Source organism: Rhizobium leguminosarum bv. viciae (genome assembly GCF_012276115.1).
Classification (GTDB): Bacteria; Pseudomonadota; Alphaproteobacteria; order Rhizobiales; family Rhizobiaceae; genus Rhizobium; species Rhizobium leguminosarum_T.
Window position 1 is genome coordinate 1 of sequence record NZ_WIEU01000013.1, and the last position, 56262, is coordinate 56262.

General features: G+C 60.4%; 57 protein-coding genes (1 of these 57 only partly in view). 37 read left to right on the top strand and 20 right to left on the bottom strand.

The window, feature by feature from the left end:
• A partial coding sequence (locus tag GFM02_RS21530) for a BID domain-containing protein (protein ID WP_168322722.1) occupies positions 1 to 1967 on the top strand: 1967 nt, incomplete at its 5' end.
• A 26-nt stretch (positions 1968 to 1993) separates the two neighbouring features.
• On the opposite strand, the gene GFM02_RS21535 is transcribed toward GFM02_RS21530, so the two are convergent.
• The gene (locus tag GFM02_RS21535) at positions 1994 to 2362 is read right to left on the bottom strand and encodes a ribbon-helix-helix domain-containing protein (RefSeq protein ID WP_432444453.1); all 369 of its coding nucleotides are present in this window, start codon (positions 2360 to 2362) and stop codon (positions 1994 to 1996) included.
• A gap of 431 nt (positions 2363 to 2793) precedes the next feature.
• On the opposite strand from GFM02_RS21535, the gene GFM02_RS21540 reads away from it, so the two are divergent.
• Together GFM02_RS21540 and GFM02_RS21545 are read left to right on the top strand one after the other, a co-directional pair.
• Positions 2794 to 3477, top strand: coding sequence for a response regulator transcription factor (locus tag GFM02_RS21540; RefSeq protein ID WP_168322723.1), 684 nt, complete (start codon positions 2794 to 2796; stop codon positions 3475 to 3477).
• Between the two features lie 124 nt (positions 3478 to 3601).
• Complete coding sequence (locus GFM02_RS21545) at positions 3602 to 4843, top strand: aminotransferase class I/II-fold pyridoxal phosphate-dependent enzyme (protein ID WP_168322724.1); 1242 nt, start codon at positions 3602 to 3604, stop codon at positions 4841 to 4843.
• 46 nt (positions 4844 to 4889) lie between these two features.
• Here GFM02_RS21545 and GFM02_RS21550 read toward each other — a convergent pair whose 3' ends face one another.
• The 4 genes from GFM02_RS21550 to GFM02_RS21565 form a co-directional block, all read right to left on the bottom strand.
• On the bottom strand, positions 4890 to 5945 hold the full coding sequence (locus GFM02_RS21550; protein WP_168322725.1) for an extracellular solute-binding protein: 1056 nt from the start codon (positions 5943 to 5945) through the stop codon (positions 4890 to 4892).
• A 33-nt stretch (positions 5946 to 5978) separates the two neighbouring features.
• Positions 5979 to 6749 (bottom strand): ABC transporter permease, encoded by a 771-nt coding sequence (locus GFM02_RS21555; RefSeq protein WP_130689845.1) that lies wholly within the window; start codon positions 6747 to 6749, stop codon positions 5979 to 5981.
• 70 nt (positions 6750 to 6819) lie between these two features.
• Positions 6820 to 7728, bottom strand: a complete 909-nt coding sequence (locus GFM02_RS21560) for an ABC transporter permease (RefSeq protein WP_168322726.1) — start codon at positions 7726 to 7728, stop codon at positions 6820 to 6822.
• Position 7729: 1 nt separating this feature from the next.
• Positions 7730 to 8839 (bottom strand): ABC transporter ATP-binding protein, encoded by a 1110-nt coding sequence (locus GFM02_RS21565; RefSeq protein ID WP_168322727.1) that lies wholly within the window; start codon positions 8837 to 8839, stop codon positions 7730 to 7732.
• A gap of 233 nt (positions 8840 to 9072) precedes the next feature.
• Between GFM02_RS21565 and GFM02_RS21570 the strand changes: the two genes are divergently transcribed.
• The 6 genes from GFM02_RS21570 (at position 9073) to GFM02_RS21595 (ending at position 15751) form a co-directional block, all read left to right on the top strand.
• Complete coding sequence (locus GFM02_RS21570) at positions 9073 to 9771, top strand: GntR family transcriptional regulator (RefSeq protein ID WP_168322728.1); 699 nt, start codon at positions 9073 to 9075, stop codon at positions 9769 to 9771.
• 106 nt (positions 9772 to 9877) lie between these two features.
• Positions 9878 to 11239 carry an aspartate aminotransferase family protein gene (locus GFM02_RS21575; protein ID WP_168322729.1) on the top strand — a complete coding sequence of 454 codons (1362 nt, stop codon included), beginning with the start codon at positions 9878 to 9880 and terminating at the stop codon, positions 11237 to 11239.
• Between the two features lie 2 nt (positions 11240 to 11241).
• Complete coding sequence (locus tag GFM02_RS21580; protein ID WP_168322730.1) at positions 11242 to 12951, top strand: acetolactate synthase catalytic subunit; 1710 nt, start codon at positions 11242 to 11244, stop codon at positions 12949 to 12951.
• Positions 12948 to 13724, top strand: a complete 777-nt coding sequence (fabG, locus tag GFM02_RS21585) for a 3-oxoacyl-ACP reductase FabG (protein WP_168322731.1) — start codon at positions 12948 to 12950, stop codon at positions 13722 to 13724. The genes GFM02_RS21580 and fabG overlap by 4 nt, the downstream gene beginning before the upstream one ends.
• 38 nt (positions 13725 to 13762) lie before the next feature.
• The gene (locus tag GFM02_RS21590) at positions 13763 to 14434 is read left to right on the top strand and encodes a winged helix-turn-helix transcriptional regulator (protein WP_168322732.1); all 672 of its coding nucleotides are present in this window, start codon (positions 13763 to 13765) and stop codon (positions 14432 to 14434) included.
• A gap of 435 nt (positions 14435 to 14869) precedes the next feature.
• Positions 14870 to 15751 (top strand): alpha/beta hydrolase, encoded by an 882-nt coding sequence (locus tag GFM02_RS21595; protein ID WP_168322733.1) that lies wholly within the window; start codon positions 14870 to 14872, stop codon positions 15749 to 15751.
• Positions 15752 to 15882: 131 nt separating this feature from the next.
• Here GFM02_RS21595 and fhuB read toward each other — a convergent pair whose 3' ends face one another.
• From fhuB to GFM02_RS21625, 6 genes are all read right to left on the bottom strand, one after another.
• Complete coding sequence (gene fhuB, locus GFM02_RS21600; protein ID WP_168322851.1) at positions 15883 to 17853, bottom strand: Fe(3+)-hydroxamate ABC transporter permease FhuB; 1971 nt, start codon at positions 17851 to 17853, stop codon at positions 15883 to 15885.
• Complete coding sequence (locus GFM02_RS21605) at positions 17853 to 18731, bottom strand: iron-siderophore ABC transporter substrate-binding protein (RefSeq protein ID WP_168322734.1); 879 nt, start codon at positions 18729 to 18731, stop codon at positions 17853 to 17855. The genes fhuB and GFM02_RS21605 overlap by 1 nt, the downstream gene beginning before the upstream one ends.
• 13 nt (positions 18732 to 18744) lie before the next feature.
• Positions 18745 to 19539 (bottom strand): ABC transporter ATP-binding protein, encoded by a 795-nt coding sequence (locus tag GFM02_RS21610; protein WP_168269692.1) that lies wholly within the window; start codon positions 19537 to 19539, stop codon positions 18745 to 18747.
• Positions 19540 to 20038: 499 nt separating this feature from the next.
• A complete protein-coding gene (locus GFM02_RS21615) occupies positions 20039 to 20332 on the bottom strand; it encodes a type II toxin-antitoxin system RelE/ParE family toxin (RefSeq protein WP_168322735.1) in 294 nt (97 codons plus the stop codon).
• Positions 20329 to 20571 carry a type II toxin-antitoxin system ParD family antitoxin gene (locus GFM02_RS21620; RefSeq protein WP_017968613.1) on the bottom strand — a complete coding sequence of 81 codons (243 nt, stop codon included), beginning with the start codon at positions 20569 to 20571 and terminating at the stop codon, positions 20329 to 20331. The genes GFM02_RS21615 and GFM02_RS21620 overlap by 4 nt, the downstream gene beginning before the upstream one ends.
• A 166-nt stretch (positions 20572 to 20737) precedes the next feature.
• On the bottom strand, positions 20738 to 21640 hold the full coding sequence (locus GFM02_RS21625; RefSeq protein ID WP_168322736.1) for an MBL fold metallo-hydrolase: 903 nt from the start codon (positions 21638 to 21640) through the stop codon (positions 20738 to 20740).
• Between GFM02_RS21625 and GFM02_RS21630 the strand changes: the two genes are divergently transcribed.
• On the top strand, positions 21618 to 21755 hold the full coding sequence (locus GFM02_RS21630; RefSeq protein WP_155247457.1) for a hypothetical protein: 138 nt from the start codon (positions 21618 to 21620) through the stop codon (positions 21753 to 21755). The genes GFM02_RS21625 and GFM02_RS21630 overlap by 23 nt on opposite strands.
• On the opposite strand, the gene GFM02_RS21635 is transcribed toward GFM02_RS21630, so the two are convergent.
• A complete protein-coding gene (locus GFM02_RS21635; protein WP_168322737.1) occupies positions 21743 to 22375 on the bottom strand; it encodes a DsbA family protein in 633 nt (210 codons plus the stop codon). The genes GFM02_RS21630 and GFM02_RS21635 overlap by 13 nt on opposite strands.
• A gap of 114 nt (positions 22376 to 22489) precedes the next feature.
• On the opposite strand from GFM02_RS21635, the gene GFM02_RS21640 reads away from it, so the two are divergent.
• The 13 genes from GFM02_RS21640 to GFM02_RS21700 all read left to right on the top strand — a co-directional run bounded on the left by GFM02_RS21640 (position 22490) and on the right by GFM02_RS21700 (position 35616).
• Positions 22490 to 23383, top strand: a complete 894-nt coding sequence (locus GFM02_RS21640) for a LysR family transcriptional regulator (protein ID WP_168322738.1) — start codon at positions 22490 to 22492, stop codon at positions 23381 to 23383.
• A 171-nt stretch (positions 23384 to 23554) separates the two neighbouring features.
• Positions 23555 to 23833, top strand: coding sequence for an acylphosphatase (locus GFM02_RS21645; protein ID WP_168269390.1), 279 nt, complete (start codon positions 23555 to 23557; stop codon positions 23831 to 23833).
• A 142-nt stretch (positions 23834 to 23975) separates the two neighbouring features.
• Entirely contained in the window at positions 23976 to 24629 is a 654-nt protein-coding gene (locus GFM02_RS21650) for a Rieske 2Fe-2S domain-containing protein (protein ID WP_168322739.1), read from the top strand.
• On the top strand, positions 24626 to 25471 hold the full coding sequence (locus GFM02_RS21655; protein ID WP_168322740.1) for an aromatic ring-hydroxylating oxygenase subunit alpha: 846 nt from the start codon (positions 24626 to 24628) through the stop codon (positions 25469 to 25471). Before GFM02_RS21650 ends, GFM02_RS21655 begins: the two co-directional genes overlap by 4 nt.
• Positions 25468 to 26127 carry a glutathione S-transferase family protein gene (locus GFM02_RS21660; protein WP_168322741.1) on the top strand — a complete coding sequence of 220 codons (660 nt, stop codon included), beginning with the start codon at positions 25468 to 25470 and terminating at the stop codon, positions 26125 to 26127. The genes GFM02_RS21655 and GFM02_RS21660 overlap by 4 nt, the downstream gene beginning before the upstream one ends.
• A 1-nt stretch (position 26128) precedes the next feature.
• A complete protein-coding gene (locus GFM02_RS21665) occupies positions 26129 to 27508 on the top strand; it encodes an amidohydrolase (RefSeq protein ID WP_168322742.1) in 1380 nt (459 codons plus the stop codon).
• A 26-nt stretch (positions 27509 to 27534) separates the two neighbouring features.
• On the top strand, positions 27535 to 28632 hold the full coding sequence (locus GFM02_RS21670) for a BMP family ABC transporter substrate-binding protein (protein ID WP_168322743.1): 1098 nt from the start codon (positions 27535 to 27537) through the stop codon (positions 28630 to 28632).
• Between the two features lie 3 nt (positions 28633 to 28635).
• Positions 28636 to 30159, top strand: coding sequence for an ABC transporter ATP-binding protein (locus GFM02_RS21675; protein WP_168322744.1), 1524 nt, complete (start codon positions 28636 to 28638; stop codon positions 30157 to 30159).
• The gene (locus GFM02_RS21680) at positions 30156 to 31256 is read left to right on the top strand and encodes an ABC transporter permease (protein ID WP_003538564.1); all 1101 of its coding nucleotides are present in this window, start codon (positions 30156 to 30158) and stop codon (positions 31254 to 31256) included. Before GFM02_RS21675 ends, GFM02_RS21680 begins: the two co-directional genes overlap by 4 nt.
• The gene (locus tag GFM02_RS21685; protein ID WP_168269379.1) at positions 31253 to 32164 is read left to right on the top strand and encodes an ABC transporter permease; all 912 of its coding nucleotides are present in this window, start codon (positions 31253 to 31255) and stop codon (positions 32162 to 32164) included. Before GFM02_RS21680 ends, GFM02_RS21685 begins: the two co-directional genes overlap by 4 nt.
• 380 nt (positions 32165 to 32544) lie before the next feature.
• Positions 32545 to 33858, top strand: a complete 1314-nt coding sequence (locus tag GFM02_RS21690) for a CmpA/NrtA family ABC transporter substrate-binding protein (RefSeq protein WP_168269377.1) — start codon at positions 32545 to 32547, stop codon at positions 33856 to 33858.
• A gap of 55 nt (positions 33859 to 33913) precedes the next feature.
• Positions 33914 to 34807, top strand: a complete 894-nt coding sequence (ntrB, locus tag GFM02_RS21695; protein ID WP_168269375.1) for a nitrate ABC transporter permease — start codon at positions 33914 to 33916, stop codon at positions 34805 to 34807.
• An 11-nt stretch (positions 34808 to 34818) separates the two neighbouring features.
• On the top strand, positions 34819 to 35616 hold the full coding sequence (locus GFM02_RS21700) for an ABC transporter ATP-binding protein (protein ID WP_168322745.1): 798 nt from the start codon (positions 34819 to 34821) through the stop codon (positions 35614 to 35616).
• Between the two features lie 83 nt (positions 35617 to 35699).
• Here the strand turns inward: GFM02_RS21700 and GFM02_RS21705 are convergent, their stop codons facing one another.
• Positions 35700 to 36374, bottom strand: a complete 675-nt coding sequence (locus tag GFM02_RS21705; protein ID WP_168322746.1) for an FCD domain-containing protein — start codon at positions 36372 to 36374, stop codon at positions 35700 to 35702.
• A gap of 340 nt (positions 36375 to 36714) precedes the next feature.
• Between GFM02_RS21705 and GFM02_RS21710 the strand changes: the two genes are divergently transcribed.
• Genes GFM02_RS21710 through GFM02_RS21750 form a run of 9 tightly spaced genes read left to right on the top strand, consistent with a single transcriptional unit; the run spans position 36715 to position 45279 of the window.
• Positions 36715 to 37842, top strand: a complete 1128-nt coding sequence (locus GFM02_RS21710; RefSeq protein WP_168269371.1) for a BMP family ABC transporter substrate-binding protein — start codon at positions 36715 to 36717, stop codon at positions 37840 to 37842.
• 20 nt (positions 37843 to 37862) lie between these two features.
• Positions 37863 to 38990: an ABC transporter permease gene (locus tag GFM02_RS21715; protein WP_168322747.1), complete on the top strand. Its 1128-nt coding sequence runs from the start codon at positions 37863 to 37865 to the stop codon at positions 38988 to 38990.
• On the top strand, positions 38990 to 39916 hold the full coding sequence (locus GFM02_RS21720) for an ABC transporter permease (RefSeq protein ID WP_168322748.1): 927 nt from the start codon (positions 38990 to 38992) through the stop codon (positions 39914 to 39916). Before GFM02_RS21715 ends, GFM02_RS21720 begins: the two co-directional genes overlap by 1 nt.
• Positions 39917 to 39928: 12 nt before the next feature.
• Positions 39929 to 40945, top strand: a complete 1017-nt coding sequence (locus GFM02_RS21725) for a formamidase (RefSeq protein WP_168322749.1) — start codon at positions 39929 to 39931, stop codon at positions 40943 to 40945.
• A gap of 11 nt (positions 40946 to 40956) precedes the next feature.
• A complete protein-coding gene (gene biuH, locus GFM02_RS21730) occupies positions 40957 to 41658 on the top strand; it encodes a biuret amidohydrolase (RefSeq protein ID WP_020047895.1) in 702 nt (233 codons plus the stop codon).
• Positions 41658 to 42713, top strand: coding sequence for a cyanuric acid amidohydrolase (gene atzD, locus GFM02_RS21735; protein ID WP_020047894.1), 1056 nt, complete (start codon positions 41658 to 41660; stop codon positions 42711 to 42713). Before biuH ends, atzD begins: the two co-directional genes overlap by 1 nt.
• A gap of 1 nt (position 42714) precedes the next feature.
• Positions 42715 to 44265: an ATP-binding cassette domain-containing protein gene (locus tag GFM02_RS21740; RefSeq protein ID WP_168322750.1), complete on the top strand. Its 1551-nt coding sequence runs from the start codon at positions 42715 to 42717 to the stop codon at positions 44263 to 44265.
• A complete protein-coding gene (locus tag GFM02_RS21745) occupies positions 44265 to 44933 on the top strand; it encodes a cysteine hydrolase family protein (protein WP_130826439.1) in 669 nt (222 codons plus the stop codon). Before GFM02_RS21740 ends, GFM02_RS21745 begins: the two co-directional genes overlap by 1 nt.
• Positions 44926 to 45279 (top strand): cupin domain-containing protein, encoded by a 354-nt coding sequence (locus GFM02_RS21750; protein WP_168322751.1) that lies wholly within the window; start codon positions 44926 to 44928, stop codon positions 45277 to 45279. Before GFM02_RS21745 ends, GFM02_RS21750 begins: the two co-directional genes overlap by 8 nt.
• Positions 45280 to 45330: 51 nt before the next feature.
• On the opposite strand, the gene GFM02_RS21755 is transcribed toward GFM02_RS21750, so the two are convergent.
• The 4 genes from GFM02_RS21755 to GFM02_RS21770 form a co-directional block, all read right to left on the bottom strand.
• Positions 45331 to 46122, bottom strand: coding sequence for an amino acid ABC transporter ATP-binding protein (locus GFM02_RS21755; RefSeq protein WP_168322752.1), 792 nt, complete (start codon positions 46120 to 46122; stop codon positions 45331 to 45333).
• A complete protein-coding gene (locus tag GFM02_RS21760) occupies positions 46119 to 46787 on the bottom strand; it encodes an amino acid ABC transporter permease (RefSeq protein ID WP_168322753.1) in 669 nt (222 codons plus the stop codon). The genes GFM02_RS21755 and GFM02_RS21760 overlap by 4 nt, the downstream gene beginning before the upstream one ends.
• Positions 46784 to 47425: an amino acid ABC transporter permease gene (locus GFM02_RS21765; protein WP_168322754.1), complete on the bottom strand. Its 642-nt coding sequence runs from the start codon at positions 47423 to 47425 to the stop codon at positions 46784 to 46786. Before GFM02_RS21765 ends, GFM02_RS21760 begins: the two co-directional genes overlap by 4 nt.
• Before the next feature lie 98 nt (positions 47426 to 47523).
• Positions 47524 to 48351, bottom strand: coding sequence for a transporter substrate-binding domain-containing protein (locus GFM02_RS21770; RefSeq protein ID WP_168322755.1), 828 nt, complete (start codon positions 48349 to 48351; stop codon positions 47524 to 47526).
• Positions 48352 to 48578: 227 nt separating this feature from the next.
• Here GFM02_RS21770 and hutC point away from each other — a divergent pair, with 227 nt between their 5' ends.
• From hutC to GFM02_RS21790, 4 genes are all read left to right on the top strand, one after another.
• Positions 48579 to 49286 carry a histidine utilization repressor gene (gene hutC, locus GFM02_RS21775; protein ID WP_168322756.1) on the top strand — a complete coding sequence of 236 codons (708 nt, stop codon included), beginning with the start codon at positions 48579 to 48581 and terminating at the stop codon, positions 49284 to 49286.
• A gap of 29 nt (positions 49287 to 49315) precedes the next feature.
• Positions 49316 to 50248 carry a LysR family transcriptional regulator gene (locus GFM02_RS21780; protein WP_168322757.1) on the top strand — a complete coding sequence of 311 codons (933 nt, stop codon included), beginning with the start codon at positions 49316 to 49318 and terminating at the stop codon, positions 50246 to 50248.
• Between the two features lie 218 nt (positions 50249 to 50466).
• The gene (locus GFM02_RS21785; protein ID WP_168322758.1) at positions 50467 to 51822 is read left to right on the top strand and encodes an LLM class flavin-dependent oxidoreductase; all 1356 of its coding nucleotides are present in this window, start codon (positions 50467 to 50469) and stop codon (positions 51820 to 51822) included.
• Positions 51819 to 52358 (top strand): flavin reductase family protein, encoded by a 540-nt coding sequence (locus GFM02_RS21790; RefSeq protein WP_168322759.1) that lies wholly within the window; start codon positions 51819 to 51821, stop codon positions 52356 to 52358. The genes GFM02_RS21785 and GFM02_RS21790 overlap by 4 nt, the downstream gene beginning before the upstream one ends.
• Here the strand turns inward: GFM02_RS21790 and GFM02_RS21795 are convergent.
• Positions 52335 to 53498, bottom strand: coding sequence for an aminotransferase (locus GFM02_RS21795; protein ID WP_168322760.1), 1164 nt, complete (start codon positions 53496 to 53498; stop codon positions 52335 to 52337). The two genes, GFM02_RS21790 and GFM02_RS21795, sit on opposite strands and share 24 nt — an antisense overlap.
• 96 nt (positions 53499 to 53594) lie before the next feature.
• Between GFM02_RS21795 and speB the strand changes: the two genes are divergently transcribed.
• Positions 53595 to 54650 carry an agmatinase gene (gene speB / locus GFM02_RS21800; RefSeq protein WP_168322761.1) on the top strand — a complete coding sequence of 352 codons (1056 nt, stop codon included), beginning with the start codon at positions 53595 to 53597 and terminating at the stop codon, positions 54648 to 54650.
• Positions 54651 to 54742: 92 nt separating this feature from the next.
• Here the strand turns inward: speB and GFM02_RS21805 are convergent, their stop codons facing one another.
• Positions 54743 to 55327, bottom strand: coding sequence for a cysteine hydrolase family protein (locus tag GFM02_RS21805; protein ID WP_168322762.1), 585 nt, complete (start codon positions 55325 to 55327; stop codon positions 54743 to 54745).
• A gap of 74 nt (positions 55328 to 55401) precedes the next feature.
• Positions 55402 to 56262, bottom strand: the final stretch of a protein-coding gene (locus GFM02_RS21810; RefSeq protein ID WP_168322763.1) for an EAL domain-containing protein. The gene runs 1533 nt beyond the window's last position; only the last 861 of its 2394 coding nucleotides appear in the window; its start codon lies beyond the right edge, outside the window; the stop codon is at positions 55402 to 55404.

The window sequence follows — 56262 nt, forward strand, 5'->3', positions numbered from 1 at the left end:
AAGTCGATCGCAATGTCTGGACTGCCAAGCAGATCGAAACCGCCGAAGCCCGCCTGGAGCGCATCGAGCGGGAAAGCCATCGGCCGGAATTGTTCAAGCAGCTCGTCGAACGTCTGTCGCGCTCCGGTGCCAAGACGACCACGCTCGATTTTGAGAGCGAGGCCGGCTACCAGGCCCATGCCGACGACTTCGCCCGGCGTCGCGGGCTCGACACTCTTTCTCAAGCTGCGGCCGGCATGGAAGAGGAGGTTTCGCGGCGGTGGGCGTGGATTGCGGAAAAGAGGGAGCAGGTGGCTGAGCTCTGGGAGCGGGCCAGCATGGCGCTCGGTTTTGCGATCGAGCGGGAGCGGCGTGTTTCCTACAATGAGGCGCGAATTGAAACGCAAACTGTCTCGGATGCCGACACTGGCCGTGTGCGGTATCTGATCGCACCCACCACGGAATTCGCCAGAAGCGCGGAGGAAGATGCGCGTCTGGCACAGCTTTCGTCGCCGGCCTGGAAGGAGCGGGAAGCAGTTCTGCGGCCGCTGCTTGAGACGATCTATAGTGATCCGGATGCAGCACTTGTCGCCCTGAACGCCCTGGCGTCGGATTTGAAGATTGAACCCCGCGTGCTTGCCGACGATTTTGTTGTTGCGCCGGTTCGGCTCGGACGCTTGCGTGGTTCCGATCTGATCGTCGATGGTCGTGCGGCACGCGACGAACGAAATGCCGCGATCACCGCCTTGACGGAACTGCTGCCGCTCGCCCGTGCCCATGCGACGGAGTTCCGCCGGAATGCCGAACGCTTCGATCTCCGTGAGCAACAACGCCGCGCTCATATGTCCCTGCCGATCCCGGCACTCTCCAGAAAGGCGATGAAGCGTCTCGTCGAGATCGAAGCAGTACGAGAAAGGGGTGGTGACGACGCCTACAAGACCGCCTTTGCGCTCGCCACAGAAGACCGCGCCGTCGTGCAGGAAGTCAAGGCCGTCAGCGAGGCGCTGAGCGCCCGCTTCGGTTGGAGCGCCTTTACCTCGAAGGCCGATACGGCTGCCGAACGCAACATGATCGAGCGTATGCCGGAGGACCTCGCGAGCACCAGACGCGAGAAGTTGACCCGGCTGTTTGAAGCCGTGAAGCGTTTTGCCGACGAGCAGCATCTCGTCGAGCGGCGGGATCGCTCGAAGATCGTCGCTGGCGCCAGTGCCGATCCCGAGAAGGAGAATGTCCCAATGCTCGCCGCCGTCACCGACTTCAAGACGCCGGTCGACGAGGAGGCGCGATCCCGAGTTCTTTCCGCGCCCCTTTATCGCCAGCAGCGCGCCGCGCTGGCGACCGCGGCAAGCACGATCTGGCGCGATCCGGCCGGCGCCGTCGACAAGATCGAGGAGCTGCTTGCCAAAGGTTTTGCTGCTGATCGCATCGCGGCTGCCGTGACCAACGATCCGGCCGCCTATGGTGCGCTACGCGGCTCCGATCGCCTGATGGACCGGATGCTGGCTTCCGGCCGGGAGCGGAAAGAGGCGGTGCAGGCCATGCCTGAAGCCACCGCCCGCCTGCGCGCGCTCGGTTCGGCCTACGTCAATGTGCTCGATATCGAACGCCAGGCCATTGCCGAGGAGCGGCGGCGCATGGCAGTCGCCATTCCCGGCCTGTCGAAGGCGGCGGAAGAGGTACTCATGCGGCTAACTGCCGAGTCGAAGAACAACGCTCGCAAGCTGAACGCATCGGCCGTTTTTCTCGATCCAAATATTCGCCAGGAATATGCCGCTGTCAGCAGGGCGCTCGACGAGCGCTTCGGTCGTAGTGCCATCCTCCGAGATGAGAAGGATATCATCAACCGCATCCCGCCACCGCAGCGCCGTGCGTTCGAGGCGCTGCAGGAGAGATTGAAAGTCTTGCATCAGGCCGTTCGTATGGAAAGCAGCGACAGGATTATCTCGGAACGGCGCCAGCGCACCGCCAACCGCGGCCGGGAAATTTGAAGTCCATCGAACGATAGACTTTGCGGTCACCTGGAGCGTTGCCGCGAGGCACGGGCTCGCAGGCGATCGAAATAGGCGGCATCAACCGGCTCGGTCGTCTCGGATGAAGCACCTTCAAGCAGGATCTCACGCAAGTGCTGCCGATCTTTGTCGTGACGGATCAACTCGCGGACGTATTTCCTGCTCGTATCATAGCCTCGCCCGGCGATCTGCTGCTCGACGAACTTCTGCAGGTTATCCAGCACGAAATATCCATAGCGGTCACGTTCATTTCCAAGCTTCCTCGCTCTCATCAGCGCCCAGAAGTTTGAAAACGCGTACCCAAAAGGTGAAATCACCTGAGCGACCATCGTAGCGCGCACATAGTGCGCACCATGCAGCCGCTGTTTTCGCATGTTGTCCGTAAAGCGATCGGGCAGCAGTACTTATGTCTCCAACATCTGCATCACTCCAAAAATCCGGTGTCGCCGCAGCGCTGCCGGCTGAGAACCTTTTGAACATTTCGCGCATTAAAAGCCCCGTTACCGTCCGGGAACAGGCCATCAAATTATGCCGGACGTCGATCCCACCGAGTGGGCCACGATCACGTGTCGTCCCGGGCAAATATGCGCTTCGGCGCGAGAATCTTTCGCGCTCTCAACATTATGTTGTAACAAAAAAGAAAGGCAAGCTATAAAAATACCCTTCGTGATAGCGCTTTTGCGATTCTGTTGCGCATATTTTACCAGCCATGGCGTGAGGTTCCAATCAACATGAGGCAGTTCTCTGAAAGTTTTGTCGTATCAAAAGCAGTCGCGGTAAGGTCAGCAACTGGCGGGGCGAGGCGATGAGCGAACTACTGGCGATCGTATCCCAAGACGCTGACTATTATTTGATGCTGTCATACATCTTGAAGGGAGCCGGATACAGGACGATGCTTGTCGATATTCCGAGCGAGGCCGTGGCGACTGCCGAGGAGCGTGACGCTGCAGCCATCATCGTCGACTGCCAGCCGGGTTCACAAATTCTGGCTGATATCGCGTCGGGCCTGAAGGAAAGGGGACTTGCCAGCGACGTCACGCTGATAGCGCTCGTTGCCGAAAAGGCTGCCTATCTCGACATTCTGAAAGCCAACGTAGATGAGAGCTTTACAAGGCCAATGCCGCCGGAACGGCTTCTGTCTTACCTTCACGGTGCAATGGGCAATTCCTCTGGCGAAACGGCTGGCCGCCTTACTCCGATACTTGACGATGTGAAACTTGACGTCAACAGCCGGCGTGTTCTGGTTCGAGGCACGCCGGTCAATCTGAGCCCGATCGAGTTTCGTCTATTGAAGGCCCTTATGGGTGACGCGGGGCGTGTTCTCAGCCGTGCGGAACTGATAGCCGTTGCCTGGCCACAGACGGTATTCGTCGAGCCGCGAACGGTCGATGTTCATATCGGCCGCCTCCGGCGCGCATTGAGGCGGGTCCTCGGCCGCGATGTGATCCGCACCGTGCCGAAAGAAGGATACGCATTTGACATCTCCTGAAGTAGATGAACTTCGCCACGTTCACATCTTCACTAAAACGTCCCAAAAATTTGCTGTCGCCTTTGTTGCATAAACAATGATCTCGCGCATAGCGTGAACTCCCTGGAACATTTGGGAGCACAACATGCAACGGACAGCTTCGGGCGCCGGATCGTCGAAAACATCCCACAGAAACACTGCCGGCCTGATCCGCCAAGCCGGTCTCCATTTCACCGCAGCTCATCTCGACGGCCTGATGGCACTCTATGTCCATCCGTCCGATGGGCGAGCGGTGGAACTGCCTGTTTCAGAGGGCAGATCGGAGCGCGTCATCGACTTCGTCCGCTGCTCGTATCTCGGCCTCGACAATCACCCCTCAATCATCGAAGGCGCAATCGAGACGGTTCGGCGCTACGGAACACTGCATTGGTCCTGCGCCCGTACGCGGCTCAATTTTGCAGTCCTCGGAGACCTCGAGGATGCTCTTTCTGATCTCTTCGGCGCGAGGGTTATCACCTACACGACAGTGCTTGCCGCCAACTTAAGCGCGCTTCCGCTGATTGCCTCCGGAGTTCTGACCGGCGGCAAAAAACCAGTCATGGTATTCGACCGCCTCGCGCATGCAACGCTCGCCTTCAACAAGCCCGTCGTTGCCGAAGAATGTGAGGTCCGAACCATAGGCCACAACGATCTTCAGGCGCTCGAAGAAATTTGCCGCCAGAACAATACGGTCACCTATGTTTGCGACGGTGTGTATTCCATGGGCGGCTGTACCCCGATCAAGGAGTTGCGGGATCTTCAGGAGCGATACGGCCTCTTCCTTTACATCGATGATGCTCACGGCATATCGATCTTCGGCGAAAGAGGCGAGGGGTTTGCCCGTTCACAAATGCCGGACGGTCTGGGGGAACGGACGATCATCGCAGCGTCACTCGGGAAAGGCTTTGGAGCCTCAGGCGGCATGCTGATGCTCGCAACGGCGTTCCAGGAAGAAATCTTTCGCCGGTTTGCTCTCGCGCATGCCTTTTCGGCTTCGATCAATGTTGCGGCGATCGGTGCAGCTCTCGCCTCTCAGGCGATCCATCGCACACCGGAACTGGGCGTGCGGCAAAGGGTGCTTGCAGAACATATCTCTCTCTTCGACGAACTAGTGCCGACCGCACAGGCGGGATCCCGACTGCCGATCAGAACCATCGTGATCGGTGACGAGCTTGCCGCAATCGGCGCTGCGAGACTGGTGCTTGATACCGGTTACTATACATCAGCCATTTTCTTCCCGACCGTGGCCAAGGGAAGGGCAGGGCTGCGAATATGTCCGACTGCCGGCCACACGGCTGCCGAAGTGCGCGACCTCGCAGTTGCCATCAACCGTGCTCTCAAGCGATAAGTCCGTCTCCGCACCTCCGGGCGGCAACGCCGCCCGGGGCGGATCGTCATCGGATCCAGGCATTCCAACGCTCGAGCATCATCGAGGCGTTGTCGTTGATCCATTTGGCGTCCGGGATGACGATGTAATCCCGGATATCGTTGTCGCTGGGAAGTGCCGCGCGTGCAGCCGGAGACATCAAGTCGATCGCCTTCCGGCTCGGTGGCGTGCAAAGGAGTTCCTCGCACACCCTGGCCTGCGCCTCCGGATGATCAAGCCAGTAGGCGATCAACTTCAAGGCGTTCGCGCGATTCGGCGCATCCTTGATAATCGTCAATCGGTCGCCGACGAGGAACGAGGCCTGCTTGGACCAGGCGATCTGACGTCCTTCCGCCTTCAGTGTATTTGCGCGCGTCAGCCAAATCTGCCCAATGCTGTAATCGCCGTTTCGAAAGCCCTGAACGCTCTGGTCGCCGGTCTTCCACCACAGCGATATCGCCGGGCGAATCTCGTCGAGCTTGTTGAGTGCACGGTCGACGTCGAGCGGAAAAAGCTTGTCGCGCGCAACGCCGTCAGCGAGGAGCGCTGCAGCCATGACCCGCCACGGATCATCGAAATTTGGAAACGAGCGACCGCCGGGAAATTTTGTCTCGTCCCACATATCGGCCCAACTCAACGGATTTCCGCTCTTGAATCCGGTCGGGTCGTAGGCCATGAGCGTTGCGGTCGAAAAAAGTCTCGCCCCGGCGCCGACGCAAGCATCCTTGACTAGGTCTGAGCGGTCCTGGAAAGGCTTGCAGAATTCAGTCAAGTCTTCAGATGTCAGCCGATGCGCTTCAGCGCTCGCCTGAATCTCGCCGTCCGGGTAAAGGTCCCAGGTCACGTTGCCGGTCTTGACCATGGCCGCAGCTTTCGCCCGCATCTCGGCATTTGTCGCCGCGACCGAAACAACCTTGATGCCGGTCTTTTCGGTGAACGGATCGAACCAGAATTTTCGAAGCGCGGCATCGTAGGCGCCGCCTGTGGTCGCAATGATGACCTGCTCCTCGGCTTGCGCCGCCCCCGCAGCAGCAAGCATGAGGCAAGCCGCAAGCAACGGCTTGATCTTCGTTCGATTTTTCATCGGGTGTTCCTCTCTCCGATTGATATGATCACATTAATCCTCCCCGCGGCCGGTAAGGAGATGAATGGTCCCCATGAGCAGTAGCGATACCGCGACGAGCAGCGTCGAAACCGCCGCTATGACTGGCGTGAGATTGAAATCGATGTCCTCGAACATCTTGCGGCTGATCGTTTTTCCGCCGGTATCGGAAATGAAGAAAGCGACTGTTGCCTCATCGAACGACGCTAGAAACGCAAAGACCGAAGCCGCAGCCACCGCCGGCGCGATGTTGGGAAGCACAATGCTGAAAAAGGCACGGCTCCGGCTTGCTCCGCAATTCAGTGCGGCAAGCTCGAGTGAGGTGTCGAAGCGCTCGAGTGCCGCCGATACGGTGATGATCACGTAGGGAACCGCAAGCACGGTGTGGGCGATCAGGAAGCCAAGGAAGTTGCCGGTCAGGCTGAGCGGTGAAAAAACCAGATAAAGGGCAACGCCAAAGACGACATGGGGAACGATCATTGGCCCCAGCGACAATGCCTGCAGAAGGGTCTTTCCCGGCAGATTGCCGCGAACGAGCCCGATGGCGGCCAGTGTCCCGATAGCCGTCGAAGCGACCGTCGTCGCCAGCGCAATCTGCAGACTGAAGATCGTTGCTGCGCGCCAGTCCGGATCGGATAGAAAGTCGATATACCAGCGAAGCGTCAGGCCCTTCGGCGGGAGCTCGATATAGCTGCTGTCGTTCAGTGAAATCGGGATGACGAGCAACGTCGGCAGGACCAAAAAGAACAGGATTGCTCCGATCAGGAAACCCCCAAGGAGCCGCAATGCCGCTTTGCCGTAAGGTCGATGGGTGCTGTTGACGCGAGGGGCGGCGAATGGGGCGATGGCTGCGGGTTCAGTTGACACTGTTCATTCCTTTGCTAACGGAAAGCGCCTTGCGGAACACAAGGACAAAGACCAGAGTCGTAGTCAGAAGGACGGTCGCGAGCGCTGCGGCAAACGGCCAGTCAAGCAGAACGGTGGTTTGCTGGCCGATCAGCGTTGCCATCATCAATGCTCCAGGCCCGCCGACGAGTGCCGGCGTGATATAAAAACCGATCGCCAGGATGAAGCACATGACGCACCCGGCAAAGATTCCAGGCAAGCTGAGCGGCAAGGTCACGCGCCGGAACGCGCCAATCGGGCCGGCGCCGAGATTGCGGGCGGCTTGGGCGTACTCGGCAGGAATAGTGCGAAGAGCGTTGTAAATCGGCAGGATCATGAAAGGCATGAGGACATGCGTCATCGCAAGGATGACCGCGCCTTCGGTATAAATAAGCTTCAACGGACTGCTAATGAGGCCGCTCTCGATCAACAGGCTGTTAACGATGCCGTTTCGCTGCAGCAGCACGATCCAGGCGTAGGAACGCACCAGCACTGAGGTCCATAATGGCACGAACACCGCCGCCGATACGATCATTGCAGTCTTGCCTTTGGCGCGGGCCATGAGAAAGGCAACCGGATATCCAAGCAGCAGGCTCGCCGCTGTGACGATTGCACCCGTCTGCAACGTGCGAAGTAGGACTTCCATGTAGAGAGGCTCGGCGACGATCCGCTCGTAATGCTCCAGCGTGAATCCCGGCGCCATTAGGCTCAAAGAGACGAGCCGCCCGATTGGATAGATGAAGCCGACAGCCAGTAAGAGCATCAACGGCGCAATAAGTAGGAACGTCAGTGCGTGCGAATACTGGCGCGCCGAGTGTGAGAAAAGCCAGCTTGCTGGAGGGGTTGGCGCAAGGGGTAAATTGTTGACGGTCATTGTCATTTCATGCCTCCGCGACCGAAAAAAGCCGTAGGCCGTCGCGTTCGGCGATGACATCCACGAGTGCCCCCATTGCAAAGGGCACCCGCTTTCCATCAGCAGGAATCTGGACCTGAATGATCTCTCCGTTTCCAAAATCGGAGCGAACGAGATGAAGGTCGAAGGAGCCCGCAAAGACCGACGTTTCGATCCGGCCGGGGAGGGCGTTCTTTCCCCCAGCGCCACGCGCTGCAAGGCCAAGGCGCTCAGGCCGTAGCGCGAGCCGAACGCGATCGCCTATCCTTGCCGAACCCTCGAAGCCATGGGGAGCACCGGGCGTATCAATGACCACGTTGTCACCCAGTCTGATCGTATGGCGGCCAGCGGCCTCGCCCAGGAATTCTCCAGTCAGGAAGTTCATCTTGCCGATGAAATCGGCAACAAAGGCACTCTGCGGATTACAGTAAAGGTCCGCCGGGGTTCCGAGCTGCGCGAGTTGCCCCTTTGCCATAACTGCGATCCGGTCGGACATCGTCAACGCCTCCTCCTGATCGTGCGTCACGTAGATGACCGTCGCACCGAGGCGCCGCTGCAGCTGCTTAATCTCGATCTGCATGGACTCGCGCAGCTTCTTGTCCAGCGCCCCGAGTGGCTCGTCCATCAAGAGAACAGGCGGTTCAAACACGATTGCTCGCGCGACAGCCACCCGCTGCTGCTGGCCGCCGGAGAGTTCATGGGGATAGCGCTTGGCATATTGCGGGAGTTGGACGAGGTCGAGCGCCCGACCAACGCGTTCTGCCCTGAGGTCCTTTCGGACGCCACGCATCTTAAGGGGAAAAGCAATGTTTTCGGCAACGGTCAGATGCGGGAACAAAGCATAACGCTGGAAGACCATCCCTATGTTGCGGCGATCGGGCGATACGGCTGTGACATCGCGCCCGCCAATAATGATGCGTCCGGCAGATGGGCTTTCGAAACCGGCGATCATTGTCAGAAGCGTCGTCTTGCCCGATCCGGACGGACCGAGGATCGACAGGAATTCGCCTGCCGCAATATCCAGGGTCACTCCACCAACGGCAGTCTGGGTCCCGTAGGCCTTGCCTATGCGATCGATGAAAACAGGCGCACCAATCAAAATGATATCTCCTCACTTGCGTGCTTTGACACGCATTGAAACCTCCCGGCTCCGCTCGTGCGGCACCAGGTGCTATGCCGGCAAGACCGGCAGCTGTTCGGACATGGCCTCCCCGGCCAAGGCGTTGCTAATATTCGCGTTACCGTTATGCTGTCACATTACGGTTTCATTTTTCGCCTAATTCATTTTTGTTGCAACAAAAATGTGAAGATGTCAACGCGTGGGGGTCAATTTTGAACGAAAGTACAACTAAAGAGGAATCGTCGGGATCGGATTTGCAGTCTGGGCGCCTCAGCGACTTCGCTTATTCATGCATTAAGGAGCAACTCACGCGGGGTGCTTACAAGCCGGGCCATAAGTTGCCGATCCGTTCGGTTGCCGAAATGCTGAACGTCGGTGCCACGCCGGCACGCGAGGCGATCAACCGGCTGGTCTTCGAAGGCGCGCTTGTCATGGTAGGCCCTAAAACCGTCATCGTCCCGCATCTCGATCTTACAGCGCTCTACGAAGTCACGCAGATGCGGCTTGCGCTTGAAGGCTTGGCGACGGAAAAGGGCGCTCTTCGCGCCACGAATAATGTAGTCGACAAGCTATTGGCGCTGCAGGAGAAAATCACATTGTCGCTCGACGAAAAGCGGTACTCCGACGCGCTTCACGATAATAAGGAGTTCCACTTTACGATCTATCGGTTGTGCGAGATGCCACACCTCCTTTCGACCATCGAAGCGCTGTGGTTAAGGGTCGGCGCTTCGTTCCACGACCTCTATCCAGAGTTTGCGGAAGCAAAATACGGTGTCCACAACCACCTGGCCGCGATTGAGGGGCTGGTGGATAAAGATCCCTCTGCGGTCCGAGCTGCAATGGAAAACGATATTCGAGACGGCTATCGGCGCCTGAAGAAAGCAGCGCAGGAGCGTCTCAAGCGGCAATAACATCGCGGCCGGATTTTTTTGTTGCAACTTCTTCTGGTTCATGATTTTTGTTATAACAAAAGTATGAAGGGTTGCGCCGCGACCCGCGTTGGCCGGAGAAGATCGAATGTTTCACCCTGATTTATTGCGCGGCGGCCGGGGAATTTCCCGGTCGCGGTCCGAACATTTCTTCATAAAGGGTCGCCGCGTATTTCCGACCGGGATCACGCGGGTCACGGTGGATCACGAGCCCAGCCCGCTTTACATTTCGCGCGGAGAGGGGGCCCACGTCATCGACGTCGACGGCAATCGCCTCCTTGACCTGAATAACAATTTCACGACGCTAATACACGGACACGGCTTTCTTCCAGTAGCCGATGCGGTTGCAGATTTGCTTCATCGTGGAACCTGTTTCTCCAACCCGACTGAGCATGAGATTACCCTGGCCGAGCTTTTGATCGAGCGCATTCCAGCGATCGAACATATTCGCTTCGTCAACAGCGGGACCGAGGCTGTGATGTTTGCGATCAAGGCCGCCCGCGCCTTCACCGGTCGGCCGGGTATCGCACGCATCGAAGGCGCCTATCACGGCGCTTACGATTGGGCGGAAACAGGGCAGGCGGTGTCGCCGGCTATATGGAACGACCCTCTGCGGTCGTCAGCCGTCCCCGCCTATCGCGGTATGCCGGCTTCTGTTGGGGAGGAGGTGACCGTTATCCGCTTCAATGACGTCGCCGATCTGGAGCGTCGGATCGCTTCGTCTGCTCCCGCACTAGCCTGTATCCTGATTGATCCGATGCCGAGCCGCGCCGGGTTGATCGCTCCTGAGCCGAGCTTCGTTGCCGCGGTCGGCGCGATCGCAAAGCAGTACGGGATTCTCATTGTGGCCGATGAAGTTCTTAATCTGCGGCAGTCATATTTGGGTGCTTCAGCGCGCTATGGTCTCCAGCCCGATCTAATTGCCGCCGGCAAGATAATCGGTGGAGGTTTTCCTATCGGGGCGATCGGTGGGCGCAAGGAGGTGATGCGGGTCTTCGCAAGCGACAGCGGTAAACCGCTGCTGCCGCAAGGCGGTACATTTTCCGCAAATCCCGTATCGATGGTCGCAGGCCGGGTCGCCATAGAGGCGATGACGGAAGCCGCTTTCGGCTCACTCGAGAGCCTTGGCGATCGCATCCGGGCCGGCCTTCGAAATGAAATCGAGCGTCACGGCGCAGCCTTCAGCGTAACGGGGGCGGCATCCTTGTTTCGCATCCATCCGAAAGGAAAGCAGCCAACGGACTTCCGCGAAGCGTATCTCGCGCCGGAAGAGGCCGAGTTGATGGGGCGTCTCTCCAGACATTTCCTCAATTGCGGCATCCTGCTTCCCAACGGTGCTGCCGCGTGCCTTTCGACAGCAATGACGACAGCAGATGGTGACGCGATCACATCAGCCTTCGCAGATTTCCTTTCAATTCTCGAAGCAACTCCAACCGAAGCAGGCATGTGACCATGGCAACTGATCATACAACCGTCGCCGAGCGTATCGCTCTTTCCCTGAAGAGGCACGACGTTACGCATATCTTTGCTCAGAGTCTACCTTCGGCGGTTATCCTTGCGGCCGAAGCAATCGGCATCCGTCAAGTCGCCTACCGACAGGAAAACATGGGAGGGACCATGGCCGATGGCTATGCACGGCTGTCCGGCAAGGTCGGTGTGGTAGCAGCGCAGAACGGACCTGCCGCAACGCTTCTCGTTCCGCCGCTGGCCGAAGCGCTGAAGGCTAGCGTTCCGCTCGTTGCTCTCGTCCAGGATGTCGAACGAGATCAGGCTGATCGCAATGCATTCCAGGAACTCGATCATCTCATCCTATTCCAATCCTGCACGAAATGGGTGCGCAAGGTGCTGGTTGCTGAGCGGATCGACGACTATGTCGATGCAGCCTTCACGGCAGCCGCCTCGGGCCGGCCGGGACCGGCAGCTCTGCTGCTCCCCGCCGACCTCCTGCGGGAGCAGATAGCCCCTTCGCTCTTTCGTCGGGAGGCTGTGCTTGGCCACTGGCCACTCGATCGGTTGCGTCCGCGCGATAGCGACATCGAGCGCGCAGCCTCGATGATCGCGGCAGCCCAGGCACCCATCGTGCTCGCTGGAGGAGGCGTCCATGCAAGCCATGCCGCGGGCGAGCTTTCAGGGCTACAGGACGAAGCGTCGCTTCCCGTGCTAACGACCAATATGGGAAAAGGCGCGGTCGACGAATACCACCCGCTGTCAGCCGGCGTTCTCGGCGCTCTCGTCGGTCCGCGATCGCTCGGACGGCACACGCTTGCCCTTGTCGAAGAGGCTGATCTCGTCATTCTGGTCGGAACACGAACCAATCAGAATGGCACTGACAGTTGGCGCCAAGTCCCCCGGTCCGCATCAGTCATCCACATCGATGTCGATCCCACCGAAATCGGGCGCAACTACGAAGCGGTCAGACTGGCAGGCGATGCGGCCGAAACCATCAGCGCGCTTCGAAGCGTGCTTGCCCGACGCGATCTCTCGTACCGCTCGTCGCAGCGCAGTAAGCTGACGGCTCGGATTGCTGGTTTCTGGCGCGCATTTGACACGGAGCGGCAATCTGTCGCCCGTTCGGACAAGAGTCCGATCCGTCCCGAACGGGTCATGTGCGACCTTCAGCAAGTGCTGACGGCAGATACGACCGTTGTTTCAGATGCCAGCTATTCGTCGATGTGGATAGCCGGCCAGTTGCGGGCCCTTTCCCCCGGTATGCGCTTCCTGTCTCCGCGGGGCCTTGCTGGCCTCGGATGGGGCTTGCCACTTGCGCTCGGCGCAAAAGCGGCAAAACCGGACAAACCAGTCGTTGCCATCGTAGGGGACGGCGGTTTCGCGCACAGCTGGGCGGAGCTGGAAACCATGGTGCGGAGCAAGCTTCCCGTACTGATCATCGTGTTGAACAACGGGATCCTTGGATTCCAACGTGATGCCGAAACTGTCAAGTTCGGCAGCTTCACGACGGCCTGCAGCTTTGCGGATGTCGATCATCGGAAGATTGCGGAAGCTTGCGGTTGCCCTGCAGTCCGCATCTCAAATCCCGCCGATCTTCCTCGATACCTTGAGCGCGGTCTCTCTGGAGAAAGTCCCTTGCTGATTGAGGTCATGACAGAGGCGGGCGCCCATCCACCGCTGTCGCTGTTTGCTGCAATGGATCACGCGGCATGAGCGCTGACCGCGGCCCACATGTAGCGGTTATCAGCGGTGGCACCACTGGGATCGGTCTTGCCACCGCATTTCGTCTGCTCAAGGCCGGTCATCGGGTTGCCGTGTTCAGCCATGGCGAGGCAAGCGTCATGGCCGCAGGCGCCGCGCTTGCTGAGGCTTTCGGACCAGAGCGCTGGTTTGCGAGGCAGGTAGATCTGCGCGAGCCAGCGGCAATCGAGCATTTCTTCGGCGAAGTCGCCCATAACTTGGGCGCACCTGGGATTCTCGTCTGCAACGCCGGGATCTCGCCGAAAGGTCCAGACGGCCCTCTTAACGTCTCTGACCTTACTCTTGAGGAGTGGAACGACGTGCTGGCCGTCAACGTGACCGGGACGATGTTGTGTTGCCGCGCTGTTCTGCCTGGCATGAAGAAAAGCGGTTTTGGACGAATAATATTGATTGGATCTCTTGCCGGTCGGACAAGACCACGGATCGCCGGCGCGAGCTATGCGGCGTCCAAAGCCGCACTGTCGGGATTGTCTCGCGTGCTGGTCTCGCAATATGGTCCCTATGGTATAACATCGAATGTTGTCGCGCCAGGCCGCATCCTCACGCCACTGACCGGCTCTCCCGAAAGCAAGATCAACGTCGACGCGCTCGCTCGTATTCCGGCCGGTCGGCTCGGTATGCCGGAGGATGTCGCTGCCGTGATCGCTTTCCTAGTGTCGGAGGATGCCGGGTTCGTCAATGGAGCCATCATAGATGTCAACGGCGGCGAGTTCGCACCGAGTTAAGGCTTGCCGCCTTATCAAGTGACAAAAGGGCGATCGACATGCCTCCGATCATTCTCATTTGCTCGCAGGACGCGGAGCTTTATCTACTCCTCGCGCACATTCTGCGTAGTGAAGGTTTTGAAGCTCGTCTTGCAGCAAGTGACGACGATGTGGCGGACGCCTGTGCATCAGCAGAACTGTCTGCCGTGGTCTTGGATTGTGCAGGCTGGCCGAGCGATGTTGCGCCTCTATGCGCGCTCCTCAAGGGCTCAGGGCTTCCCGTGGGTGCACTCATCGGCGGCGATATGCGTGCAGAGCACTTGCAGTTAATCAGGGCGGGCCTCGACGAAGGCATTACGCGTCCTTTGTCGCCTTCAAAGCTTCTGGCCTTTCTCCATGGTATAAGTCCGCGGTCTGAGGCTTCGACTTTGCCGAACTTTGCTGCCCCCACCGAGATTGTCTTCGGGCCGCGCACCGTCGTGGTTTCAGGTAAGAGAATAGCGCTTGCGCCCATAGAGATGAGAATCCTTAGATTTCTATTAGAAAGGCAGGGTCAGATCAGTACCCGCGAGCAACTCATTGAGGCTGTTTGGCCCGATCCGGACACAGTAGAAAGCCGGACGGTCGACGTGCATATCGGCCGGCTGCGACGAGCGGTTGGAGGACTCCGAAATCTGAGGATTCGCACCGTGTACGGCGCAGGCTACGCTCTCGAATACCATGATCATTGATGTCCGCATATCCTAGCCTCTAACGGGATCACGGCGACGTAGGCGCCCGGATCTCTCCCCCACAAGGCCGCGCCGCTTGAGAAGTGGGTGGCTCTGACGTGTGGTTCACGTTACCGCCTCGGGGTTGCAAACTCAGGAAAGTTACGAAACAGACGTCGGCTTAGCAGTTTTCGGAAATGATTGAATTGAAGGCCCTGCGAATTCATCCGTTGAATCGAAATGCGGCTCGATAATTCCTGGTCTTCAAATCATGCCCGGACAAGGTTAGATCAGCCTCTGTAAACGTTCGAACCGTGACTGCCATGATGCGCTTTCGCGGAAGCCAGGATATCAGCAAAGAGTTGCACCGACCTTGGAAAGCTTCGAAACCTGCCGGTGAACAGCACCGATATCATTTCCCTTACCCGATCCTCCCAACCATCAGAAAACTTTCTCATGACCAATCCTATCAGCGTCTATTCGATGCCCGGAACGTGTTTTTTTGATCTGGCTCCTGCTGCGGGCGGCGAGCCCTATCGCATATTCCTTTCCATTCCGGCGGAGAGACCGCCGGCGAAAGGATGGCCGCTTCTCGTCATGACCGACGGTAACGCCACTTTCCCCTTCGCGGTCGCCAGCTTGGTCACGCAGGCACCTTATCCGACGGGGACGAATGTCGGTTGGGGAGTGATCGCGGCGATCGGCTACCCCTCCGACGATCCCTATGATCCGCTCCGCCGGTCGTGGGACCTGGGGCCTCCGCCGGTCAAATCCTATCCGCCGTTCGTTGAGGGCGGTCCGCCGGTTGTCATCGGAGGGACCGGCAAACTGCTGGATTTCATCGAGAACGAGCTTATCCCGCGGATTGCAGAGATGGTGATCCTGGATCCGATGCGCCGATCGCTTTTCGGACATTCCTTCGGCGGCCTCTTTACTCTCTATGCCCTGTTCGAGCGCCCAGGTCTGTTTGCCAATTGGATTGCGGCCAGCCCAACCATCTATTGGGAGAACAGCGAAATCCTCAAGAATGAGGCGCAACGTCAAGAGGCACCGGGGAATGCACCCTTCCTGCATTTGTCCGCCGGGGAATACGAAGGCGATGAACTGGCACCCTTCCAGTACCGGAACGAGGATGCCCCTGCGCGTCTGGAGAAGAGGAAGACGGAACGGACCGTCCTCCTGGCGCGGGAGATGGCGGAGCGATTAAACGGCACTGCCGACGGATTGCGTACCGGATTCGAGCTTTATGCCGGTGAGACCCACATGTCCGTTCTTGCGGCGGCCGTGAATCGTGCGGTTGGCATCGCATTCGCCGTCCAGAGCTTGACCGACATGTGACGCTCTCCGACGTTAATCGTCCGTCCGGCCGTTCTCCCCACCCGTATGGCCCACCTCGGAGCAAGAGGCAGGGCCAGCGAATGAGACAACGCCATAGTGAGATCGTTGATGGTGTTGCGTGGGCAACCCCCTCAGCTGGCACTGCGCTTCCGCATCATCAGCATCAAGAACGGCGCTCCGATGAGCGCGGAAACGAGACCGGCCGGGATCTGATAGGGCGATACGATCGTGCGGCCGACGAAGTCAGCCGCAACCATAAGCCCCCCTCCGATCAGAGCGGCGCCGACCATTTGCGGCAGCGCGCGCGCCAATCCCGCCTCCCGCGCAAGGTGAGGTCCCATGAGGCCGATGAATGACAATGGGCCAACCGTGAGCGTCGCGGCAGCCGTCAACAATCCCGCGAGGCCAAAAAGCGCAAATCGCGATTTCGCCAATGGTATACCGACCGCCGCCGAAGGCGACGGCCCAAGCGGAAGTATGTCAAGCCAGCGGCGAGCGGCGAGCGAGACGGTAATCAGCACGGCGCCGAGCGTCGCCTCCATTGCGGCGGTCGACCCCTCGATAAGATAGGTGGACCCGCTCATCCACCGCATCAGCAGAACTGCTCTCGGATCTCCCGTCGAGCTCAACACCCCGACGACGGCATCGACCATCGCGCTTAAGGCAATGCCCGCCAGCAGGACTCGTTCAGGCGCGAAGGCCGATCGACGGGAGCTGACGAAGATGACAAAAAGAACGCTGATCGCACCGGCCACGGCAAATGCAAATTGCCCGGAAAATCCTGGAGCGACGGCAAACAGGGCAATTGCAACACCGAAGGTTGCACCGGCACTGATTCCCAGAACTTCGGGACTTGCCATTTCGTTTCCGGTCAGCCGCTGAAGGATCGAGCCCGCGACCGCAAGCATGGCGCCCGATGTCAGGGCGGCGAGGATCTTAGGTATCCTGATCGCAAGAACATCGACCGAAAATTCGCCTGATGTAAAAGCCCAGCCGCCATTGACGTCGCGTCCGAGAAAGGCGCTGACCATCAACAGGACGAGCAGGCCGGCGGCCGCGATGATGACCGGTGCGCTTCCATCCCATCGACGTGGCCGTCTGAACGCCGGCGATTGCTGTAGTCTATGACGGATCTTCAGCCGCGGCAGGAGCGCGAGAAGCAACGGCGAACCGAAGATGGCTGTCACCGCCCCCGTCGGCAAGAAATCGCCAAGTCCGCCGGCGACGAGTTGCAGGATGGAGTCGGCGAAGAGCAGCAGCCCGGCGCCGATCAGCGGAGACCAGAGGATGAGCTGCGCGGGACGCCGTGCTCCGGACAATCGCGCAATCGTCGGCGCGACCAGCCCAATGAAACCAATCACCCCAACGGCGCTCGTGACAAATGCAGCAAGCGCGACGGCAAGGGCGACGACAACGAAACGCAGCCGGACCAATCTGACGCCGAGTGCCGTGGAGCTGCTCTCGCCAAGATCGAGCAGCGAAAGCGGTCTCATCACGAAAGCGCAGCCGATGGCAACGACAGCCAACTTCCAAAGAAGCGACAGGGGAATGACCCAGCTTTGCTGCGCCAGCGAGCCGGCGCCCCAGATGAACAGGCTCGAGAGGTAGCGCTGGTTCAAATAGGTCAGGATGGCAGCGAGGCCGCCGCACCAAAGACTGAGAACCAGCCCCGACAGAACAAGCGAATAAGGCGAAAAACCGCGGCGCGCGCCCAGGCTGACGACGATCACAGCAGCGGTCGCACTGCCGATCAGAGCGACAAGATCGCGGCCGGCGCCAAGCAGGTCGGGGAGAAACAGCGATGTTACCACCAGCGCCAGGTTTGCTCCGGCCGACACGCCAAGGGTGGTAGGATCGGCGAGCGGATTTCGCAAAACTTGCTGAAACAGCGCCCCGGACAAGGCAAGAGCGGCTCCGGCAATCAGCGCCGTCGCAAGACGGGGAAGCGTCGAATAGGTGAACACCATTCGCGTGACATCGTAATCCGGTCGAGCCATCTCCGACAGCGCAGGAGCGGCAAGAAACCACGATGCCAGGCCTCCACCGCACATCAGGAGGAGGAAGACAATTGCTGGCCCGATATTGTCGCGGCGGGAAACCATCAAGCTTCCTTCTCCAGAAGATCTGTCAAAAGGCCTGCGAAACGCATGGCCTCGTTCACCATCCCGAACATCAGGGCTGGCGGCAGAATCGACAGATGGCCTGGGCGCGCAAACGCAAGCCTGTTCCACAGCGGGCTCTGAGCGAGTTTCGGAAGAACGTCCGGAGGAATCGGGTCAAAGGCGATCAGACGCGCATCCGGATCGGTGACCTTGGAGAGATCTTCAATCCCGATCGTTTCAAAGCCCCAGTAATTCGACTCTCTGGTCCAGGCGTTCCGGACACCGATGCGCTCGAGCACATTGTGGAACAGTCCCGGACTCGAGTAGATGCGGGCATGGCGGGCATCCATGAAATTCACCAGGGCGACTGGCGGCAGGTTCTTGCCCACCAGGCGACTGCGGCATTGCGCAAAGAAGACGTCGGCTCGCGCCAGGAACTGCTCTGCTTCATTCTCACGGCCAAGCTCAACGGCCAATTTACGCGTCGCCGCGATGGCCGCGGTAAGAATAGGTCCGATGCCCGGCGTAAAGATTTCCAGCCGAACGACTTTCGCCACCGACTGAAGCTTGGGCAACAGCTCATCCAGGTAGGGTGTGGTTAAGATAATGTCGGGCTTCAGCGTGACGAGAATCTCAAAATTGACCTCGAACGAACTGCCGATATCGACGACGGATTTCGGCATCGGCGGCTCGACAACCCATCTGTCCCAATCGGCGAGGTCCGAAATCCCGACCGGAGGCAATCCGAGGGATAAAAGAGTGGACGCAAGGCCGTAGTCGAGGCTGACGATCCTTGGGCCCATCGACTGTGCAAACAGCGGAGCTGGAATGAGCGAGGCCGCCGCGAACTGCAAAAAGGTGCGCCGCGAAACCCCCATTGATCGGCCGGCCTCAGCAAACATAGGCGAGCGGATAGGGCAGGTTGGGCGCGGAGATCACATCCATGTCGATCCCATAGATCTCTTGCAGCGTGTTCGGCGCGAGGATCGCGCTCGGCGTTCCGCTGGCAACCACGCGACCGCGTTTCAATGCATGGATCCGATCGCAGAAGCGAGCGGCCATGTTGATGTCGTGGAGAACGATAACGACACTCCTTCCACCTTCATGCGCCAAGCGTCGCACAAGTGAGAGCACCTCGACCTGATGAGCAACGTCGAGTGCCGCAGTCGGTTCGTCGAGCAACAGGCAGCGAGCATCCTGAGCGATCAGCATCGCAATCCAGGCACGTTGCCGCTCACCGCCCGATAGTGTTCCCATGATACGGTCGGCGAACGTCTCGATATGCGTGGCTCGAAGGGCTTCCTCGACTTTCTCTTCATCGTTCTTGGTGAACCGGCCGAGCGCTCCGTGCCACGGATAACGACCGCATCCTACAAGCTCGCGGACCGTCATTTCCGATCCGGTCGTGACATCCTGGGGCAGATATGCGACCGAACGCGCAAAAGCGCGTTCGCTATACATCCTCAGATCCTGGTTTCCGTAAGAGATCGATCCAGTGCTCGGCACAAGCTGGCGAGCTAACATTTTGAGAAGGCTGGATTTGCCGGAGCCGTTGTGGCCGACCAGCGCGACAACTTCTCCTGCCGGAAATTTAAGACTGACGTCGCAGAGAATTTCGGTCCGCTCTATCAGAAGACCTATATTTTCGGCGACAAAAGTTTCAGCCGTTCGAGGCGGATCTTGCATCGGGAGTATAGCCACGTGACATCCTTTAACCGGGCGATAGGTCGGTACTAAAGATGAGAGCAGCAATCAACTATATTCGTTAGCCCTCCACCTAGGTCCTCGTCATCTCGTGCGGCGGCCCCGGCTTTCGGCCAGCAGCGCCGGCTTCTCTGCCGCCTGCGTTATAGCGGCGAGGGAACGAAGAAAGCCTTGAATCCTCTCATGCGTGTATATTTCTGAAGAAATTTTTGAGATTATCGTTATTTAGCAGTCGTTTTGCTGGATTTCTCGCGACGAGCCCGTCGAAGGTTAAGCAATCAAAGATTGTGTAAAATGGCATAAGCTGAATTATGGAACTTCTCTATTTCGGCGTGTTGAAGTCAAGCGCTGTCGAGCTTCCATTTACACCGCATCTGATGTCATTCACGGCCTTGCTTCTCTTCGGGATCGGGTCTTGCCCCTCCCATGAACTCATTCGAACTTGAAGCACACCAAATCTCACAGCTCCATCCGAGGTGCGCTAAATTGAATCACGTGCCCAATCTTCATGCGCGTGGCGAATTCGTATTACAAAAATTGTCTCATCATTTTCGATCCGATAGACGATTAGATGCGCTTTGAAGGGATGAATTCTAACGGGCGGATCAATCTCATCCCGTTCGCGCGCGATGCGTGGATTGGCAGCTATCAGTTCAAATAATGCGAAAAGTTCATCGTGGTATCGCTTTGCTTGGCCTGCGCCGAACAGACGCACACCTTGCTCGGCGATCGCGATAATGTCCTCTTCCGCTTCGGCAGAAAGCTTAAAACTCATGACTTGCTGGTACGAGCCATCGCCTCAGCAAAGAGTTCATCCTTTGATCGGACGCCGACACCGCTTTGGAGCCCGGCCTCGACGAAGCTTTGCATGGCGGCGATCTTGTCGTTTCGCGTTTGGTCGCGTCGGATCAGGTCGCGCACGTAGTCGCTAGCATTCGAATATCGCCCGGTCCTGGCCTGGGCCTCCACCCAATCCTTCATCGGGCCTGGAAGAGATACGTTCATCGTGGCCATTGATAACCTCCATTTGAAGGCAACATAACCGATTTTGGCAAAGTTTGTCAAAGGCTCGGACGCCTTGATGAGATGCGGACCTGACGACTGCATCACCACTTTTGCGGCCTTCATGGAGGTGAAGGGCCCTCCCCAGGCCCTTCATATCAGTTTGAAGATCGGCCGTTCAGCCCCACTTCATTTCTCCCTTGGCAACTTTGGAGCCTATGTCGAGCGCAACGCCCATGCCGAGACCGGGGAAGCGGGCTTCCATGGCGGCCTTCAGCGCAGCGGAATCGGCTGCCTTGGCGAGTTCTTCCTCGAAAGCGAGCAGATAGCTCTTCGTGTGTTCGACGGCGGAGAGATCGGTTGCCGCTTCCGGCATCATGTGACCGGGAACGACAATCGTCGGCTTGCGGGCGCTGATTTTGTCGAGGGTGGCCACCCAAGCGGCACGCTGCTCCGATGCCTGGGTGTCGGCCGTCCACACGTGGACGCCGGAGAAAATCATGACGCCTCCGAAAACAGCGTTCAGCGACGGCACGAACAGGTATCGGCGATTGCTTAACCCTGCCTCGGCCGCGACAATCTCGACGGTCTCACCATCAACTGTGAGGCTTGAAGCGTCGAAGGCTTCCGGCATGACGATGTCTGCAAGGGTCTGCGGGCCGTTCTCCTTGAGCTGCGGCCCCCAAACGGCAAGCTTTTTCTCGACGTTGCCCTTGATCGCTGCAATCGTATCGGAAGCTGCCAGCACTTTTGTGCCGGGAAAGGCTTCGAGGACCGGCTTCAGGCTGAAGTAATAGTCCGGATCGGACTGGCTGACATAAATCGCGGTCAGCGTCTTTCCCGTGGCCTTGATGGCTTCCGCCAGCGCACGGCCGTCGGGATAGCTGAACCCACCATCGATCAGCAACGCTTCGCTGGGGCCGGTCAGCAGCACCGGAGCGCGAAAGAAGCCATTCTGACCGACGGGGAAGTGCTTCCAGGCCAGCTTTGATCCGGCTGCGTTGCCGAGGCCGGCAGGCGCAAAAACGGCAACGGCGCCGGCTGCGAGGGTGGTTTTCATGATTTCTCTCCTTGAATACATGGTTGTCTCCGATGATCGCCAGTTTCGATTTTCTGCTGCCGTGAGTGTTCCCCCGGCAGGCTTTGTCGGTAGTTCATGGAACGGTCTGCTGAAAATGAACGATCACGCCGCCTGAAGCTCGGCAGCAAGTCGGTCAAAGCCGCCGAATAAGGCATCGCTGCGCAGCATGCGGCGCTTATCGCCCTCGCCAATGAAAAGCGCGGGGACACCATCCACCCGGAATGCAGCCATGAGTTGGCGAGACTTCCCGATCCTGTTGCGATAGATATCGAGCAGAGCCTCGCCCGGAGCCCGGACACGAGCGGCGGCATCGGGAAACCCGGCCTGATCGAGAACGTCGGCCACGACAGCGATCTCCGAGGTGTTGCGGCCGTCAACATGGCGAGCGCTTTGAAGTGCCTTCAGGGCATCGCCTTCCCTGTCGAGTTGCGTCACCCCGACGGCTATGATCCCAAGCGTCGCAGGGGCTGAGTCGAACATACCGTCTGCGCCCCCGAGAACCTGATCGCGATAGAGCTGGCTGAAGACCTGCCCCGTGAGCCGGTTGATCCGCTGGTCATTATGCCAGGCATAGGCTGCGAAGCGTTCATCCAGCGGACGGGCGCCTTCGCCCGCGAAAAGCCCGCTGGGCGCGAGCTCGACAGTGAGGTTGTCGAGCATGACCAATTTGTCGAGCCCGGGCGCCGCACCATAGCACCAGCCGCAAAGCGGATCGTAGAGATAGGTAAGATGCATATCGGACCATCCTTGAAGCGACGGACAACAGATAGTGCACTTCTATTGAGTGATAAATATTGTTAAATGTGACAGAATGTATGTCAAAAACTTACAATCAAATGGAAGAAGGCTATGGAGGCTGTCAACCTCAACCGGCTGGCCTATTTTGCAGCCGTCGTCGATACCGGCTCGTTCACGAAAGCTGCCGAGCGCCTCGCGATCACGAAGACGGTCGTCAGCCAGCAGGTTGCGCGGCTGGAAGCTGAGTTGAAAACTAGCTTGCTTCTCCGGACAACACGACGCGTCGAGCCGACTGAGGCCGGCAGGCTTCTCTACGCACGCTGCGTCATGATCTTCCGCGAAGCCGGGGACGCTGTCGATGAAATCACCCGCGCAAATGCCGAGCCGACAGGCATGCTACGCATTGCTGCGCCCAATGATTATGGTGCGAGCACGATCGCTCCGATTGCTGCGGCCTTTATCCAGAAGTATCCCGCTTGCAGGGTCGAGCTTCTGCTCGCCGATACGAGGATGGAACTGCTCGCCAATCAGATCGACCTTTCGATCCGCGTTGGTTGGCTCGATGACTCCAGTCATCAAGCGAGACGGATCGGTTCGTTCCGGCAGTTGCTTGTGGCGTCCCCCAGCTTCTTCGCCACGCTCAGTTTGAACAGTCCAGAGGACGCTGCGGGCCAGCCGTTTATCGCCAACCTGGCCCTCAAGGAGCCGGTGGTCTGGAGGTTTGTCCAGGGCGATTTCGACCGGCGGACCGTGCGGATGCAACAAAGCCTCATGAGCAATTCGACACCCGCGGTTCTCGCGGCCACGCTTGCGGGGGCAGGCATATCCGTCCTGCCGGATTTTCTGGCTGGAGAGCATATAGAGGCTGGCCGACTGATAAGATTGTTGCCGGACTGGAGCCTGCCTGCCGGCGGAATTTATGTCGTCTATCCGGCAGCTCGGTTTCGTCCGCCCAAGGTCACGGCTTTTGTCGCAATGCTTACGGGCGGTCGCTCGCCCGACTAGGCTGCGCCATCACGGAGCCTGAGTTGCTTCGAAGCAGCCATACGGTGGCGGGGAATTGGTATGCCGCCGCAGGGCTTTGCAAAGGATACCCCGACGCCATATCCTCGCCTTGACGGCGACCCCTTCCCCAAGTTCATTCAAGCGCTATGGTGTAGGAAAACAAGGGCGAGCATGGAACAAGATACAAGCCACCTGCTGGAGCGGATGACGATTGTCGGTGATCTCGAGGTCGCCTCCTTTGTTCCCTGGATCCGGCGCCACGCTGCCAAGCTTGGGCTCTCGCACACCATATCTCATACGAGTTCCATGCGGATCGTACTTGAGGTTGCTGGGCCGGAGGAACTGATCGACATGATGGAGATGGGATGCTCTCTCGGGCCTATCGACGTATGGGTCGAGAGGATAGAACGCACGGCGCTCAGCGCGAAAAGACCTGGTGCCGGGCTGTAAGATATTTCCTCCGTGCATATTATTTACTCAATGTTGCCAATGCGAAATAATTATGCAAACCTAATAAGGTTGAGCGGAATTACCGCGGCGCCGACGCGGGACTTGATCGGCAAGCATTTGGTTTTGTTTGGGAATTCTAGTCATGCCTTCCGATACGACGGGCTTTTGGACGCCAGTCGCCCTCTCCCGGGATTTACCGGCCGGAACCGTCATGCCGGCGCGGACGGCAGCCGGATCGATTGCCCTGTGGCGCAGCGCTTCCGGACTCATATCGGCCTCGGCGGATCGCTGTCCGCATCGCGGCATGCGCTTGTCTCACGGCTTCGTGCGCGGCGAGGCGCTTTCCTGCATCTATCACGGCTGGAGCTATGGCCAGGCCGGAAACTGTCTGCGCATCCCCGCCCATCCGGGCCTGACGCCACCGGAAACCATCCGCGTCGCCACCCATGATGTCGAGGAAGTGGGCAGCGTGATCTGGGTGGCCGTGGGCGCGCCCGCATCGAAGCCGCCCGGGCTTGAGGGCCTCATTCCCCTGCGCTCGCTGACAGCGTTCGCCGGCATCGCCGCGATCGAGGCGGCGGCCGGCAGCAAGGCGAGCCCTGATGGTCTTGTCGAGATCGACACACCCACCGGGACCATCTGTCTGCTATTATCCGCCCAAGAAGACGGACAGACGCTGATCCATGTACTGCTGAAGGGTGATGCCGGCCTTACCGCGGGCATCGGCGCTTCACGGGCCGCCGAAAACCTGCGGCGTCGGGCTGAGGATCTTCAGAAAAAGGAGATCGCGCAATGACCATGCAGGCGATGATCGATGAATGGTATCCGGTCGGGCTTTTCAGCCAGCTCGACAGCGCCGGCCGTAAGACGGCGCTGATGGGCGAGCCGATCGACGTGGCGCGCGATGCCGATGGCAATCCGAAGGTGACGGGCGGCGATCGGCGTGTTCTGCCGGTGCGTGTTCGTTACGGGCATGTCTGGTCCTCCCTCGGTGAGCCGAAGAAGGAACTTTTCCCCATTCCCGAGGCCGACCAGCCCGGCCGCCGCTTCGTCGATGTCGGCGTGGTGCGGGTGCGCTGCTCGCCGCTCCGCGCCGTCGAGAATTTTCTCGACATCGCCCATTTCCCCTTCGTCCACACCGATATTCTCGGCGCGGAGCCGCATACGGAGGTCCAGAACTACAAGGTCGAGATCCGCGAGCAAGAAGACGAGGTCTGGGCGACGCAGGTGAAATTCTACCAGCCGCAGGCCGCCAAGTCGGCAAGCGGCGGGATCACCACGGAATACATGTACCGCGTGCCGGCGCCCACCTGCTCCGTGCTTTACAAGACCTGCCCGCCGCGCCCGAGCGAATGGGATGTCATCACGCTCTTCGTGCAGCCGCTGGCCGAAGACCTCTGCGACGTCTGGCCGTGGATGGCGCTCTTCGATGACGAGACCGCGATGACCGACCTCATTCATTTCCAGCAGACGATCTTTCTGCAGGACCGTTCGATCCTCGAAAACCAGATCCCGCGGCTGCTGCCGCTCGACCCCGGCATGGAAATCCCGACGCGTGCCGATCTGACATCGATCGCCTACCGGCGCTGGCTGAAGCGTCACAACTATACCTATGGCGCACAGCTGGTGGCGCAATGAAGCTCTACGACTATATTCTCTCGCCAAGTTGCTACAAGGTGCGCCTGATGGCGGCGCTGGCCGGCGTGAAGCTTGACCTGCGCGCGGTGGATTTCCATCCCGGCGCCGAGCATCGCGGCCCCGAGCTGCTTGCGCTCAACCCGGCAGGCTCCATTCCGATCCTGGAGGATGGCGACCTGATCCTGACGGAATCGTCGGCGATCCTCGTTTATCTCGCCGCCAAGGCAGCACCCGAATGGCTCGGCAGCGGCAAGGCCGAGGAAGCGGCGCGGGTGCAGCAATGGCTGTCGTTCTCCGGTCGGCTGACGGCCAGCCTCGGCGGCGCGCGGCTCCATGAAATGCTGCTACGCCCGGGCGATATCGGCGCACTGCAGGCTCAGGGCATCGCCGCGCTTCGCGAGCTTGAAGCCGGGCTCGTCGAGCAGGGTCTTCGCGGCATGAGTTTCCTCGCCGCCGGCCGGCCGACAATTGCCGACATCGCCTGCTTTCCCTATGTGGCGCTGGCGCCCGATGGGGGCGTCACGCTGGATGCTTATCCTGCGATCCGGCTCTGGTCCCGCGCGCTGCGCGCTCTCGACAAATTTATCGAGATGCCAGGCATTCACCGGCTACACGAATTGAAGCCCGAACCTCAGATCGAATCGGGCGAGGCGTGAGATGGCTGGTTATTTCCTGAAGAACTGCGCAGCCGTGATCGTCGACGACGGCAAGGGGCCGGTCGTCCACCGCAATGTCGACCTCCTGACCAGTGGTCCGGCGATTGTGGCGATCGGCGAAAATCTGGGGGCAGACACATTACCTGTCGGCACCACCGTTCAGGATGCCGCCGGCTGGTTTGTCTATCCGGGCCTCGTCAACACCCATCATCACTTCTTCCAGTGCTTCGTGCGCAACCGCGCCGATCTCGACTGGACGAAGCTCTCTGTGATCGAGTGGCTGGACCGCATCTATCCGATCTTTTCGCAGCTCAACGAGGCGTGCTTCTACCACGCCTCGGTCACGGCGATGGCCGAGATGATCAAGCATGGCTGCACCACGGCCTTCGACCACCAGTACAATTTCCCCCGGCACGCCGGAAAGCAGCTGATCGACCGCCAGTTCGAAGCCGCCGAACTGCTCGGCATGCGTTTCCATGCCGGCCGCGGCGGCAACACCCTGCCGAAGTCGGAAGGCTCGACCATTCCCGACGAGATGCTGGAAACGACGGACGAATTCATCGCCGATTGCGCCCGGCTGATCGACACCTATCACGATACCAGCCCCTTCAGCATGCGCCAGGTCGTGGTGGCACCCTGTCAGCCGGTCAATTGCTACCGCGAGACTTTCCTGGAATCGGTGGCGCTGGCGCGCGATCGCGGCGTCATGATGCATACCCATGTCGGCGAAGGCGAAAGCCCGGTCATTCAGGCGCGCCACGGCATGCGTACGGTCGACTATCTGGAAGAGCTCGGCTTTGCCGGGCCTGATACCTTCTATGCCCATTGCTGGGAGCTCACCCACGACGAGCTCAGGAAGATGGCCGCCAGCGGCACCGGCGTCGCGCATTGCCCGGAACCGGTCTATCTGGTCGGCGCTGAGGTCACTGACATTCCCGCCATGGCAGCCTTCGGCCTGCGCATCGGCCTCGGCTGCGATGGTGCTGCCTCCAGCGACAATTCCAACCTGATGCACTGCCTGCACTCCGCCTACATGCTGCAGTGCCTCGTCTCCTCCAGCCGTGCGCATCCCGTGCCGCCACCAGTCGATTTCCTCGGCTACGGCACGACCGGGGGTGCCGGCCTGCTCGGCCGGCGCGATATCGGCCGGCTCGCGCCCGGCATGGCCGCCGACCTGTTTGCGATCGACACGCGGCGCATGGATTATGTCGGCACGCGCCACGATCCGCTGAGCCTGATTGCCCGCGTCGGCATCGGCATGGCGACTGACATGACCATGATCAATGGCCGCATCGTCTGGCAGAAGGGCGAATTTCCCGGGCTCGACGAAGCCAAGCTGGCTGCCGATGCCGAGGCCGCACTATCCACCGTGGAATTTTAAAAAAACCAAAAGAGGGAACTGAGAACATGACCAAACTGACCCGCAGAAATCTGATGACCGCCGCTGCCGCTACCGGCCTCGCCGGCGCGCTCGGCAGCCGGCTTGCTTTCGCCGCCGACGAGCCACTCGGCATCACGCTGGTAATCCCCTCGCCGGTCGGCGACGTTGGCTGGGGGCACGCACTTGCAGCCGGCCTCGAGCCGATCAAGGCCGCTTACGGCGACAAGGTGAAGGTCACCGTGCTTGAGAATATTGCGGAAGGCCCGGACGCCGACCGCATCATGAACAAGACCGTCGCCGACGGAAACAAGTTCCTGGTTGCCGGCTCTTTCGGCTATCAGAACGGCGCCTTGCAGGTCGCCCGCCGCGATCCGAGCGTCACGGTCCTGCACGCCTCCGGCTTCCAGGTCGCTCCGAACTTCTCGCCCTTCGCCGCCAAGTATTTCCAGGGCACCTATCTGCTCGGTATGGCTGCGGCAGCACTTTCCAAGACCGGCAAACTCGGCTCTGTCTCGGCCTTTGCGATCCCCGAGCTCATTACCTCGATCAACGCCTTTACGCTCGGCGCCCAGGCCGTCAAGCCCGATATTGAGGTCTCGGTGGTCTGGGTGAACTCATGGTTCGATCCGGCCAAGGAGCAGGAAGCCGCTAAGGCCCTGATCGCGCAGAAGTGCGACGTGATCTTCTCCAACGCCCAGGACACGCCGTCTGTGATCTCGGCCTGTGAGGAAGCCGGCGTCTACGCCTTCAACCTCAATTCCTCGATGAAGAAATATGCGCCCAAAACCTATCTCGGCTGCATCGCGACGGACTGGTCGCCGTTCTTCAAGGCTTCGGTCGATGCCCATCTCGCCGGTACGTTTAAGGGCGCCAATGCGTTCCTCGGCGTTGCCGACAAGGTTGTCGAGGTGGTCGACTGGAATCCTGATATTCCGGCTGAGGTGATGACCAAGATCAAGGAGATCGAGGTAAAGATCGCCGACGGCAGCTTCTCGCCCTTTACCGGGCCGATCGCCAAGGCCGACGGCAGCGAAGCTGTCGCATCGGGTGCGACCATGGCCGACCCCGAGATCATCGCCATGAACTGGCACGTCAAGGGCGTGTCCACGCCGCTGCCGAAATAAATCATGACCACCCCGCTCCTGTCGCTGCGCGGCATTTCGAAGAGCTACGGCCAGATCCATGCCAATCAGGCCATCGATCTGGACGTGGCGCCGCAATCGATTCATGCGATCCTCGGGGAAAACGGGGCGGGAAAATCGACGCTGATGAAGCTGATCTACGGCGTCGAGCAACCGGACGGCGGAGAGGTCATCTGGGAAGGAAACCCGTTGCGCCTCGCCTCCCCCGCCGAGGCTAGGCGCAATGGCATCGGCATGGTCTTCCAGCATTTCTCGCTGTTCGAGACCCTGACCGTCCTGGAGAATATTCGGCTGGTCGTGCCGGGCCGCAAGGCTGAGCTCAAGGACCGTATTCGGACGCTTGGACGGGAATTCGGCCTCGAAGTCGACCCGCTTGCCCATGTGCATGCGCTGTCTGTCGGCGAACGGCAACGGGTGGAGATCATCCGAAGCCTGATGACCAATCCGAAGCTGCTGATCCTCGACGAGCCCACCTCCGTCCTGCCGCCGCAACTGGTGGTGAAGCTCTTCGACACGCTGCGTCGGCTGCGCGACGGCGGCGTTTCCATCCTGTTGATCTCCCACAAGCTCGAAGAAATCCGGGCGATCTGCGACCGGGCGACGATCCTGCGCGGCGGACGCGTGACCGGGGATGTCGACCCGCGTCAACATGATGCCCATGACCTTGCCCGCATGATGATCGGCCATGACATGCCGGCGCCGATGGCGGCGCTGCCACTGTCTGGCGGCGAAAAGCGGCTGGAGATCATCGGTTTGGACTATCAGCCCGACGATCCCTTCGCAGTGCCGCTCTTCGGCATCAGTCTCGAGGTGCGTGCCGGCGAAATCCTCGGGATCGCCGGTATTTCGGGCAACGGTCAAAGCGAGCTTGCCGCCTTGATTTCAGGCGAGACGGTGCTGGGGCGCGACCAGCGCGACCGGATCTACATGATGGGGATGGATGTCGGCAGGCTCGACGCCGCCGGGCGGCGCACACTCGGATTTGCCTTCGTTCCGGAAGACCGGCTCGGACGCGGCGCCGTGCCCGAAATGTCGCTGGTCCTCAACAGCCTGCTGACGGCCCATCCGCTCAAGCTTTTGCGGCACGGTCTCGTCGACAGGGCGCGGGCTTCGGCGTTCACCGATGATTGCATCCGTCAGTATGATGTGCGCACTCCCAGCCCGGATGCGGAAGCCGGCACCCTGTCCGGCGGCAATCTGCAGAAGTTCATCGTCGGCCGCGAAATCATGCTGTCTCCCAAATTGCTTTTCCTGGCGCAGCCGACCTGGGGCGTCGATATCGGCGCCGCATCCGCCATCCGCAGCCGTCTGGTCGCATTGCGCAATCAGGGCATGGCGATCCTCGTCATTTCCGAGGAGCTGGAAGAACTGTTCGAGCTCTGCGATTCCATCCAGGTGCTGCATCACGGCCGACTCGGCCCGCCGCTCGCAACGCGGGACACGAAGCCCGAGGAGATCGGCCGATACATGATCGGGGCACAAGCCTCGCCTGAGAAAGTCCAGCAATGAGCGCTTGGTCCCTTGCTTTCGTTCCCACCCTGGTCCGCCGGGAGCGCGCTTCGCTTGCCGCGGCCCTGTGCGCACCTGTCATAGCGCTCGGGGGAGCGATCGCACTTAATCTCGGCCTTTACGTTTTGATGGGCCGCGATCCTGTCGCGGTCGTCTATGCGATGCTTTTCGAGCCCTTCCTTTCCTGGGCGTCATTTTCGGAAGTGCTTTTGAAGGCAGGTCCGCTCCTTCTCATCGCCCAAGGACTGGCGATCGGCTTTCGCGCCAAGGTCTTCAACATCGGCGCCGAAGGCCAGTTCATTCTCGGTGCGATCTTCGCCTCTGCCATTCCGGTCTGGTTTCCGCAAGCGACGGGCCAGTGGATCTGGCCGGCAATGCTGCTGCTCGGCGCCATCGGCGGCGCTCTCTGGGCTTCTCTCACCGCCTTCTGGCGCGTACGCCTCAACGCCAACGAGATTCTCGTCTCGCTGATGCTGAGCCTCGTTGCGGCGCAGCTGCTGAACTATCTGCTGCTCGGCCCCTGGAAGGATCCGAATGGCTTCAACTTCCCCCAGTCGGTGATGTTTCAGTATGATGCGATGGTGCCGACCCTGATTGCCGGTACCCGCGTCAATGTCTCATTCCTCATCACGCTCGCTTTGTCGGTTGCGGCCTGGGTCTTCATGCAGAGGAGCTTCATCGGCTACAAGCTGCAGGTCGGCGGTCTGGCGCCGCGGGCTGCCGGCTATGCCGGCTTTAAGGAAGGTTGGGCGATCTGGCTTTCGCTGCTGATCGGCGGTTTTGCAGCCGGTCTTGCCGGTGCCGCCGAAGTCGCAGGCCCGCTCGGTCAGCTGCAGCGTTCGGTCGCGAGCGGTTATGGCTATGCGGCCATCATCGTCGCCTATCTCGGCGGCCTGCATCCGATCGGCATCGTGATCTCGGCGCTGGTCATGGCGGTCATCTATATCGGTGGCGACAATGCCATGGTCTCGGCCAACCTGCCGATCGCCGCCGTTCGTGTCTTCCAGGGCAGTCTGCTGCTCGCCTACCTGATCGCCGTCGCCTTTGTGCGCTATCGCCTTGAATGGCGCCGCGCCGCTCACCGGAGCCCATCATGAACGCCATCGAGTTCATTCTTGCCGGCATGCTCGCGGCTGCGACCCCGTTTCTTCTGGCAGCCCTCGGCGAACTGGTGGCCGAGCGCGCCGGCGTCCTCAACCTCGGGGTCGAGGGATTGATGGCCTTCGGTGCCGTGCTCGCCTTCATCGTCGTCTATCAGGGCGGCGGACATCTCCTGGGTTTCGTCGTCGCCGGGCTCGGCAGTGCTGTGCTTTCGCTGCTCTTTGCCTTCGTCACTCTGGGATTCCGGGCAAACCAGGTGGCGGCGGGCCTTGCCATCGGCATTCTCGGCCAGGGCCTTTCCGCGCTTTTCGGCAAGACCTATGAAAGCCTCACGGTCAGGGGACTTCCGAAGCTCGCCCTTCCGGGGCTTTCGGAATTGCCGGTTATCGGCGGCCTTTTCGTCCAGGACATCGTCGTGTGGATTTCACTCGCCGCGACCCTCGCCTTGTGGGCGATATTTGCCTACAGCAAGCTTGGTCTTATCGTCCGCGCCGTCGGCGAGAATCCCAAGGCCGCTCACGCCATCGGCTATTCGGTGATATCAGTCCGCGTCCTCGCCATCGCCTTCGGCGGCGCGATGGCCGGCTTCGCCGGCGCCTATGCGTCGGTAGTCTATACACCGCTCTGGGCTGACGGGATGATTGCCGGGCGCGGCTGGATCGCCATCGCCCTCGTCGTCTTCGGGACTTGGCTCACCGGCCGTATCTTCCTCGGCGCCTGCCTCTTCGGCGCGGTCTCGCTGATGGGGCTTGCAGCCCAGGCAACCGGACTGGACGTTCCCTCGCAACTGCTCTCGAGCCTGCCATATCTCGTCACGATCATCGTCCTCGGCATCATCTCCGCTGACCGCCGCCTGCTCAAACTGAACGGCGTCGCTTCGCTCGGCGAACCATTCGAGCGATAATCTCGGCTTTGCGGTGGCAGTGCGGCGGCCGAGCCGCGCGCGTGCGCTGCACAAATAGTTGCTCTCACGACTGCGACCATAGCAGCAATCGCACAAAAGATCGGCACAAAGCAAACATGCCTAATGTATAGGCAGTTATAGATTCCTTGGATTTCTCATTTTACTTCAGGCCGTTACCAGCATTCAGCAGAACTGGCACGATGCTTGCAAGTTCTGAGAAGCATCGGTCAATGGCGACCGGCGCAGATAGGCGCGGCATAAGCGCCTACAATAGACACCGACGTCGCAAGGTTTTTGCTCCGGGATTCTCCCATCCCCTGGACGCAATTTCCGGCGGCGTTTTTTTGTGTCCAAATTCAGCCAGCAGAGGGAACCTGCGCATGACTAAGAATTTGCAGACTGGGATTTCGACAAGCGGCATTACCCGCCGCAGCATGCTCAAGACGACCGCAGCGGCTGCCCTCATCGGCGCCGTCAAGGCTGCCTTTCCGTCCGGCGCCTTTGCAGCCGGAGCGGGTCCTGAGGTGAAAGGTGCAAAGCTCGGCTTTATCGCTCTCACCGATTCCGCACCGCTGATCGTCGCCAAGGAAAAGGGCTTTTTCGACAAGTATGGCCTGCCGGAAACGGATGTGGCCAAACAGGCATCCTGGGGTGCGACCCGCGACAATCTCGTGCTGGGCGGTGCAGCAAACGGTATCGACGGTGCCCATATCCTGTCGCCGCTCCCCTATCTCATGCATACCGGCAAGGTGACGCAGAACAATAAGCCGGTGCCGATGGCGATCCTCGCCCGGCTCAACCTCGACAGCCAGGGTATTTCCGTCGCCAAGGAATATGCCGAGACCGGCGTGCAGCTGGATTCCTCCAAGCTGAAGGCGGCATTCGAGAAAAAGAAGGCGGAGGGCAAGGAGATCAAGGCCGCCATGACCTTCCCGGGCGGCACCCATGACCTCTGGATCCGCTACTGGCTCGCTGCCGGCGGCATCGATCCGAACAAGGACGTTTCGACCATCGTCGTGCCGCCGCCGCAGATGGTTGCCAACATGAAGGTCGGCAACATGGACGTCTTCTGTGTGGGCGAACCGTGGAATGAGCAGCTCGTCAACCAGGGCATCGGCTTTACCGCGGCCACCACCGGCGAGCTCTGGAAGGGTCATCCTGAAAAGGCGCTCGGACTGCGCGCCGACTGGATCGAAAAGAATCCCAATGCTGCCAAGGCCCTGCTGATGGCCGTCATGGAGGCCCAGCAGTGGTGCGAAAGCATGGACAATAAGGCGGAGATGGCTGAGATTCTCGGCAAGCGCCAATGGTTCAACGTTCCGACGAAGGACGTACTCGGCCGCCTCAAGGGCGACATCAATTATGGCAACGGCCGCGATGTCAAAGCCACCGACCTCTATATGAAGTTCTGGAAAGACGGCGCCTCCTATCCGTTCAAGAGCCACGATAGCTGGTTCATGACGGAAAACATCCGCTGGGGAAATCTACCGGCGAGTACCGACATCAAGGCGCTGGTCAACCAAGTGAACCGCGAAGACATCTGGCGCGAGGCCGCCAAGGATCTCGGCGTCGCGGCGGCCGATATTCCCGCATCGTCTTCTCGCGGCAAGGAGACTTTCTTCGACGGCAAGGTCTTCGACCCCGACAATCCCTCCGCCTATCTCGATAGCCTTTCGATCAAGGCTGTCTCCTGACCCGCTCCGGCGCGCGATGGCGCGCCGGCCTTTCATTCACGTGAGGAGCACGTTGATGTCCGCCCTGGCAAATAAAGAAAATCCCTCCATGGCCGCGCCTGCCACGCCGGTGGCAAAGGTTCTGCCATTTTCCGGCAAGCACGGATCGCGGGTCGATTTTCGTCGAGCGGCACTGACCGCACTTCGTAACGTCGTTCCGCCAGTCGTCGTGCTGGCACTCATCCTGCTCGTCTGGCAGGTGCTCTGTTCGTCGGCGGATGCGTCTTTGCCCTCGCCGCATCGGGTCTGGCAGGACAGCTATGACCTGATCGCCTATCCGTTTTTCAACTACGGCTCCCAGGATATCGGGCTCGGCTGGCGCGTGCTCATTTCGCTGCAGCGCGTTCTCTATGGCTTTGGGCTTGCCGCGGTCACCGGCGTCATCATCGGTGCGGTCATCGGCCAGTCGGTCTGGGCGATGCGTGGCCTCGATCCGATCTTCCAGGTGCTGCGTACGGTTCCGCCGCTCGCCTGGCTGCCGCTGTCGCTCGCAGCCTTCCAGGATTCCAACCCCTCGGCGATCTTCGTGATCTTCATCACGTCGATCTGGCCGGTGATTATCAACACCGCCGTTGGCGTCCGCAATATCCCGCAGGATTACCGCAATGTCGCCGAGGTGCTGCGCCTCAACCAGTTCGAGTTTTTCTGGAAGATCATGCTGCCTTCGGCAGCGCCTTACATCTTCACAGGCCTCAGGATCGGCGTCGGCCTCTCCTGGCTCGCCATCGTCGCGGCTGAAATGCTGACGGGCGGCGTCGGTATCGGCTTCTTCATCTGGGACGCATGGAACTCGTCGCGCCTTCCGGACATCATCGTCGCGCTCGCCTATATCGGCATCGTCGGCTTCGCCCTCGACAAGCTGGTGGCAGCACTCGGCAAACTCATCACCCGCGGCGCCATGGCCAACTGAGGAGCGCACCTATGAACGCCTATCTGAAGCTTGATCATATCGACAAACATTTCGATCGGGGCGGCGCGCGCGCCGAGGTCCTGAAGGACATCAACCTGACGATTTCCGCGGGCGAATTCGTCTCGATCATCGGCCATTCGGGCTGCGGCAAGTCCACCCTGCTCAACCTCATCGCCGGCCTGACGCCGGTTTCGGCAGGCGCCGTGCTGCTTGAAAACCGTGAGGTCAACGGACCCGGTCCGGAGCGCGCCGTCGTCTTCCAGAACCACTCGCTGCTGCCCTGGCTGACGGTCTACGAGAACGTCAATCTCGCCGTCTCCAAACTCTTCAACCGAACGAAGACCAAGGCCGAGCGGCATGAGTGGGTGATGGCCAACCTCGACCTCGTGCAGATGGCGCATGCCAGGGATAAGCGGCCTTCGGAAATTTCAGGCGGCATGAAGCAGCGCGTCGGCATCGCCCGCGCGCTTGCAATGGAACCGAAGATCCTGCTGCTCGACGAACCCTTCGGCGCGCTCGATGCGCTGACCCGCGCCCATCTTCAGGACGCCGTGATGGAAATCCACGCCCGGCTTGGCAACACGATGGTGATGATCACCCATGATGTCGATGAGGCGGTGCTGCTGTCCGATCGCATCGTGATGATGACCAATGGCCCGGCGGCCCGCATCGGCGAAGTGCTCGATGTGACCATGCCCCGTCCCCGCAATCGCATCGAACTCGCCTCCGACCGGGCATATCTCAAATGCCGTGAAGCCGTGCTGAAGTTCCTCTACGAACGCCACCGCTTCATCGAAGCGGCGGAGTAGAGACCGGGACATAACCTCGGCGTTTGCCGGCCGCGGTCTTCTCGCCTTCGTAGCGGCGACTGATTTCAGGCGTCGCGCCTTCTTTACTCCCCGGGCGTTGCAAAAACCGCGCTGGCATCGCTGACAATTTCCACATGGGAATATGCCGCCTGCCCTGCGGCGGTGGCGTCCGCGCGCATGATCGCGGTGACGATCCGGCCGTGCTCCTCATAGGATTTTGCCAGACGCCCGGGCAGGCGGAACTGCGCCCGCCGAAAAGGCGCAAGCCGCGCCCGTGTCTGAGTCACCATCTCGAAGACATGATCATTATGCGCTCCGCGATAAAGCCGGGTATGAAATTCGATATTGTGCGCCGAATATTCTTCTTCCGCGCCGGCATGCACGAGCCTCACCGATCCCCGATGCTCCAGCTCCAGCGCGCGCCGTTCATCGACCGTCATACGCTCGGCCGAGAGCCTGGCGCAGATCGCTTCGAGCTCCGCCATCGCCTCGAACATCGAATGCAGATAAGCCTCGGTGACATTGGTCACGACGGCACTGCGGTTCGGCTCGCGCGCAATCAATCCCATGGCACCCAGCTCACGCAGAGCCTCGCGCACCGGCGTACGCGAAACGTCGAAACGAGCCGCAAGCGACACCTCGTCCAGCTTCGCGCCCGGCAGGAGTTCACCCGTAACGATCATGTCGGCAATCGACCGCACCATCTGTTCGACGGTGGTTCCGGTACGGATCACTTCTCTGCGCCTGGTCTGCTTCACGATACGAATCTGCTCACATCAACACTCTGCATACAGATGACGTTCGAGACTGGATAAGTCAAATCGGGCGGCGAAGATATTGTTAAATTTTCGCTTTCCGATGCCAGAGATACCTCGGCTAACTCGACTTTGTGCCAACTACGCAGTCACAATGAACAAGAAATATCTATTGATTACTTTTTACGCAAGAATTCGATCAATCTGTATGCACTTTGCAACGCGCAAATCTTGCGGTAACGGATAAACTATAAAAAACAACAGATTAATTTCTGGCACATACATTGCATGCACTTTTCTGTACCCGTTCACAACCGGCCCAGCGCCGCAAGGAGCATTTCCGATGACCAAACTCCTTTCCATGAACCGCCGCAATTTCCTCCAGGCTTCCGCTGCCGGTGCGCTTGCCGGCGCCATGCCGGGCCTGATCGCCTCCTCCGCCGCAGCCCAAACCGCGCTGACCGTCGGCTTCATCTATGTCGGCCCCAAGGACGACTACGGCTACAATCAGGCGCATGCCGAAGGTGCGGCCGTCATCAAGGCGATGCCGGGTGTGACGCTGGTCGAAGAAGAGAACGTGCCGGAGACCGTCGACGTCCAGAAGACCATGGAATCCATGATCAACCTGGATGGCGCGACCCTGCTCTTTCCGACCTCCTTCGGCTACTTCGACCCACACATGCTGGCCGTGGCCGCCAAACATCCCGACATCCAGTTCCGCCACTGTGGCGGCCTCTGGCAGGAAGGCAAGAACCCGGCCAATACGGGCTCCTATTTCGGCTATATCTTCCAGGGCCAATATCTGAACGGCATTGCCGCCGGCCATGCGACGAAGAGCAAGAAGATCGGCTTCGTCGCCGCCAAGCCGATCCCGCAGGTTCTGCAGAATATCAACGCCTTCCTGCTTGGCGCGCGCGCAGTCGATCCTGGTATCACCTGCCAGGTGATCTTCACCGGCGAATGGTCGCTCGCCGTCAAGGAGGCCGAAGCGACCAATGCGCTGGTCGACCAGGGCGCCGACGTCATCACCTGCCACGTCGACAGCCCCAAAGTGGTTGTCGAGACGGCTGCCGGCCGCGGCGCCTTCGTCTGCGGCTATCACGCCAACCAGAGCCCGCTTGCTCCCGAAAAATACCTCACCGGCGCCGAATGGGCCTGGGGCAACGTCTACGGCGACTTCGTCAAGAAGGCGCAGGCCGGCGAAAAGCTCGGCAACTTCGTGCGTGGCGGCCTCAAGGACGGCTTCGTGAAGATGAGCGCGCTCGGCCCCGGTGTGCCCGCTGAGGGCCGCAAGGCTTTCGAAGCCACGCAGGCCGACATGATGAAGGGCGGCTTCTCGGTCTTCAAGGGACCGTTGAAGGACAACAAGGGCGACACCGTCGTGGCTGCCGACAAGAGCTACGCCGAAGACGCGATCGAGCTCGAAAGCATGAATTATCTGGTCGAGGGCGTTGTCGGGTCCACGGCGTAAACCGTGAAGGGAGAAGCGCCATGACCATCGAGGCCAATGATCCCGCAATAGTCATCGCGGAAAAACCGGCTTCCCTGCGCCCCGTCCTCGAATGGATCGCGCGGCGGGCCGAGCCTGTTGTCATCGGCCTCGCGGCCATTCTGATCGGTCTTGCGCTCTTCTCCCTCTTCATTCTGGCGGTCGGCAAGTCGCCGGCCACCCTCTTCCAACTGATGTACACCGGCGGCTTCGGCAGCTGGTTTTCGGTGCAGAACAGCTTAAGTCGTGCCGCACCCCTTCTCCTGACGGCACTCTGCGTCGCCCTGCCCGCCCGTCTCGGCCTCGTCATCATCGGCGGGGAAGGAGCGGTCGTGCTGGGCGGCGTTGCTGCCGCAGCCATGGCTCTGCCGCTCGCCGGCACTGCGCCTGTCTTCCTCACCCTCATTCTGATGGCGATCGCTGCCATGGTGGTCGGCGGCATCTGGATCGGCCTTGCCGGTTTCCTGCGCCACTATCGCGGCGTCAACGAAACCATCTCGTCGCTGCTGCTCTCCTATATCGCCATTGCCCTGATGAACCAGTTCGTCGAAGGGCTGCTGCGCGATCCGGCAAGCCTCAACAAGCCGTCGACCAGACCGTTGCCGGCGGAATACATGCTCGGCAATATTCCCGGCATGGACGTGCATTGGGGCCTGGTCATCGGCATCCTCGCCTGTGTGGTCTCCTGGATCGTGATCGAGGCGACGAGCTACGGTTTTGCCGCCCGCATCGCCGGCGGCAACGTGCGCGCCGCGCAGATCCAGGGACTGCCGGTCGGCAGGCTGATCGTGGGATTTACCGCGCTTGCCGGCAGTTTTGCCGGTCTGGCGGGCATGATCGAAGTGGCGGCGGTGCAGGGAAGTGCCAACGCCTCGCTTGCCGCCGGTTACGGTTATACCGGCATCCTCGTCGCTTTCCTCGCCAGGCATAATCCGCTTGCGATCATTCCGGTGGCGATCCTGCTCGGCGGCATCGACGCCTCGGGCGGCCTTATCCAGCGGCGGATGGGTCTGCCGGATGCGACGGTTCTGGTGCTGCAGGGCACGCTCTTCATTGTCATTCTGTTCTGCGAGACCTTCTACGGCCGCTTCAAGATCTTCAATCCCGACCTCTGGAAAAGGAGCCTCTGATGGAAGAGACAGGCATCGGCATCTGGGGCGTGCCGCTGGCGATCTTCGCAGGCGCCATCCGCGTTTCCACTCCCTTCATCTTCGTCAGCCTCGGCGAGGCAATCACCGAACGCTCCGGCCGCATCAATCTCGGCCTGGAAGGCACGCTCGTCTTCGGCGCCATGACGGCCTATGCGGTGGCCGTCATGACTGGCTCGCCGACCCTCGGCGTGCTGGCCGCAATGATCGCGGGCGCGATCTTCGGCCTCATCCACGGCTGGATCTGCAAGTTCCCGAAGGTCAACGACATCGCCATCGGCATCGCCATGATGCAGTTCGGTCTCGGCATGGCGTTTTTCCTCGGCAAATCCTTCATCCAGCCGGTGGCGCCGAAACTGCCCTCGATCCCGCTCGGCGGCTGGTCGAGCACGCCGCAGGTCCAGGCGGCACTCAATATCAACGTGCTGTTTTTCATCGGCGCGGCACTTGCCCTCTTCCTGTTCTGGGCCTTCAAGAACACCCGCATCGGCCTGATCCTGCGCGTCGTCGGCGACAGCACCGACGCGGCCCGGGCCATGGGCATCCACCCGGACCGGGTTCGCCTGCTGGCGACGGCAGTGGGCGGTTCGCTGGCGGCAATCGGCGGCGCCTATCTCTCGCTCTATTATCCGGGCTCGTGGAATGAAGGCATTTCGTCGGGCCAGGGCCTGATGGCCGTGGCCCTCGTCATCTTCGCCCGCTGGAACCCGATCGGCTGCTTCCTCGCTGCCCTGCTTTTCGGCGGTGCCGGCGCGCTCGGCCCGGCGCTGCAATCGGTCGGCGTCACACAAGGCTACTACCTTTTTTATGCCGCACCTTACGTGCTCACCCTTGTCATCCTGATCGCCACCTCCTCGCCCACCCGCTCGCTCGCCGGTGCGCCGGGCGCGCTGTCGCTCACGAAATAACGGAGCTTTCCGATGAACGGACTTGGTGGTCTCAACAAATCCGAACACGGCGTCGGTATCGGCCTCGTTCAGCTCCAGCTGCCGGTGACCGTCACCAAAGCGGACTTGGCAAAACAGACGCAGGTGATCGTCGATCTGGTGGCCAAAGCGCGGCGCAACCAGCCGGGCATGGACCTCGTCATCTTTCCCGAATACGCGCTGCACGGCCTCTCCATGGACATCAATCCGGAGATCATGTGCACGCTCGACGGGCCGGAGGTCGCGGCTTTCAAGCGGGCTTGCAGGGACAATCGGATCTGGGGCTGCTTCTCGATCCTGGAGCTCAACCCCGGCGGCATGCCCTACAATTCCGGCATCGTCATCGACGACCAGGGCGAGTTGAAGCTCTATTACCGCAAGATGCATCCCTGGATCCCCGTCGAGCCGTGGGAGCCCGGCGATCTTGGCATCCCTGTTATCGAAGGCCCCGGAGGCGCCAAGCTCGCGCTGATCATCTGCCATGACGGCATGTTCCCGGAGATGGCGCGCGAATGCGCTTATAAGGGCGCCGAAATCATGATCCGCACGGCCGGCTACACGGCGCCGATCCGCGACGCCTGGCGCTTCACCAATCAGGCCAACGCCTTCTGCAACCTGATGGTTACCGCCAATGTCTGCATGTGCGGTTCGGACGGCACGTTCGATTCCATGGGTGAAGGCATGATCTGCAATTTCGACGGCACGATCATCGCGCATGGCACCTCCGGCCGCGTCAACGAGATCATCACCGCAGAGGTGCGCCCTGACCTGGTGCGCGAGGCCCGGCTCGGCTGGGGGGTGGAGAACAATATCTACCAGTTCGGCCATCGCGGCTATGTCGCTGTCGCCGGCGGCGCCCAGGATGCGCCCTACACCTACATGCACGACCTTGTCGCCGGCAAATACCACCTGCCATGGGAAGACGAGGTAAAGGTCAAGGACGGCACGTCCTGCGGATTTGACAAGCCGATGCGCCGCTACGGCGAACCCCTCAAACCTGCCGCCGAATAGGAGAGAGAATGATGGACGCGATGGCCGAAACCAACGGGCATTTTATCGACGCCGATCCGTATCCCTGGCCCTATAACGGCGCTCTGCGGCCTGATAACACCGCCCTCATCATCATCGACATGCAGACGGATTTCTGCGGCAAGGGCGGCTATGTCGACCATATGGGCTATGACCTGTCGCTGGTGCAGGCGCCGATCGAACCGATCAAACGTGTTTTGGCCGCCATGCGGGCCAAGGGCTACCACATCATCCACACCCGCGAGGGCCATCGTCCCGACCTCGCCGATCTGCCGGCCAACAAACGCTGGCGCTCGCAGCGGATCGGCGCCGGCATCGGCGATCCCGGCCCCTGCGGCCGTATCCTGACGCGGGGCGAACCCGGCTGGGACATCATTCCCGAACTCTACCCGATCGAAGGCGAGACGATCATCGACAAGCCCGGCAAGGGTTCGTTCTGCGCCACCGACCTGGAACTGATCCTCAACCAGAAGCGCATCGAGAACATTATCCTCACCGGAATCACCACCGATGTCTGCGTCTCGACGACGATGCGCGAGGCAAACGACCGCGGCTACGAATGCCTGCTGCTGGAAGACTGCTGTGGTGCGACCGACTACGGAAACCACCTCGCCGCCATCAAGATGGTGAAGATGCAGGGCGGCGTCTTCGGCTCGGTCTCCAATTCCGCGGCTCTAGTCGAGGCGCTACCCTGATGCCGTCATTGCGTGCCCATGTCTTTCGCGTGCCAGCCGACGGCCCCGATGACGTTGCCGGCGTCGAGGCGCTCTTTGCCAGCGGCCTTCAGGCGAACAACATCGTCGCCGTTCTCGGCAAGACGGAAGGCAACGGCTGCGTCAATGATTTTACCCGCGGTTATGCCACCCGCAGCTTCGAGACATTGTTCAGTAGATATGGCGTCGACGGCGTCTCGATCATCATGTCCGGCGGCACCGAGGGTGCGCTCTCGCCGCATTGGACGGTTTTTGCGCGTGAAACCGTAGAAACCCCGGGCGAACGGGCGCTGGCCATTGGTGTGTCGCGTACCCCCGCGCTGCCCCCCGAACATCTCGGGCGCCGGGAACAGATCCTGCTCGTTGCCGAAGGCGTGAAGTCCGCGATGAGGGATGCCGGCATCGATGATCCCGCCGATGCCCATTTCGTGCAGATCAAGTGTCCGCTGCTCACCTCGCGCCGGATTGCCGAGGCCGAGGCAGCAGGCAGGACGGTCGCAACCCACGACACGCTGAAATCCATGGGCCTCTCGCGCGGCGCTTCGGCTCTCGGCGTCGCCGTGGCACTCGGCGAGATAGATGCGACATCGATCAACGATGCCGACATCTGCACACGTTTCGATCTCTTTTCCCGCTGCGCCTCAACCTCGTCCGGGGTCGAACTCACCGATCACGAAATCATCGTCCTCGGCATGAGCGCAAAATGGTCCGGTCCGCTGTCGATCGACCACGCGGTCATGCGGGATGCGATCGACGCGCATTCCGTCAGGAAAGCCCGCGAACGCCTGCCGGAAAACAGCCGGCTGGCGGCGGTTCTCGCCAAGGCCGAGCCGGACCCGTCCGGCAGGATCGGCGGCAGGCGCCACACGATGCTCGATGACTCGGATATTGCAGGCACCCGCCATGCCCGTGCCTTCGTCGGCGGCGTTCTCGCCGGCATCTTCGGCATTACCGATCTCTATGTGTCCGGCGGCGCCGAACACCAGGGTCCGCCCGGCGGCGGTCCCGTCGCCATCATCGTCGAAAAGGAGCAATGAAGTGAGCACAGTCCGCGACACGCCCCTTCCGCAAGCCGGCAAGGCCGTCGGCATCGAGACGCTCGATATGACCATGCGTTTCGGCAGCTTCACCGCGCTCGACAACGTCTCGATCGCCGTTCCGGCCGGGTCTTTTCACGCGCTTCTCGGCGAAAACGGCGCCGGCAAGTCGACACTCGTCAAATGCATCATGGGCTTCTATCACGCAACGTCAGGCTCGTTGTCGGTCGACGGCCGCGAGGTGGCGGTGGCCTCACCCAAGGATGCCGCGGCCTATGGGCTCGGCATGGTCTACCAGCATTTCACACTGGTTCCCTCTCTGACCGGCGCGGAAAACCTGGTCATCAGCCGTACCGAAGTACCCGCGGTTATCAACTGGGCCAGGGAACGCAAGGATCTGGCGGGTTTCATGGAACGCATGCCGTTCAAGATCCCGCTCGACAGGCCGGTGAGCGAGCTTGCGGCCGGCGAAAAACAGAAACTCGAAATCGTCAAGCAGCTCTATCTCGGCCGCTCCTTCCTCGTGCTCGACGAGCCGACCTCGGTGCTGACGCCGGCCGAAGCCGATGAGATGCTCGGCATCGTCCGCGGGATGACCGAGCGCGGCGAGCTCACCGTGCTGATGATCTCCCACAAGTTCCACGAGGTGACGAAGTTCGCTGATGCCGTCTCGATCCTGCGGCGCGGCAAGCTGGTCGGCACCGGTAATGTCGGCGAGCTCTCCACCGCCGAGATGGCGGGGATGATGATCGGCGACGTCAAGCTTGCCGAACTCGACAGCCGTCTGCCGGTGGCGGAAGCGGCCAAATCCGTGCTCACTGTAAGCCAGGTGAAAGCTCCGGATCGCTCCGGCCTGAAGACGATCGAGATCGACGCGCTGACGGTCCGCTCCGGCGAGATCGTCGGCATCGCCGGCATATCCGGCAACGGCCAGAAGGAGTTGACGGAAATCCTGGCCGGCCAGCGCCCGACCGACAGCGGCGAGGTCATGGTCAATGGCGAGACTTACGGCGCCACCCGTGAAGAGACCCGCAAGAACAAGGTGCGTTTCATCCCCGAAGAGCCGTTGCAGAATGCCTGTGCGCCCAGGATGACCGTGAGCGAGAACCTTGCGTTCCGCACCTTCGACTTGAAGCTGGACGGCAAGGACGCGATCTGGCTGAACAAGGGCAACATGAAGAAGCGTGCGTCGGCGCTGATCTCCGACTTCAAGGTCAAGACGGCCTCTTCCTCCTCGCCGATCGCAGCACTTTCGGGCGGCAACGTGCAGCGGGCGGTGCTCGCCCGCGAACTGACGGGCGAGGTCGATCTGCTGATCGTCTCGAACCCTTGTTTCGGCCTCGATTTCTCGGCCGTTGCCGAAATCCGCGCCCGCATCATGAAGGCCCGCAATTTAGGTGCCGCCGTGCTGCTGCTTTCCGAAGACCTCGACGAACTGCTCGAGATGTCCGACCGCATCATGGTCATTTCGGAAGGCAAGCTGGTTTACGAGACACCGGCGCGCTCGGCCGATATCGGCGTGATAGGCGCCCACATGGCGGGGCATCATTGATGATGGGGATCAAGGCAGAACCCTTCGCCTTTCCGGTGAAGCACGATGAGCTCGCCCTCATCGTCATCGACATGCAGCGCGATTTCGCCGAGCCGGGCGGCTTCGGTGCAAGCCTCGGCAACGACGTCAGCCGTATCACCAGGATCGTGCCTGACGTCAAACGCCTGATCCAGGGCTTCCGCAATGCCGGCCTGCCTGTGATCCACACGATGGAGTGCCACCGGCCCGACCTCTCCGACCTGCCGCCGGCGAAACGCGACCGCGGCAATCCTGCGCTCAGGATCGGCGACGAAGGCCCGATGGGCCGCATCCTGATCTCGGGCGAACCCGGCACGGCAATTCTTCCGGAACTCGCTCCGGTGAAGGGCGAAGTCGTCATCGAAAAACCCGGCAAGGGCGCCTTCTACGCCACCGACCTCGGCACCGTGCTGCAGCAGAAGGGCATCAAGCAGCTCGTCTTTGCCGGCGTCACCACCGAAGTCTGCGTGCAGACGACGATGCGCGAAGCAAACGACCGCGGCTATGAATGCCTGCTCGCCGAGGAAGCGACGGAAAGTTATTTCCCCGAATTCAAAGCCGCCGCCATCGCCATGATCCGCGCCCAGGGCGCGATCGTCGGCTGGACCGCCCATGTCGACGACATTCTGGAAAGCATCGCCCATGCCTGAAACGACCCGCGAACGCCTGACGTCAGGCGGCTGGAAGGAGCTGGAATTTGGCCCTTTCCGCGATGCTGTCACGATTCACTGGATCCGCCCCTTCGAGGGCGATCAGCCGGGCGTGGCCCTGTTGAAATATGAGCCGGGCGCCTCTGTTCCCCGCCATCGCCACGAGGGGCTCGAAACCATCCTGGTGCTCGATGGCGTTCAATCCGACGAGACGGGCGATTACATCAGCGGCAGTTATATCGTCAATGCGCCGGGCAGCGAACACTCGGTCTGGAGCGATACCGGCTGTATCGTGCTCATCCAGTGGGACCGGCCCGTGAAAATACTCGAAGAGGAAACTGCCTGAACCCGACACCGGCCTTGGAGATCGGCCCGACGATCCGGAAGGACATGAGCTTCACAGCAGCATCGAGGCTCCGCGATCGATATAGGTATCCAGAAATTGCTCGAGCCGGGGGTTTCTCGGTCGCTTGAAGACGTCCTGCGGTGGGCCGGTGAACAGCACCTTGCCGTGATCGAGAAAGATGATCTGCTGGCCGACCGTTGCTGCAAATCCGATCTCGTGGGAGACGACGACCATCGTCATGCCCTCGGCGGCGAGATCGCGCATGACGTTCAGCACTTCGCCGGTCAGCTCGGGATCGAGTGACGAGGTCGGCTCGTCAAAGAGCATGATCTTCGGGTTGAGGGCGAGCGCCCGGGCGATAGCGACGCGCTGCTGCTGCCCTCCCGAGAGCTGCGACGGATAGTGCCCAGCCCTGCCCTCGAGGCCGACCTTGACGAGCTGGGCCATGGCCCGCTCCTCGGCATCCTTGCGGCCCATCCTGTGAACGGTCTTCAGCGCTTCGCTGACATTGCCGAGCGCCGTCATATGCGGCCAGAGATTGAACTGCTGAAAAACCATGCCGATCTGCGATCGAATTTGCCGGTTCACGGCGGCCGGTACCCGCTCACGGATGCCCTTGGCGTTTTCCGCGAAGCCAAGCACCTCGCCGTTGACGGTGATCGTCCCCTTTGTAGATTCCTCGAGAAAGGCCATGCAGCGCAACAGCGTACTCTTGCCGGAACCCGACGGGCCGATGACGCAGGAAACCTGTCCCTGAACGATATCGAGGTCGATGCCGTGCAGCACGGTGGAGCCGCCGAAGGTCTTGACGAGATTTTTGACTGTGATCGCAGGAACGCTCATATGTTGAAAAACCTGAATCTGGTGAGTTTCGTTTCGGCGAGATGACCGAGCCAACCGGTGATTTCGACCAAGGCCCAGTAGAACAGGGCGAGCACGAAGAGCGCCTCGACGAAAGCATATTGCTGCGAGCCGATGGCGCTCAGTGTCGCCGTCAATTCCGGCACGGTGATGATGGACAGCACGGCCGTCTCCTTCATCAGGATGATCGTCATGTTGACCGAAGGTGGCAACACCAGCATGGTCATCTCCGGCAGCAATATGCGTCGGATGATCTGCCCTTGTGTCAGGCCAACGCATATCCCGGCCTCGATGTGTCCCTTCGGGACGGCGGCAAAGCCCGAGCGGAAGATCTCACTGAAATAAGCCGCGCCGTAGATGGAAAGGCCGATGACGCCTGCCGGGAACGGATCGAGAGACAATCCGACGAATGGCCCGCCGTAGTAGACGAGGAATATCTGAATCAGGAAGGGCGTGCCGCGGAGCACCGCGATGACAATGCCGAACGCCTTGTCCAGGATCACCCCGCCAAAACGTCTGGCAACGGCGACAAGGAAGCCGAGCACGGCAGCAGCCGGGGTGGTGATGATCCAGATGACGATGGTGACCCATGCACCGCTGAGGATTTCCGGCAAGTTGCTGAAGATCACATTGATGTCGAAGGTCATCGCGGCACTCCCGGCAGGGAGCGTTCGATCAGGCCGCCCGCAAGGGCAACGACCCAATTAATGACGAGATAGATCAGCCCGGCGGAAGCGAAAATCTCGAGCGGCAGGAAGGTACTGCCCGCAAGGTCCTGGGCCATGCGCGTCAACTCGACGACCCCGACGACCGAGACCAGCGAAGACGCCTTCAGGATAAGGATCGCTTCGTTCACGAGCGCCGGAAAGGTCAGGCGCAGGGCAATCGGCGCCTTGATGCGGCGGAAGATCTGAACGGGTGTCATGCCGACCATTTCGCCAGATTCGACAAGGCCCGAGGGAACGCTGGAAAATCCGCCGCGCAGATTTTCAGCCTGATAGGCAGCGGTACACAGCGAAAGACCAATGATGGCCGCAACGATGCTCGGCACGTTCATGCCGATCGCCGGCAGCAGATTATAGATCAGCAGCAGTTGCACCAGCAGCGGCACGCCACGAAAGAAACTGATGAAAATCCGCGCCTGCAGCGCCAGGAGCCGTTGCCGCGACAGCAGCATGGCGGAAACGATGATGGCGATCGCAAAGCCGATCAGGATAGAAACCACGCTGATCGTCACCGTGTAGATCGCGGCTTGCAGAAGCAGTTCGAAAAGCTTGATGGACATGGGCGGTGTTTGCCTGGGCGCTGCGGCCGTGAACTCTGATCCCACGGCGGATTGCGCCCCGACCACGGGCGGGGCGCGTTCGTTTCACCGGCAGCTAATCAGAATGCCGGGTCCTTGACAGCATCAGGCGTATCAAAAGATGCACCGAACCATTTCTTCTGCAGCTCAGCCATGCGTCCATCTGCCTTGATCTTGAGCATCGCGGCATCGATCGCATCCATCAGTGGGGCGTGATCGGCATCCTTGAGACCGATGAAGCCGAAATAGGACTTCTTGCCGAATGGCGGCTGGACGACTTCGAACGTGCCCTTTCGCTGGCTGGCGACGAAGGCGATATTGGGCAGCGAATTGGCAACGCCGGCAATGCGGCCGGCTGCGAGATCGGCGTAGGATTCGGTAAAGGCTGGATATTCGCGCACATCGACCTTGGTCGGCAGCGTGTCGGAGAATTCCTTCAACTGGTCGAGCTGAGCAGTTGCCTTGCCGACGCCGATCGTCTTGCCGGCAATATCTTCCGGCTTGCTGATCGTCGTATCGCCAGCCTTCTTCAGGATCGCAATCGTCGCTTCGGCGATCGGCGGCGTGAAGCGATAGCGCTCCAAGCGCTTCTTGGTGATCGTTGCAGGGCCTGCGACGACATCGAACTTGCCGGCCTCGAGCGCCGGGAAGACGCCATCCCAGGGAAGCGCCACCCACTCGATCTTGACGCCGAGTTCCTTGCCGATTTCGGCAAAGAGGTCGACGTTCAAGCCGGTATGTTCGCCGGCATCGATATAGTCGAACGGTGCGAAAGCCGTTTCGGTGCCAACCTTGAGGGTGCCGGCTGCCTTGACGGCTGCCAGCGTGTCGGCTGCATGGGCGGAAACGGCTGCTCCGAACAGGAACGCAGCGCCGACCAGACCCTTCAGCAGTGAATGTGCCTTCATGATCATCTCTCCAGTTTTTATTCCCCCGGCGGAGGAGTTTTGGTTCCCGACTTCGATTTCCTCGGTGCGGATTTCTATGCTCCGCTTTTGACTATACAAATAGATATAGGCTGGCCTAGAGTGTCAATGCAAAAGACGAGGAACGCAAAATTTGTGCCGGGTGGCGTCGATCTCGCCGGCATGACCGTTCCGGATTTACGATCGTTGATGCCGGATGAGGTGCGGGCTTGGTGTCGATTTACCAGCGTATTTTCACGGATATCGAGACGAAGATCACCAGCGGTGATTGGCGGCCGGGTGACCGTATTCCCGTCGAGCATGAACTGGTGGTGGAATACCAGTGCTCGCGCATGACGGTCAGCAAAGCGCTGTCGGCGCTGGCCGAGCGCGGCATGATCGTCAGACGGCGCAAGACCGGTTCGTTTGTCGCATCGCCCCAGATCGACCGCACGGTGATGGATATCCAGGATATCAGCACCGAAGCGGAACTGGCCGGGCACGAACACCGCTTCGAAATCCTTGCCCGCAAGATCGAGCGCCTTGGAGAGGCGGAGGCGCAGCAGCTGTCGGAGCCTGCCGATGCAGAAGTCCTCAGGCTTCAATGCCTGCATATCGTCGATGGCAGACCGAATGCCATCGAGCGGCGGATCATCATGCTCGATGCCGTGCCACGGGCGAGAGAAGAGAGCTTCGCCTCTATCCCGCCCGGCAAATGGCTGCTTGAGCAGGTGCCCTGGTCCAAGGCCAAACATGTCATTCGTGCCGTCTCGGCCGATACCCTGACGGCCCGAATGCTGCAGACGGAGAGGGGCGAGGCTTGCCTTAGCCTGATCCGCCAGACCTGGCAGAACGGGCGCACGGTGACATATGTCGAGATTACCCATCCAGGCGACCGGTTCCAGTTTGCAGGGACGTTTCACCCGACGGCAATTTGAGCTGGCGAAAATCACGAGAGGCTCCGCAAGTGACCGATGAGCGCTTCAAGACGATCCCGCTTAAGGGCTTGCAGGCCTTCGAGGCGGTGGGGCGCTGCGGCGGCGTGACGGCCGCGGCACTGGAGCTCAACGTCTCGCCGGGAGCAATCAGCCAGCAGATTCACAAAATCGAAAGCTTCCTTGGCGTTTCGCTTCTCGAGCGTAGCGGACGAACCGTCGAGCTGACTGCCTGGGGCCGGCTCTACCACCAGGAGATATCGAAGGGATTTGAGCAATTCGCGCTCGCCGGGCAACTGCTGGAAAAGGCGCGCAATGAGACAGCATTGGTTCTCAGTGCGCTTTCCTCCGTCGTCAATAAATGGATCGGCAGGCGCATCTTCGACTGGCAGGCGCTTCATCCCGACGTGCAGGTGAGGATCATCGGACGCGACAGAGAGCCCCGCATCGGCTTCGACGATATCGATTTCCGCGTCAGCTACGGGTCGGACGTGCTGCAGCACGAACATTATACCGAACTGTTTCGCGATTGGGTGGTGCCTGCCTGTTCGCCGGCGCTGATGCAGGATCGCGCGCATGCGGCTCGCGATCTCTTCGAACAGCCCCTCCTCCATGTCGAGTGGGAACGGCACTTCACCCCCTACCCCAGCTGGGCGGAGTTTGCCGCCAAGGCCGGTGTCTCCTTCGACGCGTCAACGCCAGGCCTTTCCTTCACCTTGTCGAGCAGCGCAATTGACGCGGCCGTCAACAAGCGCGGCGTCGTTCTCGCGCAGATGTCGATGATATCGGATGAGCTCGAGGCGCAAACGCTCGTCATTCCCGTCGACATGCGCATTGCGTTGCGCGAAAGCTATTTTCTCGCCTGGGATCGGGCGGCCTTGCAGAAGCCCCACGGGCGCGAATTCCGCGATTGGCTCATTGCTATTTCCCGTCAGCAGGCCCTGGCGTCCGCGCCTGTTGCATAATTTCTCAAATCGGAATCGATTTGAGAAATTATGCAGCGATTCAAAAATATTACAGCGTCCTTTGCGCGTCAGAAAGACGCGCGGCGCTGTAAGCCGATACTTTAGAAAAACTAAAACGGAACCTAGCTGAGCGATATTGATGAAAATTTGCGCCTGGCGATAATTTGCGCAGTCGCCCTCCACCGTTGGCGGCGTGGCCGACATAGCAGGAGAGCTCGATGGCGCGGACCGACAAAATGAAACTCGGGACTTTCGTCTATACGTTCGGCTTTCATCCTGCCTCCTGGCTGCATCCGGCAAGCGACGTCAACGGCGCCAACGACTTCGCTCATCTGCTCGATGTCGCCAAACGATCCGAGGCAGCCAAATTCGATTTCATGTTCATGGCGGATTCTCCTGCCGCTGCCGTCGGCGATCCGAAAGCGCTTGCCCGCATTCCGACCAAGATGAACCGTTTCGAACCCCTATCGCTGCTTTCGGCTCTGGCGGTCACCACCAACGATCTCGGCCTCGTGGCGACGGTATCGACGAGTTATTACGAGCCATACAATGTGGCGCGTCTGTTCGCCTCGATCGACCATTTGAGCAAGGGGCGCGTCTGCTGGAACGTCGTCACCTCTGATCACGACGAAACCGGCTACAACTTCAATCGCGAGGGGCTGGACCCGCATGCGCTGCGTTACGAGCGCGGCAACGAGTTCGTCGACGTCGTGTTCGGCCTCTGGGACAGCTTCGAGGAAGGCGCGCTGCTGCTCGACCGTGAAAACGGTGTCTACTACGACAAGGACAAGCTCCACACGCTCAATCACAAAGGCAAGCACTTCCAGGTTCGCGGTCCCCTCAACATCGCGCGGACGCCCCAGGGCCGCCCGGTCATTGCCCAGGCGGGTGGTTCGGAACCCGGAATGGACATGGCGGCGCGCACGGCCGAGATCGTCTTCAGCCTCGCATCGAATATCGAGCGCAACCGGGCCTTCTACGAAAACGTCAAACGCCGGATGCCGGCCCATGGGCGCGATCCGGACGACCTGAAAATCATGCCGGGCATCGTGATCAACGTCGGTGAAACCGAAGCCGAGGCAAAGGCGAAGGTGGATTATCTGATCGACAAGATGCATCCGGATGTCGGCCGGCTGATGCTCTCCGAATTCATCGAGGTGGACCTGCGCGATGCCGCTCTCGACAAGCCCTTCCCCATGGATCGGCTGCCGGCGGCGCCGAAGGGATCACGCGCCCTGTTCGATGAGCTGGTCGATTTCGTCAGAAGCGGCCGCACCGTGGGCGAACTCATCCGGCACTATGCCGAGAAACATACCGGAAATGGCATGACAGGCACGCCGGCCCAGATTGCCGACTTCATGGAGGAATGGTTCGAGACGCGCGCCGCCGACGGCTTCATCCTGATGTTCCCGACCTTGCCGTCCAGCCTCGACGACTTCGTGCGACTTGTTCTGCCCGAGCTTCGACGTCGCGGGCTGTTCCGCGAGGAATATGAGGGCACGACCTTGCGCGAAAACCTGGGTCTTTCAATGCCTGCCAACCGCTTTGCCAAAACGAAAGAGCCCACCCGATGAGTGCCGAGGCTTTGATCAGCGAAGCGGATTTCAAGCTTTCGATGCGTCATCTGGCGGGTGCGGTCAGCGTGATCACGGTCGGCGACGGGCAAGGCCGCACCGGCTTCACAGCAACGTCGGTCTCCTCGCTTTCGGCGGAATTGCCTTCCGTCATCGTCAGCGTCAACCGAGCGTCTTCCTCATGGCCGGCGCTGCAGCGGTACGGCTGCTTCTGCGTCAACGTGCTCGCCGCCGACCAGCAGCAGGTGGCGCAATCCTTTGCCGGTCTTGACGGGCGAAAGGGCGCCGAACGCTACGGCGATGCAGGATGGTATCACCTCAAGACCGGCGCGGCGGTCCTTGAAAATGCCCTGACAGTCCTGGACTGCAAGCTCGAAACCGCATTCCACTACAATTCCCATGCCGTTTTGGTCGGACATGTCTGCGCGATGGAAATCCGGCAGGGCATAGGGCCGCTGCTATATTGGCGCGGCGGCTATCATGAACTTCCGGCGGAGGTTGAGCAAAACGGTCTAGCGAAGGCGCTCGGACAATAGCCCTATCGAAGCGACATCCGCATTGGCAAACGCAAGTCTGAGGTATCGCTCCTGGCCCTCGCCGAAATAGGCGCCGGGCAAACAAACGATGCCGGATTCCTTGGCGAGCTTTTCGGCAACTTCGGAAGACGATTTATCGGCGTGGGGATGGCGGACAAAGGCGAAATAGGCGCCGATCGCTCCGATCTCCCAATCCGCCAATCCGGAGAAGACCTGCCTCAAAGCGTCCGCCCGGCGAGCAATCTCCAGCCGGTTGCCAGCCCGCCAATCGGCGAGTGCGGGGATCGCCGACGCAACGGCGATCTGAGCCGAACGCGGCGCGCAGATCTGCATATTGTCCATCACCTTGGCGATCTCGGCGATGAGTTTGGGGCCTGCCGTGATTGCACCCAGTCGATGACCGGGAATGCAGAAGGATTTCGAAAAGCTGTAGAGAAGAACGAGTGTGTCCTCCCAGCCCGGCTCGGACAAAAGAGAGTGCGGCCGTCCGTAATCCTCGCCAAGGAAATCGCGATAGGTTTCATCGAGGATCAGCCAGGCGCCATATTTCCGGCAAAGCACAAAAAGCTCGTGAAGCAGGCTTGGCGGATACACGGCCCCTGTGGGATTGTTGGGTGTCACGAGGGCAAGCATCTTTGCGCCGGCTGCAAGCGTCGCCTCAGCCGAACCCGGATCGGGAAGAAAACCGCCGGCGGGGTCGCAATCGACCAATCGACGCCCGATCCCCAGCATCGACAGCGTCGTGTCGTGATTGAAATAGAAGGGGTTGGTGAGCGCAACCGTATCGCCCGCGCCCGCAAGCGCGATCGCTGTACACATGAACGCCTGATTGCAGCCGGCGGTCATGTGGATATTGCCGGCGGAAAGGTCGGCGCCGTAAAGCGCGGCAAGATGAGCCGCGTAGGCCTTGCGCAATAAAGGTTCACCCTCGATCGGTCCGTAACCCGTCATGGCCTGTTGCCCAGCCGCTTCGCGCAGAAGCCGCAGCATCTCCGGATGCGCGGGATAGCCAGGCACGGCTTGCGACAGGTCGATGAGCGGCCCTTTTTCCCCCTTGTATTCGTGGCTCCAGGCGACGACGGAAGGAATGGGTGGGGCAGAGAGGCGGGCAACGAGGGAATTGGGTTTTGCAGCGATCATATCGATTTCTCTTTGACACCGATTGCTACAACGATACCAATTGTTTTCTCAACCTCTTTGTCTGACGAGACGGGCCTGAAGCGGAGACACATGCGCATGGTGTGGGATAAAACGCGGCTCGAACAGCTGCGCGCAGAATTTGCCGATGCCAATGGCGGCGAGATATTCGACGAGAAGTTTCGCAAAGTGGCGGAAAAGATCATCTCCAAGAACGGCACGAGACTGGCGCCCTATGCCGGAATACCGACCTTTCTCAGCGCGCCTTACATGCCGGTCGCTGCCGATGATCCGGACTTCGGCAATCTCCAGGTTGCAATCACCGGGATCCCCATGGATCTTGGCGTCACCAATCGTCCAGGCTCGCGTTTCGGACCGAGAGCACTTCGCGCCATCGAAAGGATCGGCCCGTATAATCACGTTCTCGCCACGGCGCCGGTCTTCGATCTTCGGGTCGCCGACATCGGCGACGTATCGTTCCAAAGCCGCTACCGGCTGGAGCTCAGCCACGACGACATCGAAAAACGCATCGGCCAGATCGTCGATGCCGGCGTTGCCCCGCTTTCCGTCGGCGGCGATCATTCCATCAGCCATCCGATTTTGAAGGCCATCGGTCGGCAGCAGCCGGTCGGCCTCATTCATATCGATGCTCATTGCGATACAAGCGGCGCCTTCGATCAGACGAAGTTTCATCACGGCGGGCCGTTCCGCAATGCGGTGCTGGACGGCGTGCTCGATCCGACAAGGACGATCCAGATTGGCATCCGTGGTTCGGCGGAATATTTGTGGGAATTCTCCTATGCGTCGGGAATGACCGTGATCCACGCAGAGGACATCAGCCGAATGGGGATTGCGGCCGTCATTGCCAAGGCAAAATCCATCGTCGGCGACGGCCCGACCTATCTTTCCTTCGACGTCGACAGCCTCGATCCGAGCTTTGCGCCCGGCACGGGCACGCCGGAGGTCGGCGGTTTGACCACACGTGAAGTCCTCGAACTGATACGCGGGCTGAAAGGGATCAACTTGGTGGGTGGTGACGTCGTTGAAGTCGCCCCGCAATATGACGCAACGACCAACACGGCGCACGCCGCAGCACAGGTGCTGTTTGAGGTCCTGAGCCTCATGGTGTTTAGTCCATCGATCGGCAAACGCTAAGGCCGACCTCTCGGTCATCTCTGGCAATTGGCCGGGCGGGCCAAGACCATGTCGTTCGCGCAAAACCGCCGCATGCTCTTGCGCGACATGCTTTAACCAACGCCCCTCAAAAATTCTTCGGTCTCGATGAGTTCGAGCTGCACGGAGAACCGATCGTGCAGAAGTTCCAGTGACGCGTCATGCGTATCGTCGGCGCCGCTGCAGACGGCATCCTTGAGCACGATGACACGATAGCCGAGATCGATGGCGCCGAGCGTCGTGGCAAGCACGCAGACATCGGTTTCTCCGCCGGTTACGACAAGCGTATCGACCCGCTCCGACTGAAGGATCGCATGCAGGCGACCGTCGAACCAAGGGGAATAGGTGCGTTTGTCGAAATACCTTGCCGGCGGAACCAACGCCGCCAGCGATGACGCCAGATCGATCAAGTCGCGCGGAAGATGCTCGCCTGTCATCATCCACCATTTCCGGTAATAATCCCGCCATTTCCCGGGCATGTCGTCCGCACGCTCGGGTGGCAGGAAGCGAGTAAATATCGTTCGCGACGGGTGCCGCCCGGCCAGCTCTTCGATCTGAGGAGACACCCGCGCCATCCAGGGTACGTGCCACGGTGTGTCTTCGGCAAACATCCGCTGCACGTCGACGCAAAGGTGCCGCCACTCACCGACCTCGCCCATCACATCCTCCATTCCGTCTTCGGGCGTCAACCGTCGTGTGGGGCGAAAGTTCCTAGCCGAAAACCAAAAGCCTCTCAGGCAACGGCGCCTGGAGCGGTCGAGAGTAACCCGGCGCTTTCAGCTTTCTGGAAACAGTCAAGTTCGTGCAGAGGAACCGGTTTGGAGAAGAAGTAGCCTTGGAGGTCGGTGCAGCCGAGGGCGGCCAGAAAGTCGCGTTGATATTCGGTTTCGACCCCTTCGGCCGTCGTCGAAATACCGAGGTTCCGGCTGAGCGCGACGATGGCGCCGATGATTGCCGCCCCGTTGGCTTTGGTGCCGAGCTGTGAGACGAACGATCGATCGATCTTGATGCGGTCGATATCGAAGCGCACCAGGTGGCTGAGGCATGAAAAGCCGGTTCCGAAATCATCGAGCGAAACCTGAACACCCCGGCTGCGCAGCGACTTCAGCACCGTATAAACGTCCGAGTTGTCCTCGATCAGTGAGGACTCGGTGAGCTCGAGCTCGAGCCGGGACGGCTGCAGGCCGCTCTCCTCAAGTACGGCGAAGACTTCCTCGGCGAAATTTGGCCTTCTCAACTGGGCGGGAGACACGTTGACCGCAACGAATGTGTCTTCTGGCCATTCGCGGGCGGCTCTGCAGGCTTCGCGCAAGACCCAGAAACCGAGAGCGTCGATGAGGCCGCCCTCCTCGGCGACAGGGATGAAGCTGGCAGGCGTCAAGAGTCCGCGCTGGCTGTGACGCCAACGCACCAGAGCCTCCGCGCCCGACGCCGCGTATTCTGCCTCAGCGCGATGAACCGTTTGGTAATAGACCTCGAGCGATCCGAAGTCCGGCCGGTTCGCAATCGGATCGGATTGAGGAGCATCAGCGGACGAGGCCGCGCTTTTGGCCAAAACGTCCCGCAATTCGTTCTTGAGAATGTCGCGCGCATT

What these genes read in the sequence shown, in the direction of transcription:
- GFM02_RS21535 (WP_432444453.1), bottom strand. Translation starts at nt 2,362, where the DNA reads ATGCGAAAACAGCGGCTGCATGGTGCGCACTATGTGCGCGCTACGATG.
- GFM02_RS21540 (WP_168322723.1), top strand. Translation starts at nt 2,794, where the DNA reads ATGAGCGAACTACTGGCGATCGTATCCCAAGACGCTGACTATTATTTG.
- GFM02_RS21545 (WP_168322724.1), top strand. Translation starts at nt 3,602, where the DNA reads ATGCAACGGACAGCTTCGGGCGCCGGATCGTCGAAAACATCCCACAGA.
- GFM02_RS21550 (WP_168322725.1), bottom strand. Translation starts at nt 5,945, where the DNA reads ATGAAAAATCGAACGAAGATCAAGCCGTTGCTTGCGGCTTGCCTCATG.
- GFM02_RS21560 (WP_168322726.1), bottom strand. Translation starts at nt 7,728, where the DNA reads ATGACAATGACCGTCAACAATTTACCCCTTGCGCCAACCCCTCCAGCA.
- GFM02_RS21575 (WP_168322729.1), top strand. Translation starts at nt 9,878, where the DNA reads ATGTTTCACCCTGATTTATTGCGCGGCGGCCGGGGAATTTCCCGGTCG.
- GFM02_RS21580 (WP_168322730.1), top strand. Translation starts at nt 11,242, where the DNA reads ATGGCAACTGATCATACAACCGTCGCCGAGCGTATCGCTCTTTCCCTG.
- fabG (WP_168322731.1), top strand. Translation starts at nt 12,948, where the DNA reads ATGAGCGCTGACCGCGGCCCACATGTAGCGGTTATCAGCGGTGGCACC.
- GFM02_RS21590 (WP_168322732.1), top strand. Translation starts at nt 13,763, where the DNA reads ATGCCTCCGATCATTCTCATTTGCTCGCAGGACGCGGAGCTTTATCTA.
- GFM02_RS21595 (WP_168322733.1), top strand. Translation starts at nt 14,870, where the DNA reads ATGACCAATCCTATCAGCGTCTATTCGATGCCCGGAACGTGTTTTTTT.
- fhuB (WP_168322851.1), bottom strand. Translation starts at nt 17,853, where the DNA reads ATGGTTTCCCGCCGCGACAATATCGGGCCAGCAATTGTCTTCCTCCTC.
- GFM02_RS21605 (WP_168322734.1), bottom strand. Translation starts at nt 18,731, where the DNA reads ATGGGGGTTTCGCGGCGCACCTTTTTGCAGTTCGCGGCGGCCTCGCTC.
- GFM02_RS21610 (WP_168269692.1), bottom strand. Translation starts at nt 19,539, where the DNA reads ATGCAAGATCCGCCTCGAACGGCTGAAACTTTTGTCGCCGAAAATATA.
- GFM02_RS21615 (WP_168322735.1), bottom strand. Translation starts at nt 20,332, where the DNA reads ATGAGTTTTAAGCTTTCTGCCGAAGCGGAAGAGGACATTATCGCGATC.
- GFM02_RS21620 (WP_017968613.1), bottom strand. Translation starts at nt 20,571, where the DNA reads ATGGCCACGATGAACGTATCTCTTCCAGGCCCGATGAAGGATTGGGTG.
- GFM02_RS21630 (WP_155247457.1), top strand. Translation starts at nt 21,618, where the DNA reads ATGATTTCTCTCCTTGAATACATGGTTGTCTCCGATGATCGCCAGTTT.
- GFM02_RS21625 (WP_168322736.1), bottom strand. Translation starts at nt 21,640, where the DNA reads ATGTATTCAAGGAGAGAAATCATGAAAACCACCCTCGCAGCCGGCGCC.
- GFM02_RS21635 (WP_168322737.1), bottom strand. Translation starts at nt 22,375, where the DNA reads ATGCATCTTACCTATCTCTACGATCCGCTTTGCGGCTGGTGCTATGGT.
- GFM02_RS21640 (WP_168322738.1), top strand. Translation starts at nt 22,490, where the DNA reads ATGGAGGCTGTCAACCTCAACCGGCTGGCCTATTTTGCAGCCGTCGTC.
- GFM02_RS21645 (WP_168269390.1), top strand. Translation starts at nt 23,555, where the DNA reads ATGGAACAAGATACAAGCCACCTGCTGGAGCGGATGACGATTGTCGGT.
- GFM02_RS21650 (WP_168322739.1), top strand. Translation starts at nt 23,976, where the DNA reads ATGCCTTCCGATACGACGGGCTTTTGGACGCCAGTCGCCCTCTCCCGG.
- GFM02_RS21655 (WP_168322740.1), top strand. Translation starts at nt 24,626, where the DNA reads ATGACCATGCAGGCGATGATCGATGAATGGTATCCGGTCGGGCTTTTC.
- GFM02_RS21660 (WP_168322741.1), top strand. Translation starts at nt 25,468, where the DNA reads ATGAAGCTCTACGACTATATTCTCTCGCCAAGTTGCTACAAGGTGCGC.
- GFM02_RS21665 (WP_168322742.1), top strand. Translation starts at nt 26,129, where the DNA reads ATGGCTGGTTATTTCCTGAAGAACTGCGCAGCCGTGATCGTCGACGAC.
- GFM02_RS21670 (WP_168322743.1), top strand. Translation starts at nt 27,535, where the DNA reads ATGACCAAACTGACCCGCAGAAATCTGATGACCGCCGCTGCCGCTACC.
- GFM02_RS21675 (WP_168322744.1), top strand. Translation starts at nt 28,636, where the DNA reads ATGACCACCCCGCTCCTGTCGCTGCGCGGCATTTCGAAGAGCTACGGC.
- GFM02_RS21680 (WP_003538564.1), top strand. Translation starts at nt 30,156, where the DNA reads ATGAGCGCTTGGTCCCTTGCTTTCGTTCCCACCCTGGTCCGCCGGGAG.
- GFM02_RS21685 (WP_168269379.1), top strand. Translation starts at nt 31,253, where the DNA reads ATGAACGCCATCGAGTTCATTCTTGCCGGCATGCTCGCGGCTGCGACC.
- GFM02_RS21690 (WP_168269377.1), top strand. Translation starts at nt 32,545, where the DNA reads ATGACTAAGAATTTGCAGACTGGGATTTCGACAAGCGGCATTACCCGC.
- ntrB (WP_168269375.1), top strand. Translation starts at nt 33,914, where the DNA reads ATGTCCGCCCTGGCAAATAAAGAAAATCCCTCCATGGCCGCGCCTGCC.
- GFM02_RS21700 (WP_168322745.1), top strand. Translation starts at nt 34,819, where the DNA reads ATGAACGCCTATCTGAAGCTTGATCATATCGACAAACATTTCGATCGG.
- GFM02_RS21710 (WP_168269371.1), top strand. Translation starts at nt 36,715, where the DNA reads ATGACCAAACTCCTTTCCATGAACCGCCGCAATTTCCTCCAGGCTTCC.
- GFM02_RS21715 (WP_168322747.1), top strand. Translation starts at nt 37,863, where the DNA reads ATGACCATCGAGGCCAATGATCCCGCAATAGTCATCGCGGAAAAACCG.
- GFM02_RS21720 (WP_168322748.1), top strand. Translation starts at nt 38,990, where the DNA reads ATGGAAGAGACAGGCATCGGCATCTGGGGCGTGCCGCTGGCGATCTTC.
- GFM02_RS21725 (WP_168322749.1), top strand. Translation starts at nt 39,929, where the DNA reads ATGAACGGACTTGGTGGTCTCAACAAATCCGAACACGGCGTCGGTATC.
- biuH (WP_020047895.1), top strand. Translation starts at nt 40,957, where the DNA reads ATGGACGCGATGGCCGAAACCAACGGGCATTTTATCGACGCCGATCCG.
- atzD (WP_020047894.1), top strand. Translation starts at nt 41,658, where the DNA reads ATGCCGTCATTGCGTGCCCATGTCTTTCGCGTGCCAGCCGACGGCCCC.
- GFM02_RS21745 (WP_130826439.1), top strand. Translation starts at nt 44,265, where the DNA reads ATGATGGGGATCAAGGCAGAACCCTTCGCCTTTCCGGTGAAGCACGAT.
- GFM02_RS21750 (WP_168322751.1), top strand. Translation starts at nt 44,926, where the DNA reads ATGCCTGAAACGACCCGCGAACGCCTGACGTCAGGCGGCTGGAAGGAG.
- GFM02_RS21755 (WP_168322752.1), bottom strand. Translation starts at nt 46,122, where the DNA reads ATGAGCGTTCCTGCGATCACAGTCAAAAATCTCGTCAAGACCTTCGGC.
- GFM02_RS21760 (WP_168322753.1), bottom strand. Translation starts at nt 46,787, where the DNA reads ATGACCTTCGACATCAATGTGATCTTCAGCAACTTGCCGGAAATCCTC.
- GFM02_RS21765 (WP_168322754.1), bottom strand. Translation starts at nt 47,425, where the DNA reads ATGTCCATCAAGCTTTTCGAACTGCTTCTGCAAGCCGCGATCTACACG.
- GFM02_RS21770 (WP_168322755.1), bottom strand. Translation starts at nt 48,351, where the DNA reads ATGAAGGCACATTCACTGCTGAAGGGTCTGGTCGGCGCTGCGTTCCTG.
- GFM02_RS21785 (WP_168322758.1), top strand. Translation starts at nt 50,467, where the DNA reads ATGGCGCGGACCGACAAAATGAAACTCGGGACTTTCGTCTATACGTTC.
- GFM02_RS21790 (WP_168322759.1), top strand. Translation starts at nt 51,819, where the DNA reads ATGAGTGCCGAGGCTTTGATCAGCGAAGCGGATTTCAAGCTTTCGATG.
- GFM02_RS21795 (WP_168322760.1), bottom strand. Translation starts at nt 53,498, where the DNA reads ATGATCGCTGCAAAACCCAATTCCCTCGTTGCCCGCCTCTCTGCCCCA.
- speB (WP_168322761.1), top strand. Translation starts at nt 53,595, where the DNA reads ATGGTGTGGGATAAAACGCGGCTCGAACAGCTGCGCGCAGAATTTGCC.
- GFM02_RS21805 (WP_168322762.1), bottom strand. Translation starts at nt 55,327, where the DNA reads ATGGGCGAGGTCGGTGAGTGGCGGCACCTTTGCGTCGACGTGCAGCGG.